The sequence below is a fragment of the Neoroseomonas oryzicola genome, from assembly GCF_012163135.1.
In the GTDB taxonomy this organism is placed as follows: Bacteria; Pseudomonadota; Alphaproteobacteria; order Acetobacterales; family Acetobacteraceae; genus Neoroseomonas; species Neoroseomonas oryzicola.
Map to the genome: position 1 here is coordinate 1 of NZ_JAAVUP010000010.1, position 54657 is coordinate 54657.

Below are 54657 nucleotides of genomic sequence, written 5' to 3' on the forward strand. Positions count from 1 at the left end.
AGGGGCGGGTCCGGGGACCTGGGGGGGGTCCGGGGCGCGGAGAAGAGGTGGGGGTGGGGGGGCCCCCCCCCCCCCAGCCCCCCCCGCGGAGGGCGGAAAGCCCCCGGGAACCCGGTTTCCAAAGGCCTTTCGGCCTTTGGCGGGGAGAGCCCGAGAGGGGCAGCGCCCCTCTCGGTGAAAGACTAAACGGTCAGCAGGCGCCGGACGGCTTCCTCGTCCAGTTCGCCAGGCGCGCCGGCGAGCGCCACTTCCCCGCGCACCATGATCGCGATGTGGTCCGCCAGGCTCCGGGCGAATTCGTAGTACTGCTCCACCAGCAGGATTCCCATGCCGCGATCCTTCGCGAGATGGGCGATGACCTTGCCGATATCCTTGATCACGTTGGGCTGGATGCCCTCGGTCGGCTCGTCGAGGATGAGCAGCCGCGGCCGCGCGCACAGCGCCCGCCCGATCGCCAGCTGCTGCTGCTGACCGCCCGAGAGGTCGCCGCCGCGCCGGCGCAGGAACTGCCGCAGGATCGGGAACAGGTCGAAGACCTCGGCATCCACGCTCGACCCGCGCGGGGCGGCGGCGAGCGCGGTCTCGAGGTTCTCCTGCACCGTCAGGAAGGGGAAGATCTCGCGACCCTGGGGCACGTAGCCGATGCCCCCGCGGGCGCGCTCGGCGGGGCCGAGGCGCGTGATGTCCCGCCCCTCCCAGGTGATGCTGCCCGCCCCGACCCGCTCCAGCCCCATGATGGAACGCAGCAGGGAGGATTTGCCGACGCCGTTGCGGCCCAGCACGCAGGTCACCTTGCCGGGTTCGACGGCCAGGGAGACGCCACGCAGGCAGAGGCTCGCGCCGTAGGAGAGGTCGATCGCGCGCACGTCGAGCATGTCTCAGCGCCCCAGATAGACCTCGATCACGCGCGGATCGTTCTGCACGTGGTCGATCGAGCCTTCGGACAAGACGCTGCCCTCATGCAGCACGGTGACGCGCCTTCCGAGGGCGCGGACGAATTCGAGGTCGTGTTCCACCACCACCACGCTGCGCTTGCCGGCGATGCCGACCAGCATGGCGGCGGTGTGCTCGGTCTCGGCATCCGTCATGCCGGCGACCGGTTCGTCCACCAGCAGCAGCTCCGGGTCCTGGGCGAGCAGCATGCCGATCTCGAGCCACTGCCGCTGGCCGTGGGAGAGGATGCCGGCGGGATCGTGCGCGCGCTCGACCAGGCCGACCTCGGTCATCACCTGGCCGATGCGGTCGGCGGCTTCCCCGGTCAGGTGCCACTTGATGCAGGCGATGGGGCCGCGTGGGGCCTTCAGGGCGAGCTCGATGTTCTCGAACACCGTGAGGTCGTCGAAGACCGTCGGCTTCTGGAACTTCCGCCCGATGCCGAGATTGGCGATGGTCGGCTCGTCCAGCCGCGTCAGGTCCATGTCCCCGAAGCGGACGGTGCCCGAGGTCGGCCGCGTCTTGCCGGTGATGACGTCCATCATCGTCGTCTTGCCGGCACCGTTGGGGCCGATGATGGCGCGCAGCTCGCCGGGTTCGACGACGAGGGAGAGGTTGTTCAGGGCGCGGAAGCCGTCGAACACGACGGTGACGCCGTCGAGGTAGAGCGAGCGCCCCTTCATGCCCCGCGCCCCTTCTTCACCCGGTCGAACAGGCCGATCAGCCCGCGCGGCAGGAACAGCGTCACCGCCACGAAAAGCCCGCCGAGCGCGAAGAGCCAGAGGTCCGGCGCCGCCGAGGTCAGCCAGGTCTTGAGCGCATTGACCGAGAAGGCGCCGAGCAGCGCGCCCACCAGCGTCCCGCGCCCGCCGACCGCGACCCAGATGACGGCCTCGATGGAGTTGCCGGGGCTGAACTCGCCGGGATTGATGATGCCGACCTGCGGCACGTAGAGCGCGCCCGCGAGCCCCGCCAGCATGGCGGACAGGACGAAGGCGAACAGCTTGTGCCGCGTGGTGTCGTAGCCGAGGAAGCGCGCGCGGCTTTCGGCGTCGCGGATCGCGGTCAGCACGCGGCCGTACTTGGTGCGCGTCAGCGCAGCGCAGAGCAGCATCGATCCGACCAGCAGCACCAGCGAGGCGTAGAACAGCACCGCGCGGGCCGAGGGCGTGCCGAGCGGCATGCCCAGCAGTTCCTTGAAGTCGGTGAAGCCGTTGTTGCCGCCGAAGCCCATGTCGTTGCGGAAGAAGGCGAGCATCAGCGCGTAGGTCATCGCCTGCGTCAGGATCGAGAGGTAGACGCCGGTGATGCGGCTGCGGAAGGCGAGGAAGCCGACGACGAGCGCGAGTGCGCCCGGCACCAGCATCACCATCAGCATGGCGTAAGGGAAGGACTGGAAGCCGTGCCAGAACCAGGGCAGCTCGGTGTAGCCCAGGAAGACCATGAAGTCGGGCAGCACGGGATGGCCATAGGCCCCGCGCGGCCCGATCAGCCGCATCAGGTGCATGCCCATCGCATAGCCGCCGAGCGCGAAGAACGCGCCATGGCCGAGCGAGAGGATGCCCGCATACCCCCAGGCCAGGTCGAGGGAGAGCGCGAGCACCGCGTAGCAGATCCACTTGCCCGTGACGGAGACGATGAAGTCCGAGACGTGGAAGGCGCTGTCGCGCGGCAGCATGTTGAGGATCGGCAGCGCCGCGAGCAGCAGCACCGCGATGATCAGCCCCGTGCGGATGCCGAGGCGCATCCGCGACGGCGGCGGGGCGGTCAGGGCGATGCTCACTGTTCCGCCGCCCGGCCCTTGAGGGCAAACAGGCCACGCGGGCGGCGCTGGATGAAGAACATGATCGCCACCAGCACGAAGACCTTGGCCAGCACCACGCCGGCGAAGGGCTCCAGCATCTTGTTGACGACGCCGAGCGTCATGGCGCCGACCAGCGTGCCGGCGAGCGACCCGACGCCGCCGAAGACCACCACCATGAAGCTGTCGATGATGTAGCCGGTGCCGAGGTTGGGCGAGACGTTGTCGATCTGGCTGAGTGCCACGCCCGCGATGCCCGCGATGCCCGACCCGAAGGCGAAGGTCAGCGCATCGACCCGCCCGGTGCGGATGCCCATGGCCGAGGCGATCCGCCGGTTCTGCGTCACCGCCCGCATCTCGAGCCCGAAGCGGGTGAAGCGGATCGCCGCCACCGTCAGCCCCAGCACGGCCAGCGAGAAGACCAGGATCCACAGCCGGTTCTGCGTCACCATGACGCCGAGCGGCAGTTCCAGCGTGCCCTGCATCCAGGGCGGGCTCGACACCTCGCGGTTCTGCGCCCCGAAGCCGAGCCGCACCGCCTGCTGGATCATCATGCCGACGCCGAAGGTCAGCAGCAGCGTCTCGAGCGGGCGGCCATAGAGGTGCCGGATCAGCCCGCGTTCCAGCGCCGCGCCGCAGGCCGCAGCCACCAGGAAGGCCGCCGGCACGGACAGCGGCAGCGACCAGGGCGCGAGGCCGGGAATGTCGCGCAGCGCTTCCTGCATCACGAAGGTCGTGTAGGCGCCGAGCATGACGAACTCGCCATGGGCCATGTTGATGACGCCCATGACGCCGAAGGTCACGGCCAACCCCAGGGCAGCGAGCAGCAGCACCGAGCCCAGCGACAGGCCCTGGAACAGCGTCTCGAAGGCGTGGCGGATGGTCAGGCGCCGGTCGATGGAGGCGATGGCGGCGTCGATCTCGCCGGCGAGCGCCGGGTTCGTCGCACGCGCCTCGAGCAGGATGCCGCGCGCCTCGGCCGAGGAGGTTTCGCCAAGGGCTGCGATGCCTGCGCGCTTCGCGGCTTCGTCCGGGGAAGCCATGCGCGAGGCGGCGAGCGCGAGTTCGAGCCGCTCGCGCACCCGGCTCAGGGTCTCGCGCGCCAGCGCGGCCTCGAGCAGGGGGATGTTCTCCACGCTGCGGCTGCGGAAGACCGCCTCGGCGGCGGCGAGCCGCTCGGCCGGGTCGGGGGAAACGAGCGACAGCCGCCCGAGCGCGCCGCGCAGCGCCTGGCGGACGCGGTTGTTGATGCGCAGGGGCTCGGCGCCGGCGGGATCGGCCGCGGCGCCGGTCGCGACCTCGGTGACGCGGTCGCCCTCGCGGATCAGCAGCGTGCCATCGGGGCGCTTGAGCAGCCGCCCGTCCGACAGCGCCCGCAGGATGGGCACGGCGCGCGGGTCACCCAGCGCGCCGAGCCGGTCGGTCGCCTCGGCCTGCTGGGCGAAACCTCCACCGAGGCCAGGCAGCGCGTCGGAGAAGGCGTCCTGCGCGCGCCCGGTCAGGGGCGCGAGCAGGAGCAGCAGGACGAGGAGGAAGCGCATCAGCCGCGGCGGCGGTTCGCGTTCTCGGGGATGAACTGCGACCAGTTCTCCGCCGGGACGACGGTCGGCGTCTTCCAGACGATGTTGAACTGGCCGTCAGCCTGGACCTCACCGATCATCACCGGCTTGGACAGGTGGTGGTTCGGCAGCATCTTTTCGGTGTAGCCGGCGGGTGCCGCGAATTCCTGGCCGATCACCGAGGTCCGGACCGCGTCGACCGCCGTGGTGCGGGCGGCGGCCACGGCCTGGGCCCACATGTTGAAGCCGGTGTAGGTGGCCTCCATCGGGTCGTTGGTCACGCGGCGCGGGTTCTTGATGTAGGCCTGCCAGAGGTTCTTGAACTCGGTGTTCGCCGGCGACTGCACCGACATGAAGTAGTTCCAGGCGGCCAGGTGGCCGACCAGCGGGCGGGTGTCGATGCCGGCCAGTTCTTCCTCGCCGACCGAGAAGGCAACGCAGGGGATGTCCTCGGCCTTGATGCCCTGGTTGCCGAGCTCGCGGTAGAAGGGAACGTTCGCGTCGCCGTTGATGGTCGACACGATGGCGGTCTTCTTGCCCTGGTTGGCGAAGGCCTTCACGCGCGTGACGATGCCCTGCCAGTCGCTGTGACCGAACGGGGTGTATTCCTCCATGATGTCGGCGTTGCCGATGCCCTTGGAGTTCAGGAAGCCGCGCAGGATGCGGTTGGTGGTGCGCGGATAGACGTAGTCGGTGCCGAGCAGGACGATGCGCTGCGCACCGCCGCCATCGGCCGACATCAGATATTCCACCGCGGGGATCGCCTGCTGGTTCGGCGCCGCGCCGGTGTAGAAGATGTTGCGGCTCTCTTCCTCGCCCTCGTACTGGACGGGGTAGAAGAGCATGCCGTTCAGCTCCTCGAAGACCGGCAGGACGGACTTGCGGGACACCGAGGTCCAGCAGCCGAAGGTCACGTCGACCTTGTGGACCTGCAGCAGCTCGCGCGCCTTTTCGGCGAACAGCGGCCAGTTGGAGGCGGGATCGACCACCACGGCCTCGAGCCGCCGGCCGAGCAGGCCGCCCTTGCTGTTCTGGTATTCCACCATCATCAGCACGGTGTCGCGCAGCGCGGTCTCGGAGATCGCCATGGTGCCGGACAGCGAGTGCAGCACGCCGATCTTGATCGGGGCCGACTGCGCCATCGAGGGGCGGATCGCGGGGGCGGTCAGGGCGGCGCCAAGACCCGCGAGGGCGGCGCGGCGGGTAAGGGTGGGTCGGGTCAAGGTCTGCCTCCGTGCGGATGTCGCGCCGACGCCATCGGCGGCGCGTTGGTCCGGCCAGGGGAAGCAGCAGATTCCGTGCCAGCGTTTCCGGCAGGCGGAACCGGATCTTGTATGCAAGAACCGCTCAATCGGCAGGCAGACCGCCCAGGCCGCGGGCAGAAAACGCCCGCGACCTGGACGCGGCTGCCTTATCGGGCGGCGGCGTCGGCCCGGATGAAGGCGGCCGCGCGTTCCGCGACCAGCATCACCGCCGGCTGGATGTTCGGCGAGGGGATGAGCGGGAAGGCCGAGGCATCCGCCACCCGCAGCCCCGCGACACCGCGTACCCGCAGTTCCGGGTCGAGCACCGCCATCGGGTCGGTCCCCATCTTCGCCGTGCCGCAGGGGTGGAACACCGTCCCCGCCGTGGCGCGGATGTTCTCGAGCAGCGCCTCGTCGGTCGTCGCGGCCGGACCGGGGCGCAGTTCCTCCTCGATGAGCGACGCGAGCGGCGCCTGCGCCGCGACCTTCCGCCCGAGATGCGCCGCACCCAGCATGACGCGGATGTCGTTCGGATGATCGAGGTAGTTCGGCCGGATACCCGGCTTGTCCCGCACGTCGGGCGACTTCAGGAAGATCTCGCCGCGGCTGTCGGGGCGGCAGACGCCGTAGTTGAACATGAAGCCCGGGAAGTCCTGCAGGCCCTTCATGTAGTCGAAGGTCGAGAAGTTCACGAAGAGGAACTGGATCTCCGCTTCCTCGGCGCCCGGCGTGACGCGGGCGAAGGCATTCGCCTCGCCGGCGCCGATCGACAGCGGCCCGGTGCGCGAGAGCAGGTAGTCGAGCCCCATCTTCGCCTTGCGGAAGGGCGATTGCAGGATCTCGTTCAGCGTGCCGCAGGGCTTGGACCGGTAGATGAACTTCGCGATCAGATGGTCCTGCAGGTTCTTGCCCACGCCCGGGCTGTGATGGACCACGGGGATGCCGAGGCCCTGCAGCGCCGCACCGTCGCCGATGCCCGAGAGCATCAGCAGCTTCGGCGTCTCGAGCGCGCCCGTGGAACAGACGATCTCGCGCGCCGCGCGGAAGGTGACGGGCTGGCCGTTCTGCAGCGCCTCGACCGCGACGGCGCGGCCGTCCTCGACCACGATGCGCGTCGCGAGCACGCCCGTCTCGACGAGCAGGTTGCCGCGCGCCATGGCGGGGTGGAGGTATTCCTTCGCGGTCGAGGAACGCTTTCCGCCATTCACGTTCAACTGCACGGGGCCCGCGCCGTCGATCGCCGAGCCGTCGTTCCAGTCGCGATTGCGTGGCAGGCCGGCGGCGATGCAGGCCTCGACGAAGGCGGCCGCCGCGGGTGCGAGGCGGCGCGGTTCGCGCACATGGATGGCGCCGGCGCTGCCGCGCGCGGGGTCGGGCGCGCCGTCCCAATGTTCGATGCGGCGGAAGACGGGCGCGACGTCCTCATAGGACCAGCCGCGCGCGCCGGACTGGGCCCAGCGGTTGTAGTCGTTGGGGCTGCCGCGCAGGAAGACCAGGCCGTTCACGCTGCCCGACCCGCCCAGCACCTTGCCGCGCGGCCAGTGGATGCTGCGGCCGTTCAGGTTGGGCTCGGGCTCGGTCAGGTAGTCCCAGTCGTAGCGCTTGCTGCCATAGAGCTTCGCATAGCCCGCCGGCAGGCTGATCCAGATGTCGCGGTCGGGCGGCCCGGCTTCGAGCAGCAGGACGCGGCAGCCGGGATCCTCCGACAGCCGCGCCGCCACGATGCAGCCGGCGGACCCGCCGCCGACGACGATGACGTCCGCAGTTCGCGTATCGCTCACAGTTCCATCCGTACGCCGGTGCGGTCCACCACGCCCTTGAACTTGTCGAGCTCGGCCTGGAAGAAGGCGCGGGCGTCGGCGGGCGTGTTCGGCCGCGTGTAGGCGGTGATGCCCGCCACGAGGAAGCGTTCCTGCAGCTGCGGGTCGCGCAGCGCGCTGTTGATGGCGCGGTTCAGCGTCTCGGTCACCGCGGGCGCCATGCGGGGCGGGCCGATGACGGCGAACCAGTTGCCGATGTCGAAGCCCGGCATCCCCGATTCCGCGAGCGTCGGGATATCGGGGAAGGTCGGGAAGCGATCGAGGCCGGTCAGCGCGATGCCGCGCACGCGGTTGTCGCGCACCTGCGCCGCCGCAGAGGCGAGCACGGCCACGCCCCAGGCCGTCTCCCCGCGCGCGATGCTTTCCACCATCAGCCCGCCGGAGCGGTAGGGGATGTGCTCGAACTTGCCGCCCAGGCCGAGTGCCACGGCGATGGATTCGGCCGCGAAATGCGGGATCGATCCGACGCCCGAGGAGGCATAGGGCAGCCGGTCCTGCGGCCCGGCGCGCAGCTTCGCCACGGCTTCAGCCGCATTGGCTGCCGGGAAGTTCGGCGCCGCGACCATGATGAGCGGCCCGTTCGCGGCGATGGCGACGTGGGTGAAGTCGTCCATCGGGTTGTATCGGGTGCCGCCGGCGACCGCGTGCGGAATGAGGGCGTGGGACGACGCCTCGTTCAGCATCAGGATGGTGCCGTCGGGCTGCTGGCGGCGCAGCCATTCGGCCGCGACCGTGCCGGAGGCGCCGGGCCGGTTCTCGACGACCACGCGGGAATTGGGCCCGAGGAAGCCCTGCATGCGGTCGGCCAGCAGCCGCGCCGTGATGTCGGTCGACCCGCCGGGCGAGAAGCCGCTGACCAGCGTGATCGGGCGGTCGGGCAGGACCTGCTGGGCCCGCGCGACGGCTGGCATGGCGAGGGCGGCTGCGGCAAGCAGGCTGCGGCGGTTCATCCTGGGCGTCTCCCGTCGTGGTTATGGTTCTGCGCGCAGGGAAGCGCCGAACGCGCCCCGGGGCAAGCCGCCCTCAGCCCGCCGCGCTGCCCGCCAGCAGGTTCACGGCGACCCCAAGGATCGCCGCGTTGAAGGCGAAGGAGGCGAGCGCATGGGCCAGCACCATCCGCCGCATCGCCGGGGAGGAGGTCGTCACGTCCGAGACCTGCGCCGTCATGCCGATGGTGAAGGCGAGGTAGAGGAATTCCATCCAGTCCGGCTCGAGCCCGCCGGGGAATTCCAGCCCGCCTTTCGACAGCGCATAGACATGGGCGTAGTGCGCGGCGAAGAGCACGTGCAGGTAGACCCAGGACAGCACGATGGCCGCGATGCCGAGCGCGAGCGAATAGCCGGCCCGCGGCGCGCCGCCGATCTCGCCCACCACGCCGACCAGGGCGGCGAGTGCGGCCGCCAGCGTCACCAGGGTGATGGTCCAGCGACTGTCCTCGAGCTGCTCGGCATGGTGGCGCATCGCCTCGGCCGGGGTGAGGGCGAGGTGGCGCAGCAGCTGCACGACATGCGTCGCCGCGCCCGCGCACCAGCCGAGCAGCAGCGCCGCGCGCAGCGTGAAGTCCGGGATTCGCGTGGCAAGCGCGCTCGCCACGACCAGCACGGCCAGCGCCACCACCAGGCCTGGCCGGTGGCGCAGCCGGAAGCGCATCAGGCCGCAAGGGCCCGCGCGAAGACGCCGGGATCGACATTGCCGCCGCTGACGACGACGCCGATCACGCCGCCCTTCGCCGCGACCTTCCCCGCGAGGACGGCGGCGAGCGCGACGGCCCCGCCCGGCTCGGCGACGACCTTCAGGTGCTCGAAGGCGAAGCGCATGGCGCGGAAGACCTCGGCCTCGGTCACCACCACGCCGCCCGCCAGGTGGCGGTGGTTGATCGGGAAGGTGATGGCACCCGGCTGCTTCGACAGCAGCGCGTCGCACAGCCCGCTGCCGGGAACCTCGTTCGGCACGCGCCGTCCGGCCTCGAGCGAGCGCTTCGTGTCGTCCCAGCCCTCCGGCTCGACGGCGAAGGCCTCGGTGCGCGGGGCCAGCGCCTCGAGCGCGAGGACGCAGCCCGCGGTCAGCCCGCCGCCGCCGGTGCAGACCGCGAAGGCGTCGAGGGCAAGGCCCTGCGCCTGCGCGTCCTCGAGAAGTTCGAGCGCGACGGTCCCCTGCCCCGCGATGACGTGCGGGTGGTCGAAGGGCGGGATGACGGTCGCGCCGCGTTCCGCCGCCAGCGTCGCAGCGAGGGCGTCGCGATCCACGCCGTGACGATCGAAGGGCACGATCTCTGCCCCCCAGCGCCGCGTCGCCTCCACCTTGATGGCCGGCGCGTCGGAGGGCATGGCGATGGTCGCCGCCATGCCCAGCATGTGCGCCGCCGCCGCGCAGGCCTGGCCGTGGTTGCCCGAGGAATGGGTGACGATGCCGCCGCGCCGGGCCTCGGGATCCATCAGCAGCGCCGCGTTGGTCGCGCCGCGCAGCTTGAAGGACCCGGTGCGCTGCAGCGGCTCGGGCTTCACCAGCACGGTGGCGCCGGTGATCTCGTCGAGCAGCCGGTGGCGCAGCAGCGGCGTGCGCACGATACGGCCCGCGAGGCGCGTGGCGGCCGCGCGGACATCGTCGAAGGTGGGTGCCGTCCCGCTCATGCCGCTTCCCTCCGGGCGAAGCGCAGCGGATCGCACAGCGGCACGGCGGCGGCGAGGTCGCCGGGATCCTCGCCCGCCACCAGCGCCGCGACCAGCCGCCCTGCGGCCGGCGCGGTCTGCATGCCGTAGCCGCCCTGCCCGACCATCCAGAAGAAGCCGCGCTCCGCGCCCTCCCCGATCGCGAGGCCGCGGTCGGGCGTGAAGGTCCGGAGGCCGGCCCAGCGATGCTCGATGCGCGAGACCGGGATGTCGAGCGCCTGCTGCATGCGGTCGACGGCGATCGCGACGTCGAGCTCGTCGGGCTGGGCGTCGCAGGGATCGCTGTCGATCTCGTCGGCGGGGCTGACCATCAGCTTCCGCCGCGCCTCGGCGCGCGCATACCAGGTGTGGCCGGCATCGCCGAGCAGCGGCCAGTCGGCGCAGTCGTACGGGCCGGGATCGACGATGCAGGCGGTGCGGCGCTTGGGCTGCAGCCCGATGGGGGCGAGGCCGGCGATGCGCGCCACCTCGTCGCCCCAGGCGCCGGCGGCGTTCACCACCACCGGGGCGGAGAAGACAGCGCCGGAGGATGTCTCGGCATGCCACCGTCCGTCCTTGCGCCAGATCCGCCCGGCCCGGCTGCGCAGCGCGAGAACGCCGCCCGCCATGCGCGCCTGGCGCAGGAAGCCCTGGTGCATGGCGGCGACGTCGATGTCGAAGCAATCGGCCTCGACGGCGGCCATGGCCGCGTAGCCGGCACGCAGCGCGGGCACCTTCGCGCGTACCTCGGCGACCGGGATTTCCCGCATGTCATCGCCGCCGGCGATCATCTCGCGCAGATGTTCCACCTGGTCGGGTGGCGCGAGATGGATCACCGGCCGCGCATGCATCAGCGGCGCCTCGGCGAAGCCCGGCGGCGGCGCCTCGAAGAAGGCGCGTGACGCCGCCGTCAGGATGCGGGCATCCGGACTGCCGTAGTTGCGGATCCAGATGGCCGCGGAACGGCCTGTTGCGTGGTATCCGGCGCTTTCCTCGGCTTCCAGCAATGCAACGCGGCGATTGCCTGAAAGATGTGCAGCGGCCGTCGCGCCGGCGATGCCTGCGCCGATCACGATGGCGTCGAAGTCATGTTGGTCCATGGCCGCGAAGCCTGCGCCCTGTGCTTAAGTCGGGCAAGTGGAGAGGAAGACACGTCCTTCCGGGTTGCCATGCCCATTTCTCCCTGACTAACTTGCCGGTTACCGACAAGCGGGCCCCTCAGCGAGGTCCGCCCGGGGAGAGAACGGAAGGGAAAGCATGTCCAAGCACGGGATCACCCGGCGCAAAGTGCTGCGCAACGGGGCTGGCGTTATGGCGGCGACCGCGGTCGGCGCGCCGATGGTGCATGCGCAGGGCACGAGCGGCAGCCTGCGCTTCGCCTTCTGGGATCACTGGGTCCCGGGCGGCAACGACGCGCTGAAGGAACTCGCGCAGCGGTTCGGCGAGCAGAACCGCATCAACATGACGGTCGACTTCATCAACACCACGGGCAACCAGCTGCAGCTGACGATCGCGGCGCAGGCGCAGTCGCGCAGCGGCCATGACGGCATCAGCCTGCTGCCGTGGGATCCGGGCACCTACGCCGACCAGCTCGAGCCCTGCGACGACGTCATGCAGCGGCTGTCCGCGAAGTACGGCCCGGTGAACCCGGTCGCCGAGTTCCTCGCCAAGCGCGGCGGCCATTGGCGTGGCGTGCCCGCGACCGCGGGCACCCAGGCGAAGCCCGCCTGCGTGCGCTTCGACCTGATGAAGCAGCATGCCGGCATCGACGTCCGCGAGATGTGGCCCGCCGCCAACCGCGCCGGCCCCGGCGCGGACCGCTGGACCTGGGACACGTTCCTCACCGCCGCGGAGGCCTGCCACAAGGCCGGCGTGCCCTTCGGCCTGCCGATGGGCCAGTTCACCGACGCGGTCGACTGGGTCGGCGCGGTGTTCCTTGGCTACGGCGCGCGCGTCACGGATGAGCGGGGCAACCCGACCATCCGCAACAACGCCGAACTGCGCCAGGCGATCGACTACCTGGTGCGCCTGTCGCGCTTCCTGCCCAACGACGTCTGGGCGTGGGACGACGCGTCGAACAACCGCGCGCTCATCTCCGGCCGCTCGGCGCTGATCTTCAACCCGCCCTCGGCCTGGGCGGTGGCGAAGCGCGACGCGCCGCAGGTGGCTGAGAACTGCTGGACCATCCCGATGCCGGCCGGCCCCAAGGGCCGCTTCCTGGCCTACCTGCCCTACGTCACGGGCATCTGGTCCTTCGGGCGCAACAAGACGGCGGCGAAGGCGTTCCTCGAGTTCATCACCCAGCGCGAGAACGCCGAGCTCTGCGTCAACAAGTCGCAGGGCTACGACATCCCGCCCTTCCTCAGCATGTCCGACTTCAAGGCGTGGGAGACGGAAGGCCCGCCGGTGGGGACCATCTTCAACTACCCGCTGAAGGCCCATCACCAGGCGACCTATTCGATCGCCTTCTCGCCGGCACCGCCGGAACTGGCGCAGCAGATGTACCTGCAGGCGCTGAACACGAAGGTCGTCGCGCGCATCGCGCAGGGCGGCGAATCGGTGGAGAGCGCGCTCGGCTGGCTCGAGCGTGAGATCAACAACATGCGTCGCGGCGGCTGACGCCACGACGGAAGGCGGCCCGGGGCTGATGGCCCCGGGCCCGCTCTAAGAAAAATTGAACAGGGAGATACCGGGGATGGCTGATGGCGGCGCCGCCACACTTCCGCGGATGGATGCGCCCGGCGGCGCTTCCTTGAAGCGTTTCGCCAGGCGACGGTCCACCATCGCCTTCCTCATGACGTTGCCGCTGATCGCGGTGATCGGCGGCCTCGTCGTCTGGCCGGCCGGCTACGCGATCCACCTCGCGACGCTGAACCGGCGCATGACGTCCTTCATCGGCCTCGGCAACTTCGAGATCCTTCTCGAATCCGAGACCTTCCGGATGGTCATCTTCCAGTCGGTCTTCTTCGCGATCACCGCGGTGATCCTGAAGGCGGCGATCGGCTTCTGGCTCGCGCACATGCTGCACCACATCCCGGCGAACGGGCAGCGCAAGTGGCGCGGTATGCTGCTGGTGCCCTGGGTCATCCCCCCGGCGCTGTCCACCCTCGGCTGGTGGTGGATGTTCGAGCCGACCTATTCCTCGATCAACTGGATCCTCAACATCTTCGCGATCCCGTCGGTGCCCTGGCTCGGCGAGCCGTGGTGGGCGCGGATCAGCGTCATCATCGTGAACGTGTGGTACGGCGCGCCCTTCTTCATGATCATGTACCTCGCGGCGCTGAAGTCGGTGCCCGAGCAGCTGTACGAGGCGGCGGCGATCGACGGTGCGACGTCGTGGCAGCGGCTGCGCTACGTGACCCTGCCGATGATGCGCAACATCATCTCGATCACGGTGCTGTTCAGCCTGATCGTGACCTTCGCGAACTACGACATCGTCCGCGTGCTGACGAATGGCGGGCCGCGCGACCTGACGCATGTCTTCGCGTCCTACGCCTTCCAGGTCGGCATCCTGGCCGGCAACATCCCGCGCGGCGCGGCGGTGTCGCTGTTCATGTTCCCGATCCTGGCGATCATCGCCTTCTTCGTGCTGCGCGGCGTCAATCGCCGGAACAAGGAGGAGGCGTGATGTCCGCCACCACCGCCCCCGCCCAGCAGGGCATCTACCACAAGGCCGGCAGCCTCCGGAGCGAGCGCCGCTGGGCGCTCTGGACCGCCTATCTCTCGCTGATCGTCTCGGCGATCATCATGCTGGCCCCGCCGGTCTACATGCTGCTCACGAGCCTCAAGACCAGCGCCGAGGTGGCCGACCAGTCGGGTTCGCCCTGGTGGGTGAGCAACCCGACGCTCGAGAACTACTGGGCGCTGCTCGGCAACCGGATGTTCATCGACTTCTTCCTCAACAGCGCGAAGGTCACGATCGCCGTGGTCGCGCTGACGATGGTGATCTCGGTGCTCGCCGCCTTCGCGCTCGGGCGGATGCGGTTCTGGGGCAGCCAGGCGCTGGCGACGGGCGTGTTCCTCACCTATCTGGTGCCGGACACGCTGCTGTTCATCCCGCTGTACCAGATCGTCGGCGGGCTCGGGCTGCTCGACAACGCCTGGGGGCTGGTGCTGGTCTACCCGACGCTGACGGTGCCTTTCTGCACCTGGATCATGATCGGCTACTTCGCCTCCATCCCGAAGGAACTGGATGAGGCGGCGCTGATCGACGGCGCCAACTGGATGCAGATGCTGTGGAAGATCTTCATCCCGGTGGCGCTGCCCGGCATCATCGCGGCGACGATCTTCGCCTTCACCGTGTCCTGGGCGGCCTTCGTCTACCCGACGGCCTTCATCACGACGCCGTCCGAGATGCCGATGACCATCGGCGTCGTCTCCCAGCTGATCCGCGGCGACACCTTCGCCTGGGGCCAGCTGATGGCGGGCGCGCTGCTGGCGGCGCTGCCGCCGGTCGTCATCTATGCCTTCCTCATGGATTACTACATCGCCGGCCTCACGGCGGGCGCAACGAAGGGCTGATTCCACCGATGGCGCAGGTTTCTCTCCGCAAGGTCATCAAGGCCTATGAAGGCGGCGTGCAGGCGGTCAAGGGCATCGACCTCGAGATCGCGGACCACGAATTCGTCGTGCTGGTCGGCCCATCGGGCTGCGGCAAGTCCACCACGCTGCGCATGATCGCGGGGCTCGAGGAGATCTCGGGCGGCGACATCGCGATCGGCGGGACCGTCGTCAACGACATCCCGCCGCGCGACCGCGACATCGCGATGGTGTTCCAGAACTACGCGCTCTATCCGCACATGTCGGTCTACGACAACATGGCCTTCGGCTTGACGCTGCGGAAGTTCCCCAAGGCCGAGATCGACAAGCGCGTGACGGAAGCCGCACGCATCCTCGACATCACGCCCTTGCTGGAACGCAAGCCGAAGGCGCTCTCGGGCGGCCAGCGGCAGCGCGTCGCGATGGGCCGCGCCATCGTGCGCGACCCCAAGGTGTTCCTGTTCGACGAACCGCTGTCGAACCTCGACGCCAAGCTGCGCGTGCAGATGCGCACCGAGATCAAGAAGGTCCACCAGACGGTGAAGACCACGACGATCTACGTGACGCACGACCAGGTGGAGGCGATGACGCTCGCCGACCGCGTGGTGGTGATGAACCATGGCGTGATCGAGCAGGTCGGCCCGCCGCAGGAGCTCTACCACCACCCGGCGACCCGCTTCGTCGCCGGCTTCATCGGCAGCCCGGCGATGAACTTCATCCCCGCGCGGATCGAGGAAGCCTCGGGCGCGCTGAACGTGGTGATGAACAACGGCACCACCCTCGCGGTGCCGGAGGAACGCGTCGCCCGCTACCGTCCCTACGCGGGCAAGCAGGTGCTGTTCGGCATCCGGCCGGAGCACCTCACCGACGACAAGACGATGGACAAGTCGAACCTCGCCCCGCTGTCGCTCACACCCGAGGTGATCGAGCCGATGGGCATGGAGACGCTCGCGCATTTCCGCCACGAGGGCACGGAGATCACCGCGCGGCTCGATCCGTCCACGCCGGCCGAGGTCGGCAAGCCGCTCGCGCTGATCGCCCACATGAACCAGATGCACATCATCGATCCGACCACGGACAAGGTGGTCTGACCATGGCGCGACTGGCTGGGAAGTCCGCCTGGGTGACCGGGGCGGGCAGCGGGATCGGGCGGGCCATCGCCATCGCCTTCGCGAAGGAAGGGGCGAAGGTCGCCCTCACCGGGCGGCGCACCGCGCCGCTCGAGGAGACGGCGAAGATGATCGGCGACGGAGCCGTCATCGTCCCCGCCGACCTCACGGACGACAAGCAGGTGGCGGCCGCGCTCGCGAAGGTTGAATCGACCATCGGGGGCCCGGACATCCTGGTGAACAACGCGGGTGTGAACCTGCCCAAGCGCTACCTGCACCAGCTGACGCCCGAGGCGATCCACACGTTGGTGGACGGCAACCTCACCGCGCCCTTCCTCACCTCGGTCGCGGTGCTGCCGGGGATGCGCCAGCGTGGTGGCGGGATGCTGATCCAGATCGCCTCCATGGCGGGGAAGGGCATCTCGTTCCTCTCGGGGCCGGGCTACATCGCGGCGAAGCACGGCTTCGTCGCGCTGTCGCAGGCGATCAACCAGGAGAACGGGATCCACAACATCCGGTCCTGCTGCATCTGCCCGGGCGAGGTCGCGACCGACATCCTCAAGAACCGGCCCGAGCCCGTGCCGGCCGAGGAGATCGAGCGCCTGCTGCAGCCCGAGGACCTCGCCGCCATGGCGCTCTTCGTCGCGACCATGCCGGCGCGGGTCAACATCACCGAGATGCTGGTGACGCCGACCTACATGCGCCTGATCGCCCCGCAGGCGAAGAAGGTCGCCGCGATGTAGCGCGGGTCAGGCGGGGAGCGCGACGCGCACCCCGCCGACCGCATGGCCGTTGCTGTCGCGGATCTCGCCTTCCACCTGCGCCGCGACGGCCTCCGCCGCCTCCAGCAGCCCGAGCCGCCCCAGGATGGTCGCGAAGACGCCCATCTTGGCGCGGGAGGCACCGTCGGCGAGCTTCACCGCGATGCCGAGGCCGCGGTCGGGCACGAAGCCCACCACATAGCCTTCCGCGCCGCCCTTCAGCAGCACGCGCCCCTGCGTCGCGCGCACCACCTGCCCGGTCGAGGATCCGTGCCCGGACAGATGGTCCGGATAGGCGCGGATCGCCGATTGCAGGCGCCGGATGGCGGTGCGGCGGGAATCCGTCGCGACCTTCGCCGCGGCCCAGCGCGCCGCCGCCTTGGCCATCGCTTCCATGGGCAGCGCGAGGGCCGGCAGGCCGCAGCCGTCGATGCCGCGCGGCAGCGCCGCCGCATCGAGCCCGAGCAGTTCCGAGAAGGCCTCGAGATACAGCCGCTGCGCCGGATGCGCCGGGTCGTCGTAGCCGGCGACCGGCGCGCCGATGTGCTTCGACAGCGTCAGGAAGCCGCAATGCTTGCCCGAGCAATTGTGGAAGACGCGGGACTTGTCCCCGCCCGCGCGCCACACCGCCGCCTGGTCGGCCTGGCTGCGCGGCATGTCGGGGCCACAGACCAGCGCGCTCTCGGTCAGCCCGAGACGCTCCAACCAGCCACGCACCAGCGCGACCTGGAAGTCCTCCGCGCTGTGGGAGGCGCAGGCGAGCGTGAGATGCTCCTCGGTCAGGCCCGCCGCATCCGCCGCCCCGCTCTCGACCAGCGGGATCGCCTGGAAGGGCTTGAGCGAGGAGCGTGGGAAGGTGACGAAGGACGGGTCGCCCCAGGCGAGCAGCACGCGCCCCTCGGCATCCGCCACCACGGCGCAGCCCTGGTGGACGCTTTCGAGGATGCCGCCGCGGCGGATCTCGGCCATGGGAACGAAGGGCGTGGTCATCGCGGGGTCTCCGGCATCGGGATGACGTCGGTGCCGGGCCTGCCGGCGAGCACCGCGTCGAAGAGTTTCACCTGCTGCGGCAGGCAGATGGCGTGCAGGTCGAACTTCTCGAGCATCGTGCGCCGCGCCGCCTGGCGCAGCGGCACGTAGCGGTCGGGATGGGCGAGCGCGTCGACCACCGCATCCGCCATCCGCTGGTGGTCGAAGAAGGGCAGCAGCAGCCCGTTCTCGCCGTGGCGGATCACCTCGGAGAGCGTCGGCGTGTCGGATCCGATGATCAGCGCCTCGCAGCCCATCGCCTCGACCAGCGACCAGGAGAGCACGAAGGGATAGGTGTAGTAGACATGCGCGGCCGAGGCGCGGAACAGCGACACCAGCCCCTCATGCGGGATGCGCCCGGTGAAGTGCACGCGCGCGGGATCGAGCCGCGCGCCGACCTCCTCCATCATCACTGCCTTCCAGCTGCGGCCGTCGGCGGGCGTGCGGCCATAGCCGCGTTCCTCGCCGCCGACGATCACGGCATGGGCGTTCGGGCGGCGCGCGAGGATCTCGGGCAGCGCGCGCATGAAGACGTCGAAGCCGCGATAGGGCTCGAGGTTGCGCGAGACGAAGGTCACGACCTCCTGCCCGCGTTCGACGAGGAAACCATCCGGCAGCGCGACCTTGCTGGTGCCGACGGGCGTGGCGAAGGTGGCGTCGACGCCCTCGTGCACGACCGAGGTCATGTCCTGCACGTGGCGCGGATAGCGGCTGCGCTGCCACAGCGTCGGCGACATGCACCAATCGGCGGTCTCGAGCGACTGCAGTTGCGTCATGTTCAGCGTGCGCACCCGCGCCATCTCGTCGATGTTCACCGGCTGCGACGGGTCGAAGCCGATGTCGCCGCCCCGGGCGTGATAGTAGTACTCGCAGTAGTGGACGATGCGCGCATCGGGGAAGACGTCGCGCAGGTAGAGCCCCTCGCCCCATCCCGGATGGCAGTAGACGATGTCGGGCACGAAGCCGCGTTTCTGCAGCGTGATCAGCGCGCGCACCACGTTCTGGCCGCGGCGCACCGCGCTCTCGACCGGGCGGAGGTAGCGATGCGTCTTGTCGCCGGCGGGGTCCGGCGGCGGGTAGCGCAGGTGGTTCACGCCGGGCGGGGTGACGTTCTGCCGTTCGCCGAGGCCGACGACGCGCGCGCCCGGACGCTTCGCGATCATCGGCGCGAGGTGCCGCCACTGGCCCGGGAAGTTCTGGTGGATGAACAAGGCCTGGACCACGCGCACCCTCTCCCTTCCCGATCGATCCCTGCCGCTTGATGCCGCCAATCCGGCGGCGCGGCAACCGGGGTGGCTGGCCGGCGCGGCGCGGCGGGGCCAGGATGGCGACCTCATCACTGAGGAACTGCGAAAATGGGCTTCGACTTCACGGGCAAGCGGGTGCTGGTGGCGGGCGGCAGCCGCGGGATCGGGCGCGCGATCGCGCTGGGCTTCGCCAAGGCAGGGGCGAAGGTGTCGGCCTGCGCGCGCGGGGCGGACGGCCTCGCCGCGCTCAAGGCCGAGGGCGTCGCGCATGTGAAGCCGACCGACCTCGCCGACGCCGGCCAGGTCGCCGCCTGGGTGGAGGAAGCCGCGGCCACGCTCGGCGGCGTGGACGTGCTGGTGAACAACGCTTCCGGCTTCGGCATGGGCGACAGCGAGGAGGGGTGGAAGAAGGGCCTGGACGTCGACGTGATGGCGACGGTGCGCGCAAGCCACGCCGCCCTGCCCCATCTGCGCGCGGCGAAGGGCTGCATCGTCAACACGACCTCGATCTCGGGCCTCGGACCCTCGGTGCGGACGCCGGCCTATGCGGCGGTGAAGGCGCTGATCATCAACTACACGGCGTCCCAGGCGGCCGCGCTGGCGAAGGACGGCATCCGCGTGAACGCGGTCGCGCCCGGGTCCATCGAATTCCCCGGCGGCACCTGGGAAAAGCGGCGGGCGGAAGACCCGGCGCTCTACAACCGCATCCTCGCCGGCATTCCGTTCGGCCGGCTCGGCGAGCCCGAGGAAGTGGCCGATGTGGCGCTGTTCCTCGCCTCCCCGCTCGCGCGCTGGGTGACGGGGCAGACCATCGTGGTCGATGGCGGGCAGATGCTGAGCTGATCAGCCCTCGAGCAGCCGCTTCAGCGTCGCGAGGTCGGCGGCCACCAGGCCGGCGTCGCGCGCGAAGTCGGCCTCGCTCATCCCCGGCTGGCGGAACAGGGTGAAGAGCACCTCCGCGCCGTCGCCATTCGGCACGACGCGCATCGGCACCTCGACCACGGACCCGTCCGGCAGCGTGACGGCGTGGTCGAGCACGCCGTAAGCGTTAGGCGCGGCGAAGCGGAGCCGCAACGCGCCCTGCGGCGTCTCGACCCGCCAATCCGCGCCGTCGCGCGCCACCGCGCCGCCGAGGCCGGCGGCCCAGCGCGGCAGGTTCTCGGGGCAGGAGGCGAAGGCGTAGACTTCCGCCGCCGGGCGTTCGATTCGCGTCGACAGCGTGCGGCTTTCGCGCGTCGGCATCACTCGTCGCGCCCAGGCGCACCGCGCATGCGCTTCGTCTCGCCGCGCCGCGTCTTCGATTCCAGACGCCGCTTCTTCGACCCCAGCGTCGGCTTCGTCGCCTTGCGCGGCGGCGGGGGCGGCGTCGCGGCCTCGCGGATCAGCACGAGAAGCCGCTCCAGCGCATCCTCCCGGTTGCGTTCGCGCGTGCGGTGGCGCTGGGCGGTGATGACCAGCACGCCGTCCTTCGTCATGCGCCGGCCGGCGAGCGTCGCGAGGCGCGCCTTCACCGCATCGGACAGGTTCACCGAGGCCATGGCGGCGAAACGCAGTTGCACCGCGGTCTCCAGCTTGTTGACGTTCTGCCCGCCGGGGCCGGAGGCACGGAGGAAATCCTCGGTGATCTCGGATTCATCCAGCGCGATGCGCGCCGTCACCCGGATCATGGCGCGGGCAATGCGCCGGCGGGCATCTCGTCCTTCAGCGCCACGCCGGTCGCGCCGAGCCCCTGCGCCGCGCGCAGCAGCCAGGCGGTCTTGGCGGCGGCCTCGTCATAGGACAGGCCGCCGGGACGGACATTGCTGATGCAGTTGCGTTCCGCATCCGTGCGCCCGCGCCGCGGTGCCCAGGTGATATAGACGCCGAGGCTGTCGGTCGCCGACAGCCCCGGCCGTTCACCGATCAGCATCACCACGGCGGCGGCGCCGGTCGCCTCGCCGATCTCGTCGCCGAGCGCCACGCGCGCCTGTTCCGCGATCACGATCGGGCCTGTCGGCAAGTCGAGCGCCGGGACGAGCCGTTCCAGCACCGCCGGCGCATGGCGCTGCACGCCGATGGCGCAGAGCCCGTCCGCCACGACGAAGACCACGCTGCCCGGCGCGCGCGGCAGCACCGTGCCCTCCGCCAGCCGACGCCCGAGATCCGGCCGCAGCAGATAGGCGCGACGGTCCGGCACCGCGCTGCGCACCCGCACCACCGGCAGACCGAGCGGCGCGACCGCCGCCTCCGTGGCCGCGACGTCCAGGGACGACCACACCGCATCCCGCGCCCGCGCATGCGATTCCTGGAAGTCGAGATGCGCCAAGGTGGGCTGCGCCGTCCCCGCGCGCCCGAGCCCCACCCGCGCATCGGTGAATCGGCGCAGATCGCGCCAGAGCGAGGGCGTACTCATGCAAGACCGATCAGCGCCGGGGAGAGCCGCGCCGGGATGCGTTCGGCATCGAGCCCGATCCCCATGCGGTCGAGCCAGGCCTCGAATTCCGGCGCCGCGCGCTTGCCCAGCATCGCGCGTACCGTCAGCCCGTCATGGAAGGAGGTCGACTGGTAGGCGAGCATCACGTCATCCGCGCCCGGCACGCCCATCACATAGGTGACGCCAGCGACGCCGAGGCATGTCAGCAGCGTGTCCATGTCGTCCTGGTCGGCCTCGGCGTGGTTCGTGTAGCAGACGTCCACGCCCATCGGCAGGCCGAGCATCTTGCCGCAGAAATGATCCTCGAGCCCGGCGCGCAGGATCTGCTTGCCGTCGAACAGGTATTCCGGGCCGATGAAGCCGACGACCGTGTTCACCAGCAGGGGCGAGAATTCGCGCGCCACGGCATAGGCGCGGGCCTCGATGGTCTGCTGGTCGACGCCGTGATGGGCATCGGCGGACAGGGCGCTGCCCTGGCCGGTCTCGAAATACATCACGTCCTCGCCGACCGTGCCGCGCTTGAGCGCCAGCGCCATCTCCCGCGCCTCCTTCAGCACGGAGAGCGACACGCCGAAGGAGGTGTTCACGCCCTCGGTCCCGCCGATCGACTGGAACACCAGGTCGACCGGCGCGCCGCGCTCCATCGCCAGCATCGTCGTCGTGACATGCGACAGCACGCAGGACTGGGTCGGGATGTCGAAGCGCTCCCGCACGGTGTCGAGCATCTCGAGCACGCGCATCACCGCCTCGACATTGTCGGTGGCGGGGTTCACGCCGATCACGGCATCCCCGGCGCCGAGCAGCAGCCCGTCGAGCACCGAGGCCGCGATGCCGCGCGGATCGTCCGTCGGATGGTTCGGCTGCAGGCGGATCGACAGCGTCCCCGGCAGGCCGATGGTGTTGCGGAAGCGGGTGACGACGCGGCACTTGGCCGCGACCTGGATCAGGTCCGCGACGCGCATGATCTTGGACACCGCGGCGGCCATCTCCGGCGTCAGGCCGGGCGCCAGCGCCGTGACGGCGGCGGGGTCGGCCGCCAGCAGCCAGTCGCGGAAGCCGCCCACGGTCAGGCTACGGACCGGCGCGAAGGACGCGGCGTCGTGGCGGTCGATGATCAACCGCGTGACCTCGTCGGCCTCGTAGGGGATCACCGCCTCGTTGAGGAAGTGTCCGAGCGGCATATCCGCCAGCGCCCGTTGGGCGGCGATGCGTTCGGCGGCGCTCTCGGCCGCCACCCCGGCCAGCGCATCGCCCGAGCGCAGCGGCGTGGCGCGCGCGAGCAGCGTCCTGAGGTCCGGGAACACGTAGCGCGTCCCGGCGATGTCCTGCGTGAAGCCCATGGCAGCCATGATGGACCGCCCGGCGCCCACCTTGCCAGCCCGTCGCCGCGCCCTAGGATGCCGGCCGGAAACTGCCGAGGAAACGATGGACGCCGACGCGATCGACAAGGCCCCGGATGCCGCCGCGGCCTGGCCCGACCAGATCTACGGGCTGCTCAAGAAACATGACATCCGCCAGGTCGCGCTGGTGCCGGACGCCGGGCATTCCCGCCTGATCAAGCGCTGCCTGGCCGACAACGAGATCCAGGTCACCACCCTGACGACCGAGGAAGAAGGCATCGCCCTGATGCAGGGCGCCTGGCTCGGCGGGCAGAAGGCGGTGCTGCTGATGCAGTCCTCGGGCGTGGGCAACTGCATCAACATGCTCTCGCTGTCGCACATCCATCGCTGCCCGATGCCGATGCTGGTGACGATGCGCGGCGACTTCGGCGAGTTCAACCCGGCCCAGATCCCCATGGGCAACGCCACCCAGGCGGTGCTCGAGGCCATGGGTACGCTGGTCAAGCGCGCCGACACGCCCGAGGACATCGCGCCCACCGTGGATGCGACCATCCGCCTCGCCTTCAACACCTTCCGCCCGACCGCGACGCTGATCGGCCAGCGCGTCATCGGCGCCAAGACCTTCGGCAAGGACTGAGACGATGCTCGCGGAATCCGGAAAGCTCGACCGTCGCGAGCTCACCCGCGCCCTGCTCGAGGATCGCGGCGAGATGGTCGTCATCGCCGGCCTCGGTGCGCCGGCATGGGACATCACCGCGGTGGGCGACCACCCGCTGAACCTGCCGCTGTGGGGCGGCATGGGGGCGGCGGCGATGATCGGCCTCGGCCTCGCGCTCGCGCAGCCCAACCGCCGCGTGCTGGTGCTGACCGGCGACGGGGAGATGCTGATGGGCATCGGCGCGCTCGCCACCATCGCGGTGAAGAAGCCGCGCAACCTCTCGATCGTGGTGCAGGACAACGAGCATTACGGCGAGACCGGCATGCAGGAGACCGCCACCAAGCACGGCGTCGACCTGGTGGCCATGGCGAAGGGCGCGGGCTTCCCGCAGACCATGTTCGTCACCAAGCCCGGGGAAGTGCCCGCCCTGAAGGCGGCGATCCATGCCGGGAACGGTCCCTTCTTCGCGGTGGCGAAGATCGACGCCACCAGCAAGAAGCTGGTGCTGCCGCCGCGCGACGGGGCCATCATCCAGGCCCGGATGCGCGAAGCCATCCTGGGGCCGGAGGCGCACCACCAGCTCTGATCCCGGAGGGGCCCCGCCCCCCCGGACCACCCTGCCCAAGGCCGCAGCCGGCGCAGAGCGGCGCGGCGCCTCCCAGACCACAGGAAACCTCCATGCCGCATATCGTCTGTCTCCGCCCGCTGCACCCCGATGCGATGGAACGCCTGCGTTCCGAGCCGGGCTACACCGTCACCCTGCTCGACCCCGTGACGCCGGAGACGCTGCGCGAGCCGATGAAGACGGCCGAGGCCATCATCGTCCGCGCGACGAAGATCGACCGTGCCTTCCTGGCCAACGCCCCGATGCTGCGTATCTGCGCCCGCCACGGCGTCGGCTACGACGCGGTGGACGTGGAGGCGCTGACCGAACGCGGCATTCCGCTGACCGTCACCCCCGATGCCAACGCCGTCTCGGTCGCCGAGCACGCAATGATGCTGATGCTGACCACGGCGCGGCGCACCATCGACTACGACCGCAACACCAAGGCCCTGGACTGGGGGCCGAAGCCCGCGCTGAAGACGCTCGACCTCGCGGGCCTGACGGTGCTGGTGGTGGGCTTCGGGCGCATCGGCGGGCGCGTCGCGCGGCTCTGCCAGGCCTTCGGGATGGATGTGCTGGTCCATGATCCCTACATCCCGCAGAACACCATCAAGGGCGCCGGCTTCAAGCCGGTGAAGGTGCTGCATGAGGGCCTGGCCGCGGCCGACATCGTCACCACCCACTGCCCGTCCAACACCGAGACGCGCGCCATGGTGAACGCGTCCTTCTTCGCGGCCATGAAGCCGGGCGCGGCCTACATCAACACCGCCCGCGGCACGCTGGTGGACGAGACGGCGCTGACCAACGCGCTGAAGTCCGGCCACCTCGGCGCCGCCGGCCTCGATGTGTTCTGGGAGGAACCGGTGACGACGAAGCTGCCCTTCCTCGACTTCCCCAATGTCGTCGTCTCGCCGCACTCGGCCGCGGCGACCGAGCAGTCCACCCGGCGCATGGGCCTGTCCTGCGCCGAGAGCATCTTCAGCCTGTTCAAGGGAAACCTCGACCCCGACGTCGTCATCAACAAGGAGGTGCTCCGCGGCAACGCGTGAGCAGCACGCCATGACGAACCCGCTTCTCGTCCTCGCCGACCATGCCGCCTCCTGGCGGTCCCGCGACCTGCCGGAGGACGTCGCGCATCACGCGCGGCGCGCCCTGGTGGACTGGTTCGCCGCGCTCCTCGCCGGCGCCTGGCGCGAGCCCGCGACGCTGATGTCGGCCGCGCTCGAGGACGAGACGCGGGGCGGCGGCGGGGCGGTCTGCTACGTCTCGGGCCGCCGCGTGCCGGTGCGCCACGCCGCGCTGCTGAACGGCACGGCGTCGCACACGGTCGAGTTCGACGACATCTACCGCTACGCCGTCTACCACCCGGGCTGCCCGACGATTGCGGCCGCGCTCGCGGCCGCGCAGGCGCGCGGAACCGACATGAACGGCCTGCTGCGCGCGCTCGCCGCGGGCTACGAGGTCTCCTGCCGCATCGGGCTCGCCGTGCAGCCCTCGCACTACGATTTCTGGCATACGACCGGGACCGTCGGGACCTTCGGCGCGGCGGCCTCGGTCGCGGTGCTGCTCGACTGCGACGCGAATCGCACGGCGCATGCGATCGCCACCGCCGCCACCATGGCGGGCGGCCTGCAGCAGGCCTTCCGCGGCGAGGGCATGTCGAAGCCGCTGCATCCCGGCCATGCGGCCGAGGCCGGGGCGCTGGCCGCCATGGCGGCGGCCAAGGGCATGACCGGCGCGCTCGATGTCCTGCACGGCCCGGCGGGCTTCGCCGCGGCGACCAGCGAGGACACCGGCAAGTGGGAGAAGCCGCTCGCCAATATCGGCAAGCCCTTCGCCATCACCGACATGACCTTCAAGAACCATGGCTGCTGCGGGCACATCTTCGCGGCCCTCGACGCCGTGCGGGACCTGCATCTCGAGCACGGCTTCAGGCCCGAGGACGTCGTCTCGGTCGCCGTCGGCGGCTACAAGGCGACCAAGGAGGTCTGCGACCGCCCGACCGCGCAGACCGAGCAGGACTGCCGCTTCTCCACCCAGTTCACCATCGCGACGATGCTGCTGCATGGCGGCGTGCGGCTGGTGGCCTTCACGCCGGAGCGCCTGGCGGATCCCGCGATCCGCGCGCTGATGGGCAAGGTGACGGTGGCGCTGGATCCGGAATGCGCCGCGGCCTTCCCGTCCAAGCGGTCGGCCAAGGTGACGATCACGCTGAAGGACGGCCGCGTGCTGTCCCGCCACCAGCACACCCGCAAGGGCGACCCGGATGCGCCGCTGTCCGACCAGGACCTGTCGGACAAGTTCCTGGAACTGACCTCGGACGCCGTCGGCGCCGCGGCGGCGAAGGCGCTGCTGGCGCAGTTGTGGGAGGGTTCGGCCCTGCCGGGGATCGTGCCCCTGGTCGCGAAGCAGGCGCGCGCGGCGGAATAGCCGCGGCGGATCGTGCGGGGGAAGGCCTGCTTCCCCCCCGCGACGTTACTTGCGCTTGCCGCCGACGCGCAGGATCTGCGCGATCGACAGCGCCGGCTTGCCGGACGCCTTGGCGATCTCGTTGTCCTGTTCCTGGATCACCTTGCGCGCGGGCTCGTCGCCATCGAGGCCGCCGAGGATCTCGGCCGGGACCTTGCGATTGGAACGGCGGCTGCCGTCCTCGTAGATCACGTCGAACAGGACGAAATTGGCTTTGCTGGCGGGCTTGGCCATCGGGTCTCTCCTCCGCGGCGCGTCAGTCGCGCGCGGGCTTGTCGATCAGGTCTTCGGTCTCGGGCTCGTCGGCCTGGCCGGATGCCTTGCGCCGGGCGACCGCTTCCTCGCGTTCGCGCAGCTTGGCGTCCTTCTTGGCCTGCTTGGCCCGGTTCACGTCAGCACGCTGCTGACCGTAGTTCGGCTTGCGGCCCAAGGGTCTGCTCCGGCTCTGGAAGGTGAAAGGGCGGCCCGGAGGCCGCCCTCGCAGTGGCTCAGGCGAGGCGGAGGTTGCCCGCCGAGATCTTGCCCTGCTGGCCGCGCTGCAGCTCGAACTCGACCTTGTCGCCTTCGTTCAGGCCGTTCAGGCCCGAGCGCTGCACGTCGCTGATGTGGACGAACACGTCCTTGCTGCCGTCCTCAGGCTGGATGAAGCCATAGCCCTTGGTCGCGTTGAACCACTTCACGGTACCGATGCTCATGCCGATATCTCCGGGTTGAGCGTTGCCGTCGCGCGACATGCGCGACTGCTGCCGACTGCACTGGCGCAGGGCGGCGTTGCCGACGCGCCAGGCGCGACGGGCCAGCCATCGCTGAGGCTCAACCATAGGAAAGGCACGGAGAGCAGGTCCGCCGAGGCGGACCGGACGAGGTGACGCGACAGCCTATGCGCCTTCCGGCACCCGAAAGCAAATCCAATCGGCGTCAGCCCGCCCGCGCACCGGTCGCGCGCAGGATCGGAAGCCAGCGCTCCATCTCGGCTTTCAGGAAGTTGCGCAGCGCCGCGGCATCGCCCGCGCGCGGTTCCACGCCGCGTTCGGCATAGCGCTGCTGGATGGCGGGATCGGCCAGCACCGCGAGCGTCGCCGCCGAGAGTTGCTGCAGGATGGCCGGCGGCGTGCCCATCGGCGCGTAGATCGCCTGCCAGGACGATGCCTCGTAGCCCGCGACGCCGGCTTCCTGCAGCGTCGGCAGGTCGGGCAGCATCCGCGACCGCCGCGCCGTCGTCACCGCGAGGCCCCGCGCCCGCCCGTCCTGCATCATCGGCGCGAGCAGCGTCTGGCTGTCGATCATGAAGTCGACGCGTCCGGCGACGAAATCCGTCACCGCCGCGGGCGTGCCGCGATACTGCACGATGGTGAAGTCGACGCCGGCGAGCTTCTTCAGCAATTCGCCCGCGAGATGCGACGCGGCGCCGATGCCGGTCGTCGCGAAATTCGCATCGCCGCGCTTCGATCGCAGCCAGGCGAGCAGCGCGGGCACGTCGTTCGCCGGCACCGCCGGGTGCACCGCGACGACGAAGGGCTGCTCGCCGACCAGCGCGACGGGAGCGAAATCCGTCACCGGATCGATGCCGGACTCCGCGAACAGCGCCGGGATCACCGCATGCGCCGCGCCGTTGAACAGCAGCGTGTGGCCATCCGCCGGCGCGCGGGCCACCGCACGCGCCCCGATCGTGCTGCCGGCGCCGGGCGTGTTCTCGATGACGATCGGCTGGCCGAGGCGCTGCGACAGCGGCTCGGCCAGGATGCGCGCCACCACGTCGATGATCCCCCCGGCGGCGAAGGGCACCACCATGCGGATCGGCCGGTTCGGGAAGCCGCCCTGCGCGCGTGCGGCGGCCGGCGCGGCCAGGATGGCGGTGGCGATCAGGGCTCGGCGGCTCGGCGTCATGTTCGCTGTCTCCCGGTGTCGCGGCGATGCTAGGCCATTCGCGCCGGGCCGTCGCGCCGCTAGCCTGCGCCGGATGCGCATCCTCCTCCTCGCCGCGGTGCTCGTCGCCGCCCTGCCGGCCGTGGCGGCCGAACCGCCCGCGCGCGCCACCCGTCAGATGGTCGTCGCCGCCCATCCGCTCGCCGCCGAGGCCGGCCTCACCATGCTGCGCCACGGCGGCACGGCGGCGGATGCGGCGGTCGCGGCGCAGATGGTCCTCTCGGTGGTCGAACCGCATGCGAGCGGCCTCGGCGGCGGCGCGGTGGCGCTGCATTGGGACGCGGCGGGCCGGCGGCTGACGCATCTCGACGGCATCGCCGCCGCACCCGCCCGCGTGACCGACACGCTGGTGCGCGACCTGGACGGCGGCACGCTCGGCGTGGCGACGGTCGCGCGCAGCGGCCGCGCCGTGGCGGTGCCGGGCGCCGTCGCGCTGGCGGGCGAACTGCACGCGCGGCACGGCCGCCTGCCCTGGGCCGAGTTGATGGAACCGGCCATCGCCGCGGCGACGCAGGGCTTCCCCGTCCCGCCCTATCTGCGCGAGGTGGTGCGCCAGCGCGCCGCCGCGCTGCGCCAGCGCCCCGCCTTGCGCGCGCTGGTGCTGGACGATGCCGGGGAACCGCCGCCCGCCGGCGCAGTGCTGCGCAACCCGGCGCAGGCGGAGGCGCTGCGCCTCCTCGCGCGGCTCGGCCCGGCGGCGATCCATGGCGGGCCGCTCGGCGCCGCGCTGCTCGAATCCGCCGTCGTCCCGCCCGTGCCCAGCCTGATGACGGCCGAGGACCTCCTCGCCTATCGCGTGCGGGAACGCGATCCGGTCTGCGCGACGGCCTTCGCGCGGCGGATCTGCAGTTCCTCCCCGCCGGCCTCGGGCGGCGTCGGCGTGCTGCAGACCGTGATCGTGGCCGAACGCCTGGGCATCGCGCGGGAGGCGCCGGAGAGTGCTGCCGCCGCGCATCTCTTCCTCGAGGCGAGCCGGCTGGCGACCGCGGACCGCCGCCGCTGGCTCGGCGATCCAGATTTCGTGGCGGTGCCGGCCGAAGGCCTGGTGGATGCGGGCTACCTCGCCGACCGCGCCGCGCTGGTCGCGCCGGATCGCAGCCTGGCCCGCGCCGCGCCAGGCGACCCGCCGCGCCGCCGCGGCGCCCTGCCGCCCGAGGCCGCGCCGCTGCAGGAGGCGGCGACCACGCACCTGTCCGTCATCGACTCGGCGGGGAATGCCGTCGCGATGACCACCACCAACAACCTGAACTTCGGCGCCGACCTGGTCGCCGCGGGGTTCGTGCTGAACAACGGCATGACGAACTTCGCCACCGCCCCCGGCACGCCAGAGGCGCCGGCGCAGAACCGCATGCAGGGCGGCAAGCGGCCGGCGACCACCATGGCGCCGGCCATCGTCTTCGGCCCCGACGGGGCGCCGGAGATCGTGCTGGGGGCCGGCGGCGGCGCACGCATCATCGACGCGGTGGCGATGGCGGTGATCGAGATGCTGGCCTGGAACCGCTCGCCGGGCGAGGCGGTCGCGCGTCCGCGCATCGGGGCGCAGACCGGCACGCAGGAGGTCGAGGAGGGCACCCCGGCGGTCGCGCTGGTCCCCGCGCTGCAGGCGCTCGGGCACGAGGTGCGGCCAGCGACAATGAATACCGGCCTGCAGGTGCTGCGCCGGGATGCGCGCGGCCTGGAAGGGGCCGCGGACCCGCGCCGCGACGGGGCGGCGCGGGGCGACTGAGGCGTCAGTCCAGCCGGATGTTCGCGTTGCGCACCAGCGCCGAATAGCGTTCGGCATCGGTGCGGAGCATCGCCGCCGCCTGCTGCTGCGTGCCGCCGCCGACCAGGAAGCCGGCATCGACGATGCGCCGGCGCAATTCCTGGTTCTGGTAGGCCTTGTTCACGGCCGCGACCCAGCGGTCGGCGATCGGCTGCGGGATGCCGGGCGGGGCCATCAGCATGTACCACACCACCGCGTCGAAACCGGGGAAGCCGAGTTCCGCCACCGTCGGCGTCTCCGGCAGCCATTCCACGCGCTCGGGCATCGTCACCGCCAGCGCGCGGACCGCGCCCGACCGGATATGCGGCAGGTAGGTCGGGAAGGTGTCGATCGCGAGGTCGATGCGCCCGGCGAGGATCTCGTTCACCGCCTGCCCCGTGCCGCGGAAGGGCACGTGCGTCATGCGCACGCCCGCCTGCGAGGCGAGCAGTTCCGCCGCCAGGTGCTGCTGCGTCGCGACGCCCGAGGAGGAGTAGTTCAGGTCCCCCGGCTTCTGCCGCGCACGTTCCAGCAGTTCCGGCAGGGTGCGGGACGGCGAATTCGCCGGCACGACGCAGACCAGCGGCACCGTCGCGGCGTGGACCACGGCGGTCTGGTCGCGATGGATGTCGAAGGGCGGCGGCGTCATGAGCGGCGGCACCACGGCCGAGGCGCTGATCGTCGTCATCAGCATGGTGTAGCCGTCCGGCCGCGCGCGGGACATCGCCAGCACCGCGAGCGTGCCCGAGGCGCCGGGACGGTTCTCCACCGCGATCGCCTGGCCGAATTCCTCCTGCAGCACGGGTGCGAGGAAGCGGGCGATGATGTCCGTCCCTCCGCCCGGCGCGAAGCCGACCAGCAGGGTGATGGGACGGTTCGGGTAGGCCTGGGCGAGCGCCGGCGCGGGCAGCAGCGGCGCGAGCGCCGCCGCGCCGAGCGCGCGGCGGCCGATGGTGATGGTCATGGCGTTTCCTTCCTCGGCTGGCGCGGCGGCCCTCTGCGGGGCCGTCCGCGGCGGGCTTACTTGCCCTGGAACTTCGGCGCGCGCTTGTTGAGGAAGGCGTCCACGCCTTCCTGGAAGTCGGCGGAGGTGAAGCACATGGTCACCAGGTCGTCGCCCTCGACGTCGCTGGTCGCCTTGCGCAGGCGGCGCAGGGCTTCCTTGGTCGCCTTCAGCGTCAGCGGCGCCAGGTCCTTCATGCTGGTGGCGAGTTCCATCGCCCGCGCGGCGACGGCGTCAGGCGTCTCCAGCACCTCGGACACCAGGCCGATATGCTTCGCCTCCGCCGCGCTGAACAGGCGCGAGGTCATGATCATCTCCGCGATCGCCGCCGGCCCGACCAGGGCGTAGAAGCGCGCGAAGTTGTGCATGTTGAGGATATTGCCCAGCGTCTTCGCGATCGGCAGGCCGAAGCGCGCGGACTGGTCGCAGATGCGGATGTCGCAGCAGCCCGCGATCCCCAGGCCCCCGCCGGTGCAGGCGCCGGCGATGGCCGCGATGACCGGCTTGGTGCAGTTCTCGAGCGCGCCGAGCACCTTGTCGATCCGTGCTTCGTAGTTGAGCGCGTCCTCGGCGGTCTTGAACTCGCGGAACTGGCTGATGTCGGTGCCCGAGGCGAAAGCCTTCCCGCCGGCGCCGGTCAGCACCCAGACGCGGATGGACGGGTCGGCGCTGATCTCGCCGGCCAGGTTCTGCAGCCGCTCATACATGCCGAACAGCATGGCGTTGCGCGCCTGCGGGCGGTTGAAGGTGGTCCAGGCGATGCCGCCCTCGCGGACCTCGTGAAGGATCTCGTCGCTCATGGCGCTCCGTCCCGGTGTGTTTGATCCGCAAGGCGTAGCGGGATGGGCCGGGGCGTCAAGCCGGTGTCTTGCCGATCCGCCCGCGCGATGCGAACAGAAGCGCTACCGGAGGACCACCGACCATGATGCCCTTGTCCCGCTTCACCGTGCTCGACCTGACCCGCGTTCGCTCGGGGCCGACCTGCGTGCGCCAGCTCGCCGACTGGGGCGCCAACGTGATCAAGATCGAGGCGACGGACGAGGTCGACACCGGCAAGGGCCTGGGGGGCGAGCGCGACGGGCCGGACTTCCAGCACGTCCACCGCAACAAGCGCGGCATGACGCTGAACCTGAAGTCGCCCGAGGGCGTGGCCGCCTTCCGCCGCATGGTCGCCAAGGCCGATGTGGTGGTGGAGAACTACCGCCCCGACGTGAAGACCCGCCTCGGCGTCGACTATGACAGCCTCACCGCGATCAATCCGCGCATCGTGCTGGGGTCGATCTCGGGCTTCGGGCAGGACGGCCCCTATGCCAAGCGGCCTGGCTTCGACCAGATCGCGCAGGGCATGGGCGGGCTGATGTCGGTGACCGGCCTGCCGGGCCAGGGGCCGGTGCGCGCGGGCATCCCCGTCGCCGACCTGACGGCCGGCCTGTACTGCGCCCTCGGCATCATGGTGGCCCTGCTGGAGCGCGAGGTGACGGGCAAGGGTCGCTGGGTGCATGTCTCCCTGCTCGAGGCCATGGTCGCGATGATGGACTTCCAGGCCACGCGCTGGACCATGAAGCGCGAGGTGCCGAAGCAGGCCGGCAACGACCATCCGACCACCATCCCGACCGGTCTGTTCAAGACCTCGGACGGCGTGATGAACATCGCCGGCGGCGGCCAGGTGATGTGGGACCGCATCGTGAAGGTCCTCGGCATCGAGGAGGAGGCGAAGGACCCCGACATCGCCACCGACAAGCTGCGCAGCCAGAACCGGGTGAAGGTCAACGCGATCATCGAGCGCGTGACGCAGACCGATACCTCCGCGAACTGGGTGGCGAAGTTCAACAGGGAAGGCGTGCCCTGCGGCCCGGTCTATTCCATGGACCAGGTCTTCGCCGACGAGCAGGTGAAGCATCTCGGGCTCGAGATGACGGTGCAGCACCCGCGCCTCGGCGCGCTCAACGTGGTGCGCGCGCCGATGCAGATCGCCGGCGTGGACTGCGCGAAGAACCCGACGCCGGAACGCGGGCAGCACACGGACGAAGTGCTGGCCGAGTTCGGCTTCAGCGCCGAGGAGATCGCAGCGCTGAAGGCGGCCAAGGCCGTCTGACCGCGTCAGTCGCGCGCGAGGCGGATCTCGACCTCGCGCTCGACGTAACGCCATTCCTCGGTCGCGCGCAGCCGGGCGAGCAGCGTATCGAATGCGCTTTCATGCTCGGGGGCGAATTCGAACCAGGTGAGGAAGTCGAAGGGCTCGCCGAGGTCGCGGCTGTGGATCAGCCGCCGCGCCACCGCCGGCAGGTAGTCGAGCCCGATCGCGATGTGGCGCGAATTCTCCTCGAGGATGGCGCGCCGCGCATCCTGCGCGAGCGCCCACCACGCCTCGGATTTGCGGATCGGGATCAGCGCCGCGCGGAGCGCTGCCGGGCGGCCGAGGCCTTCCTGCACCGAGGCGAGGCGATCGCGCTCCGCCTCGGCGGTGTAGCGGAGATGGCTCGTCACGCCGCGCAGCCGCCAGGCGCCCGGGGCGGCGGCCGCCTGGCCTTCCTCCACGACGAGCCGCCGGGCCGGGGCGAGGCCCTCGCCTGCCACGGCGCGGATCGCCGTGATCTGCCAGGGGCCGGTCTCCCCGGCGGTGACGACGATGGGCAGCGGCGGCGGCATGCGGGGACGGTAGATGCTGCGCTGCAGCATCCGCAAGCCTTTCCTTTGCCTGGGTTTGCGCCGATCCGTCCGCGCCTGTAGGAAGCCGCGCCGCCATCATCCGGGGAAGCCGCCCATGCGCATCGCCTCCATCCGCCAGGGCGTGGTGCCCATCAGCAGCGCCATCGCCAACGCCTATATCGATTTCTCGAAGATGACGGCCTCCGTCGTCGCCATCACGGTCGAGGACGGCGCGGGCAGGAGTGCGACCGGCTACGGCTTCAACTCGAACGGCCGCTACGCCCAGCCCGGCCTGCTCGCCGAACGCTTCGTCCCCCGCCTCGAGGCCTGCACCGAGGCCGAGCTGACCGCCGCCGACGGCAGCCTGAACGTCGCCGGCGCCTGGGCCGCGATGATGAAGAACGAGAAGCCGGGCGGGCACGGCGACCGGTCGGTCGCGGTCGGCGTGCTCGACATGGCGCTGTGGGACGCCGCGGCGAAGATCGAGGTCAAGCCGCTGTGGCGCCTGCTGGCCGACCGCTTCCGCGGCGGCGAGGCCGATGACAGCGCCTGGGTCTACGCCGCCGGCGGCTACTACTACCCCGGCAAGGGCGTCGATGCGCTGGTCGAGGAGATGAAGCGCTATCTCGGCCTCGGCTACACCACGGTGAAGATGAAGATCGGCGGCGCGCCCGGCACGCCGATCAAGGATGCGCTGCGCGAGGATGTCGCGCGCATCGAGGCGGTGGTGAAGCTGCTCGGCGGCGACGGCTCGCGCCTTGCCGTCGACGTGAACGGGCGCTTCGGCCTGCACGCGGCGCTGGCCTACGGCGCGGCGCTCGAACCGTTCAAGCTGCGCTGGTACGAGGAACCGCTCGACCCGCTCGACTACGCGACGCATGCGACGCTCGCCGAGCACTACGGCCCGCCGCTCGCGACCGGCGAGAACCTGTTCTCCATGCTCGATGCGCGCAACCTGATCCGCCATGGCGGGCTGCGGCCGGACCGCGACATCCTGCAGTTCGACCCGGCGCTGTCCTACGGCCTGGTGGAATACCTCCGCACGCTCGAGATGCTGCAGCTCCATGGCTGGTCGCCGCGCCGCTGCGTGCCGCATGGCGGGCACCAGTTCGCGCTGAACATCGCGGTGGGCCTGGGTCTCGGCGGCAACGAATCCTACCCCGAGGTCTTCGCCCCCTTCGGCGGCTTCGCGAGCGACACGCCGGTCGTCGACGGCCGCATCCGGATGCCGGACGCGCCTGGCATCGGCTTCGAGAAGAAGAACGACCTCTGGGCGGTGCTGAAGGATCTCTGAGGCGGGATGACGGACCTCGCGGCGGTCGTCGCCGACCGCTATCGCGACGCCTCGCGCACCGCGCGCGGCTTCATCCGAGGCAAGCTGCGCGGGGACCCGGTGGTGCCCGCGCTGCTCGCGCTGGGCGGGGCACAGAGCCTCGGCCACGTCCTCGACCTCGGCTGCGGCCGCGGGCAGCTGGCGCTCGCGCTGCTGCTGTCGGGCAGGGCGGACCGCGTCACCGGCCTCGACCTCGACGCCGGCAAGATCGCTGCCGCACAGGCCGCGGCCGGCGATCTGCCCGCGCGCTTCGACGTCGCCGACGTCGCCACCGTGCCGATCGCGCCCTGCGACACGCTGATGCTGATCGACGTCCTGCTGCAACTGCCCCCGCCCGCGCAGGACACGCTGCTCGCGCGCATCGCCGCCGCCGGCCCGGCCCGCGTCCTGATCCGCGCCTTCGACCCGGAACGGGGCTGGCGCAGCAGCCTCGGCTTCGCAATGGAACGCGCCCGCCGAGTCCTCGGCGGCGACCTCGGCCTGCGCGGCGCCGTCGCGCCTCGGCCCCTGCGGGAGATCGCCGCGCCGCTCGAATCCGCGGGCTATGCGGTCGCCGTCGCGCCCTGCTGGGCTGGCACGCCCCTGCCGAATGTGCTTCTAGTCGCGCAACGATGATCCTCCGCCGGCTCCTCCCCCTCCTCGCGCCGCTCCTCGCCGCGTTTCCCGCCACCGCGCAGCAATTGCCGGTCTTCGAGGTCGGCATCGCCGGCGGCGGCGGCTGGACGCCGGCCTATCCGGCCTCCAACCAGAACCACTGGCGCGGCCTCGCCATCCCCTACCTGATCTATCGCGGCGATCTGTTCCGCGCCGATGAGGGCGGGCTGCGCGCCCGCACGCGCCTCGCGGACGACATCGAGATCTCGGTCAGCGCCTCGGGCGGCTTCAATGCGAGCTCGAACGACATCACGGCGCGCCAGGGCATGCCCGACCTCGACTGGCTGGGGGAGATCGGGCCGAACCTGCGCTACACGCTGTGGCGCGGCGACGATCCCGCGGAGCCCCGGCGCATCCTGATCGACACGCCGGTCCGGGCGGTGTTCTCGACCGACTGGTCCTCGGTCTCCTTCCGCGGCTTCACCTTCGCGCCCGACATCGCCTACGAGCACGTCCACTTCCTCTCGCCCTTCGCGCGGCTGAGGCTCTCGGCCGGCGTGCTGTTCGGCACCGACCGCTACACCGAGTATTTCTACCAGGTGGACCCGCAATACGCGCAGCCCGGCCGCGCGGCCTATAATGCGCGGGCCGGCTATGTCGGGTCGCGCGTCTCGGTCTCCTATCGCCTGCCGCTCAGCGAGCGCATCTCGATCGTCGCCGGCGGCCGGATCGAGAACTTCTCCGGCGCGGCGAACGCCGACAGCCCGCTGTTCAAGAGCGAGTGGAACTTCTCCGTCGCCGCGGGCTTCGCGATCTCACTGTGGCGGTCGGAAGCGCGCGTGGACGTCTCGGCCCAGCCCTTCGACTGATCCGTCCTAGCGGTCCGCCAGCGCGCGGCTGGGCGAGATCGCGACATGCCCGTCCGGCGCGACATGGACATGCGCCGCGACGCGATAGACCTCGGCGATGGTGGCTTCGGTCAGCACCGCATCCGGCGGCCCCGCGGCCATCAGCCGCCCGTCCCGCAGCAGCGCCATCCGGTCGGCGAAGCGCGCAGCGGCGTTGAGGTCGTGGATCGCCACCACCGTCACCAGGCCCCGCGCGCGCGTCAGGTCGCGCACCAGCGCCAGCAATTGCAGCGCATGACGGATGTCGAGCGCGCTGGTCGGCTCGTCCAGCAGCAGCACCGCGGGTTCCGCCGCCAGCACCTGCGCGAGGAAGACCATCTGCCGCTGCCCGCCGCTCAACTCCCCGATGGGCCGCGCGGCGAGATGCGCGATGCCGAGGCTGCGCAGCACATCCCCCGCGCGCGCCACCTCCGCCGCCGGCACCCGCCAGCCGAGCGCGCGATGCCGGCCGAGCAGCACGGTCTCGAGCACGGTGAGGCCCGTCCGCGCGCCGCTGTCCTGCGGCATGAAGCCAATGCCGCCGCGCGGCACGCCCTCGAAGACGACGCTGCCGCCGTGGCGCTGCAGCCCCGCCACCGCGCGCAGCAGGGAGGACTTGCCCGACCCGTTCGGCCCGACCAGCGCCAGCACCTCGCCCCCGCGCGCCGCGAGACCCACGCCGGTCACCGCGGTGCGCGCGCCGTAGCGCACCTCGAGCCCGTCCAGCACGACCTGCATGGCGGGCCTCACCACCGCGCCCGCCGCGAGGCGACGACCAGCCAGGCGAAGAAGGGCACGCCGACCAGCGCGGTGACGATGCCGATCGGGATCACCGCGCCCGGCGCGACCGTCTTGCTCGCGACCGAGGCGGCCGAGAGCAGCAGCGCGCCCGCCAGTGCGGCGCCCGGCAGCAGCCAGCGCTGGTCCTCCCCCATCAGCATCCGCGCGAGATGCGGCGCCACCAGGCCGATGAAGCCGATGGTGCCGACGAAGGCGACCGCCGCCCCGGTCGCGATCGCCACCACGGCCAGCGCCCGCAGCCGCAGCCCCCGCAGCCCGATGCCGAGCGCCGCCGCGCGATCCTCACCCAGCCGCAGCGCCGTCAGCGCCCAGGCGTCGCGCGCCAGCAGCGGCGCCACCGCGGCGAGGATCGCGACGACGACGCCGAGCTTCGCCCAGGTCGCGCGCTGCAGGCTGCCGAACAGCCAGAAGACGATCTGCTGCAGCGCCTCGGGCGAGGCCATGAACTGCAGCAGCGCGAGCAGCGCCTGGAACAGGAACATCAGCGCGATGCCCGCGAGCACCAGCGTTTCCGCCGTCGCCCCGCGCAGCCCGCCGAGCAGCCAGACGCAGGCGCAGGCAAGGGCGGCGAAGACGAAGGCCGAGACCGGCACCGCATAGGCCTCGGCGACCGGCAGCCCGGCGCCGAGCACGATCACCAGCGCCGCCCCGAACCCCGCCCCGGCCGAGATGCCGACCGTGTAGGACGACGCCAGCGGGTTGTTCAGCACCGTCTGCATCACCGCCCCGGTGACGCCGAGCGCCGCGCCGACAGCCACCGCCATCAGCGCGACCGGCAAGCGGATCGCCCAGACGATCGCATCCACCATCGGATCGGCCGCGAGCCCGAGCAGCGAGTGCGCGACGGTCGCCGGCGCCAGCATCGCCGGCCCCGTCGCCACGTCGAGCGTCACGCACAGCGCCAGCACCGCGACCCCGGCGACCAGCCCCGCCGCGCGCCGCGCGGACAGCCGGCGCCAGGCCGCCTCCGGCGCTAGGCTCTCCATGGCAGCATCCAGGTGCCCGAGAAGGCCACCGGCAGGAAGCGGGCGTGGTAGTCGGCCAGCGCCGCGACCGGGTCGTCGCCCTCGAAGGCACCCGGCCAGAAGCGCTTCGCCATGTAGAGCATGGCCGTGTCGTCAAACAGCGTGCGGCACAGCCCGTGCTCGATCGCGTGCAGCTCGCCCGCCCGGATCGCGCTGAGTCCCGCCCAGCCTGGCCGCTGCGCGTAGGGCGCGAGGCTCGCCCGCGTCGCCTCTGGCGGCACGTCGTAGCCGGTGCGCACCGCGCGCGGCCGGTTCGCCCAGGAGGACGCGCCGATGAAGACGAATTGCGGGTCGGAGGCGAGCACCGCCTCCGCCGCGATCGGCCCGAAATTGCCGGGGATGCGCCCGGCGGCGATGTTGACGGCGCCGAGCAGTTCGAAGATGCGCCCCCACATGGTGACCGGCGCGTAGCTGTTGCCGACCACCTCGGCCCCGCCCTGGCCCAGTTCGATATAGGCCCGCGGCTTCACCCCGCCCGAGGCGCGCGCGGCGCGGCCGAGGATGTCCTCCACGTTGCGCCGGTAGCGGTCGGCGAGCGCCTCCGCGCGCTCCGGCGTGCCCATCGCGGCGCCGATGGCGCGCGTGGAGGCGACATGCCGCTCGAGCGTCTGCGCGTTGTAGTCGAAGACCAGGATCGGGATGCCGGCGGCGGCGATCTGGTTGCGCGCCGTCTCCGCCGCCGCCCAGGTCCAGGCGGGCATCATGATGAGGTCGGGGCGCAGCCCGATCACCTTCTCGGCGGCGAAGGTGCCCTCATCGGTGTTGCCGACGTCGGGCAGCGTCGCGAGCGCCGGGATCACCGCCCGGTAGCGGGAGAAGATGGCCGGGCGCCAGCCCTCCCACACGATGCGGTTCATGCCGACCACGCGGGACCATCCGTCGGGCCCGGCGATGGCGGTGAACTCCTCGTAGTTGAAGCAGGTCACCACCCGCTCGGGGCGGGTCTTCACCACCACCTCCCGCCCCAGGGCGTCGGTGAGGGTGCGGGTCGTGGCCAGCGCTGGTGCGGCAGGCAGCAGCGCAGCCCCGGCGAGCAGGGCCCGCCGGCCGAAGGGTCCGGTCATGGCGGCGCGCCGCGCTCAGTGGTGGTGCGCGGCGCCGCGGGCGCCCGCGGCCTCGACGGCGAGCTCGACCCGCACCTCGCCGGCGCGTTCGAAGCGCAGCGTCAGCGGCACGCGCGTGCCCTGCACCAGCGGCTCCTTCAGCCCGATCAGCATGATGTGGAAGCCGCCGGGGCGGAGTTCGACCGTCTGGCCGGGCGCGACGGGGATGGCGTCGACCGGGCGCATGCGCATGACGTCGCCGTCGCGGACATGGGTATGCAGTTCGACCGCGCGCGCGACGGACGCGGAGGCCGAGACCAGCCGGTCCGGCTGGGTGCCGGTGTTGCGCAGGGTCAGGAAGCCGGCGCCCGTGGCATTGGCGCCGGCGGCGCGGGACCAGGGATGGCCGATGGCGATGTCGCCGGCGGTGTAGTCGTGGGCGGCGGCGGGCAGGGCGGCGACAGCGGCCACGGCCGCGAGCAGGGAACGACGAAGCATGGAAGTCTGTCCTTCGGAATGACGTGCGGGAACGCGCCGGGCGGCGCGGAGGCGTCAACCGAAGGCGGGCGGTGCTCGCGGTGCGAAGGGCGGTGCGCGGGCGGCGGGCGGCAGGGCTTCGGCCGCCAGGGCGTGCCAGGCGATGGGCGCGCTGACCCAGGCGGGCGTGGGCACGGCGGGCGGCACCAGGGCCGCGGCCTGCGGCAGCGCCGGACAGGCGAGGCAGGCGCCGCTGCCGCTGTCATGCGCCGGCATCTCCTGCCCGTCGGGTCCGACATGGATGGTGCGCGTGCCGTCCGCCGAGCAGATCACCGCCGCGAGGCCCGAGGGCGTGGCCGCCATCGCGAGGCAATGCGCCGGCGCCAGCACGGCCTGCACGAGCAGGGCCATGGCCACCAGGCGCGACAGGAAGCGGGGCAGGCGGATCACCGGTCCCACCTATCCCCCGGCCGGGATGGTGGCAAGCACGCAGGCGTCACGATCGGGGGCCGTCGCCCCCGCGGTCAGGCCGCGGCCCGCGCCTGCAGGTCGTACTCGACCTCCGGCGTGTAGACGGACGCCTCCTTGCCGAGCCGCGAGGAGAACAGCGTGAAGCACTCCACCCGCACGGGCGCGACGCGGAACAAGTTATGCGCCTGGACATAGGCGATCACCTTTTCCGGTGGCGCCCGGTCGGTGCGCGCGATGGTGACATGCGGGGAAAAGCGCTTGCGCTCGGGCGGCAGGCCGACGCGCTGCAACGCCGTCTCCACCTTGCCCTGCAGGTGGGTCAGCGCCGGGTTGCGTTCCGCGCCCACCCAGAGCGAATGGATCCGCCCCGCCTTCTCGAAGGTGCCGAGGCCATGGAGCGACAGGTCGAAGGCCGCACCCCGGATGCCCGCCAGCGCGTCGTCGACCTCCTGCGCGCGCCAGTTCTCGATCTCGCCGATGAAGCGCAGCGTCAGGTGGTAGTTCGCGGACGGCACCCATTTCGCGCCCGGGATGCCGCCGGCCAGCCCCGCCAGGCTGGAGCAGACCTCGTCGGGAAGGGCCAGGGCGACGAACAGGCGCAGCATGCGGGGCCCCCTTCCGTGACACGGCGCGCGGGCGCGCCGGGCGCGTCACCCCGCCGGAATCCGGGCGAGGAGCGACTCGACCGCCGGCAGCATGCGACGGACGAGTTCCGCAACGCCAGCCTCATTCGGGTGAATCCTGTCGGGCTGGTTGAGCGCCGGTTCCCCCGCCACCCCGTCGAGCAGGAAGGGGTAGAAGACCACCTCCGGCCGCGCGGCGGCGAGCCGCGCGAAGGTTCCGGCGAAGTCCCGCCCGTAATCGGCGCCGAGGTTCGGCGGCGCCAGCATCCCCGCGAGCATCGCCGGCAGCCCCCGCGCCTTCAGCGCATCGAGGATGGCCGCGAGGTTCGCCTCGCTCGCCCGCGGCTCGATGCCGCGCAGCCCGTCATTGCCGCCCAGCGCGACGATCACCGCCTGCGGCCGGTCGGCCAATGCCCAGTCGAGCCGCGCCCGCCCGCCCGCCGTGGTGTCGCCCGACACGCCGGCATCGATGATGCGGACATCGAGGCCCTTCGCGCGCAGCGCGGCCTCGAGCCGCACCGGCAGCGCCTCGCCGCGCGGCAGCCCGTAGCCCGCGGTGATCGAATCGCCGAGCATCATGATGCGGATCTCGCGCGCCTCGGCGGGCAGCGCGGCGAGGGCCGGCAACACAACGATACAGGCGGCAAGTTGGCGGATCGCGCGCCGGCGCCCATATCGGGCCAATCGCCGGAGTAACCGAAACGACATGGACACCCTTCCGAACCTCGCCCGGAAGCCCGCCGGGGATCGTGCCGCCGTGCCGCTCATCGCGGCCCACGGCCTCGGCTTCCAGGTGAGGTCCCAGGCCGGCGAGATCAATATCCTGCGCGGCGTCGACCTGACCGTCGGCGCCGGCGAGGCGGTCGGCATCATCGGTCCCTCGGGCTCGGGCAAGACCTCGCTGCTCATGCTGCTCGCCGGGCTCGACCGGCCGACCACGGGCACGCTCAGCGTCGCGGGGCACGACCTCGCGCGCATGGGCGAGGATGCGCTGGCGCGCTTCCGGCGCGAACACGTCGGCATCGTCTTCCAGGCCTTCCACCTGGTCCCGACGATGACGGCGATCGAGAACGTCGCCGTGCCGCTCGAATTCTCCGGCCGCGCCGACGCCTTCGACCGCGCGGAGGAGGTGCTCAAGAGCGTCGGCCTCGGCCATCGCCTGACGCATTATCCCGGCCAGCTCTCGGGCGGTGAGCAGCAGCGCGTGGCCCTCGCCCGTGCCTTCGTCGCCGAGCCGCAGCTGCTGCTGGCGGACGAGCCGACCGGCAACCTCGACCGCGGCACCGGCGGGCATGTCATGGATCTGCTGTTCGGCCTGCGCGAGCGCTTCGGCACCACGCTGCTGCTGATCACCCACGATCCGCTGCTCGCCGAGCGCTGCGAACGCCAGGTGCGGATCGAGGATGGGCGCATCGTCGCCGACGGCCCGCGCTGAGATGACGACGCTTTCGCTCGCGCTGCGCTTCGCGCGGCGGGACCTGCGCGGCGGCGTGAAGGGGCTGCGCATCGTCCTCGCCTGCCTTGCCCTCGGCGTCGCGGCCATCACCGCGGTGGGCACGCTGCGCGCGGGCATCGCGGAAGGATTGCGCGCCGACGGCGCGCGCATCCTGGGCGGGGAGGTCGAGGTCGCCTCCCAGCAGGGCCCGCTGCCCGAAGCGGCGGTGGAGTGGCTGACCGCCCACAGCGCGCGGCTGTCCCTGCTCACCCAGATGCGCGCCATGGCGGTCGCGCCCGACGGCGAGCGCACCCTGGTCGAGATGAAGGCCGTGGACAGCGCCTATCCGCTGTTCGGCGAGCTGGTCCTCGACCCGCCCGGCCCGCTCACACCCGGCGAGGTCGCCGTCGAGCGCGTGGTGATGGACCGGCTCGGCGTTTCGCCGGGCGCGACGATCCGGCTGGGCGATGCGCGCTTCACGCTGCGCGGGGCGATCCGCACCGAACCCGACAAGGTCGCGAGCCCGGCCATCCTCGGCCCGCGCGCGATGATCCCGATGGCGAACCTCGAGGCCACGGCCCTGGTGCAGCCGGGCAGCCTGGTGACCTGGGAATACCGCGTGGCGCTGCCCCCCGGCACCACCGCCCAGTCCTTCGTCGCCGCCTTCCGCGAGGCCTTCCCGCAGAATGGCTGGCGCATCCGGACCGCCGACGCGGCGGCGCCGGGCGTCAACCGCTTCGTCGACCGCGCCGCCTTCTTCCTCACCCTCGCGAGCCTCACCGCGCTGCTGGTGGGCGGGATCGGCGTCGCGACCGGCGTGCGCGCCTGGCTCGACCAGCGGGCGCGGACAATCGCGACGCTGCGCTGCCTCGGCGCCTCGCCGGGCGTCATCTTCACGACCTACCTGGTGCAGGTGCTGGCCCTCGCGGCCGCGGGCATCGTCATCGGCCTCGCCGCGGGCTTCGGCCTGACGGCGATCGGCGCGGCGGCGCTGGCCGATGCGCTGCCGGTGCCGCCGCGGATCGGGCTCTATCCGGAACCGCTGCTGCTCGCGGCGCTGTACGGGTTGCTGACGGCGCTCGCCTTCGCGCTCTGGCCGCTCGGCCGGGCGATGGAAATCCCCGGCGCAGCGCTGTTCCGCGATGCGATCCAGCCCTCCGGCGCGCGGCCGCGCGCGGCGCTGATCGCGGCGACGGCGGCGGCGGCGGCGGCCCTCGCGGCGCTGATCGTCGGCACGGCGGAAAACCGCTTCTTCGCGATCTTCTTCGTCGCCGGCGCCATCGCGACGCTGATCGTCTTCCGCATCGGGGCGCAGGCGCTGATCGCGCTGGCCGGGCGCTTCCGCGGCGTGCGGCAGCCGGCGCTGCGGCTCGGCCTCGCCAACCTCAACCGCCCGGGCGCGCCGACCTCGCTGATCCTGGTCTCGCTCGGCATCGGGCTGACGACGCTCGCCGCCGTGGCGCTGATCGAGGGCAATCTGCGCCGCCAGATCGCGGAGCAACTGCCCGAGGCGGCGCCGAACTTCTACTTCATCGACATCCAGTCGACCCAGGCGGCGGAGTTCGACCGCCTCGCCGCCGCCCAGCCCAGCGTCACCGAGGTCCGCCGCGTCCCCTCGCTGCGCGCCCGCGTTGTCGCGGTGAACGGCGTGCCCGCGGAACAGGTCACGCCGACGCCCGAGACCGCCTGGGCCCTGCGCGGCGACCGGGGCCTGACCTATGCCGCCACCCCGCCGGAGGGCACGCGCATTGTCGCCGGCCAGTGGTGGCCCGCCGACTACAGCGGGGAGACGCTGATCTCCTTCGACGCGGCGCTCGCCCGCGGCTGGGGCATCGGCATCGGGGACACGGTGACGCTCAACGTCCTCGGCCGCGACATCGTCATGCGAATCTCGAACCTGCGCGACATCGAATGGCGCGGGCTCGGCATCAACTTCGTCTTCGTCGCCTCGCCGGGGCTGCTCGAGGCCGCGCCGCATACGCACATCGCCACCGTGCGCGCCGATCCGGCGCGCGAGGGCGCGGTGCTGCGCACGATCAGCGAGGCCTTCCCGAACGTCTCGGGCATCCGCGTGCGCGATGCGCTGGAAGCGGTGGCCGGGCTGCTGGAACGCATCGGGACGGCGCTGTCGGCGACGGCGGGCCTCACGCTCGCCGCCGGCGCGCTGGTGCTCGCGGGCGCGGTGGCAGCCGGGCAGCGGCGCCGGGTGCGCGATGCCGTGGTGCTCAAGACCGTGGGCGCGACGCGGGCGCAGATCCGCCGCGCCTTCCTGGTCGAGTTCGGCCTGCTCGGCGCCACGGCGGGGGTGATCGCGGCAGCGATCGGCACCCTCGCCTCCTGGGGCGTCGTGACCTACGTCATGCGGGCGGACTGGGCCTTCCTGCCGGGCACGCTCGCCTTGGTGGTGCTGGCCTGCACGGCGCTCACGCTGGCCTTCGGCTATGCCGGCACGGCGCTGGCGCTGCGGGCCCGCCCGGCCCCCTTCCTGCGCAACGAATAGGCGAAATCAGGCCCTTACGGCGCGCCCGCCGCATCCTGTAAGGTCCGCGCCGTCCTGGCTAAGAGGCCGAGGACTTCCATCGAGGATCTGCCATGTCGCACACCCCCCGTTCGCGCCGCTCGCTGGCCGCGATCGTCGCCCTTCCGCTGCTGGGCCTCGTCGCCTGCGCCGAGACGCCGCCCCCGCAGCCGGTGACGCCGCCGGCGCCGACCGTCGTCTCCACCGCGAAGGAGGCCGTCGGCGTGGTTCGCGCCGTGAACGCCCGCACGCGGCAGGTGACCATCCTGACCCCGGAAAACCGCACGATCACCCTCGTGGCCGGTCCCGAGGTCCAGAACTTCGCCCAGATCCGCCGCGGCAACCGCGTGCGCATCCGGTTCGAGGAAGCCGTGGCCGTCCAGCTGACCCCGCGCGGCACCGAGCTGCCGGCCGAGGCCGACGTGGCCGCCGCCCGCGCGCCGCAGGGCCAGCGCCCCGCCGGCGCCGTGGTGACGACCGTCCGCGACACCGTCACGGTGAACGCGGTCGACACCACCGCCAACACGGTGACCTTCACCTCCTCGCGCGGCGTGCGCCGGACCGTCGCCGTCCGCTCCCCGCAGATGCAGGAGTTCATCCGGACGGTGCGTCCCGGCCAGCGCGTGAACGTCGCGATCGTCGAGGCGACCGCCCTCTCGGTCGAGCCGGCCGAGCGCTGAGGCGTCCGGCGCGCCGGTCCCGCCCGGGGCCGGCGCGCCGCCTTTCACCGATTCGCGGGCGATGCGTTCCCCCGTTGATCGGCATGAAAAAATCTCCATATTTGGTGCCTGCGGGGAATCATCCCCTTCGGAGGAGCTTTCCACACCATGGCCTTTGGTCCCGACACTCGATTTACGACGGGTGCGCCTGGCTGGGGTCGCGCGGCGACCGCCGACGCGGCCGCCGTCGATGCCGGGCTGCGGTCCTACATGCTCCGGGTCTACAACTGGATGGCCTCGGGGCTGCTGCTGACGGGCATCGTCGCCTACGTCATCGCCAATTCGCCCGAGCTGATGAGCCTGTTCTGGTCGGTCGGCCGCGCGCCGAACGGCATGCGCGTCGTCTCGCCGACGATCCTCGGCTGGGCCGCCATGCTCTCGCCGCTCGCCTTCGTGCTGGTCTTCTCGTTCGGCATCAACCGGATGAGCAAGGGCACGGCGCAGTTGCTGTTCTGGCTGTTCGCGGCCGCGATGGGCGCGAGCATGTCGAACATCTTCCTGCGCTACACGGGCCAGTCCATTGCGACGACCTTCTTCGTGACCTCCGCGATGTTCGCGGGCATCAGCCTCTACGGCTACACGACGAAGGCCGACCTGACGCGCATGGGCTCGTTCATGATGATGGGCCTGATCGGCATCGTCATCGCCTCGCTGGTCAACATTTTCCTGGCCTCGAGCGCGCTGGCCTTCGCCATCAGCATCATCGGCGTGGTGGTCTTCGTCGGCCTGACCGCCTGGGACACCCAGCGGATCAAGAACGACTACCTGTCCTACGCCTATGCCGAGGGCACGGACGAGGCGGGCAAGCGGAGCGTGATGGACGCGCTCGCGCTCTACCTGAACTTCGTGAACCTCTTCCAGCTGCTGCTGTCCTTCATGGGCCAGCGCCAGTCGGACTGACGGACCGGGCTTCGGCCTGAATGAAAAGGGCCCCGGGGAGCGATCCCCGGGGCCTTCTTCTTGTGCGCGGCGTGGACATGAAAACGCCCGCGCGACCCTTCGGGCTGCGCGGGCGCCTGGTGGGTCGGGACGTCGCGCGGCGGATCAATCCGCCGGCTCGTCCTCCAGCTTCTCGGCCTTGTCGGCCTTGTCGCCCTTCTCCCCCTTCTCGGCCTTGCCGAGGTAGGTGAGCAGCTTCTCGATCGCCTTCGGCTTGTCGGTCTTGTCGATCGCCGCGACCTCGGCCGCGAGGCGGTCGAGCGCCTGCTCGTAGATCTGGCGCTCGGAGAAGGACTGGTCGGGCTGGCCGGCGTTGCGGTGCAGGTCGCGCACCACCTCGGCGATCTGGATCGGGTCGCCGGAGTTGATCTTCGCCTCGTATTCCTGGGCGCGGCGGGACCACATGGTGCGCTTGATGCGCGCACGGCCCTTCAGCGTGTCCAGCGCCGTCTGCATGTTGGCCCCGGCGGCCAGCTTGCGCAGGCCCGAGGAGGCGGCCTTGTTCACCGGGACGCGCAGCGTCATCCGGTTTTCCTCGAAGGTCACGACGATGACCTGCAGCGCGTAGCCCGCGGCCTCGATCGTCTCGATCCCCTGGACCTGGCCGACGCCATGGGTCGGGTAGACGACGTGGTCGCCGGCCTTGAAGTCCTCCTTCGGGCGGGGGGCGGCGCGGCTGGCCGCCGCCGCGGTCAGCGGCGACGCCGCCGGCCGGTGCGTCGGGGGTGGCGGGGAGACGGGAGCGCCGCGCGGGGCGGGCGGTGGTGCGACAGGCTTGGGCATGGGTGGGCGCACCGCCGCGGCGAGAGGAGCCGGGGCGGGGGCGGGCACCGGAGCCGGCGCCGGGGCGGCGGGCTTCGACGGTGCTGCGGGCTTGGCGGCGACGACTGCCTCGGGGGCAGGCGCGGAAACGGGGGCGGGCTTCGCCACAACGGGCTTGGCCGGTGCGGCGGGCTTCGGCGCGGCGGCGGCCTTGGGAGCCGGCTTCGCCGCCGCCTTGGGGGCGGCGGGCGCGGGCTTGGCGGCGGGCTTCGCGGCCACCTTCGGCGCCGCCTTGGCCGCCGGCTTCGCGGCGGGCTTGGCGGGAGCGGCGGCCTTCTTGGTCGGCACCTTGGCGGCCTTCGCGGCGGCCTTCGGCTTGGGCTTCGGCGCGGTCTTGGTCGGGGCCTTCACCGCCTTGGCGGCGGCCTTCGGCTTGGCCGGGGCCTTCGGCTTGGCGGCCGTCTTCGGCTTGGCGGCGCTCTTCTTCGTCTGCGCCTTGCTGCGGGCCGTTGCCTTCATGCCTGGTGCGCTCCTGTCCTCGCGACGGGGAAGCGCCCGCGGCGAGCATGGGCCCGAAGCGGACCCGTATGACGGATCGATGGCCTGCGGGACATGCGAATGTCCACAGGCCATCGTATTGAAACACCTAGCAGAAAAATCGCCCCCCGTCATCCCCGGGGGGAAGGGCCGGGTTCAGCCGGGGTTCGGGCTGAACAGGTCCTTCTTGCCCGGCTTGTCCTTCCACTCATCCGCATCGGCCGGCGCCTCGCCCTTGCGGGTGATGTTCGGCCACTGGGTCGCGTAGGTCCGGTTCAGCTCGAGCCAGGCGGTCGCCTTGTCGTCGCTGTCGGGGAAGATCGCCTCGGCGGGGCATTCGGGCTCGCACACGCCGCAGTCGATGCATTCGTCCGGGTGGATGACCAGCATGTTCTCGCCCACGTAGAAGCAGTCCACCGGACAGACTTCCACGCAGTCCATGTACTTGCACTTGATGCAGTTCTCGGTGACGACGTAGGTCACGGGCAGAGCGCCCCCGGGCTCGATGTTGCAGCGCCCGCAACATGGCCAAGCACCGGGGCCGCCGCAAGTCGCCCCGCGCACATGGCTCAGTCCCGCGCCATGTCCCCGGACAGGTCCTCGAACAGCAGCCGCGCCTCGGCCGGTGGGCCGCGCCGCTCGGCCAGGGCCAGGACGCGCCAGACGGCGATGCGGCCGCGCTCCCCATGGCCCTGGGCGATCGTCAGCACATCGCCGATCCGGACCCTGGCGTGGGGCTTGTCGGTCGGCTGGCGGTTGATGCGGACGGCACCGGATTCGACCAGGGCGGCGCAGTCGCTGCGGGTCTTGCGCAAGCGCGCGCACCACAGCCAGGCGTCGAGGCGCTGGAAGTCCTCAGGAGGCATGACAGGAGAATGAAGGGGCGCTGCCGCTCCAAGCTACCCCGCCAGGGGCCTGCGGGCCCCTGGACCGCGATTCCCGGGCACCGGGCGCCGCTGGCCGGCGCCATGTGATGGTTTCCAAAGGCCTTTCGGCCTTTGGCGGGGAGGTCCGGAGGGGCGGCGCCCCTCCGGCGCCCCGCGCCCCCATCAGTCCTTCTTCAGCAGGTTCGCCAGCACCGCGAAGGGGCTGTCCGCCCGCGGCATCGGCGGCAGCGAGGCGCGCTCCTCCCGCGGCCGGCGCGGCCCGCGGTCGCGGTCGCGATCCCGGTCGCCCCCCTGCGGCCCCTTGCCCTGGCCATGGCGCGGCGGCCCCTGGCGCTGGTCGCGCGGCGGGCGCTGGTCCTGGCGCGGCGGCCGCGGCGCCTCGGCGGCCTGCGCGCCTTCGGCCGGAGCACCGCCCTCGGCGGCGGGCTGGTCCTGCCGCGGCGGACGGCGATCCTCGCGCCGCGGGCCGCGCTGCTGCTGGTCCTGGCGCGGCCCGTCGCGGCGCGGGCCGCGGTGGTGTTCGTGCCGCGGCGGGCGGGCATGGGCGATGCGCGCAGGCGCGGGCGGGCCGAAGGCGCCGTCCTCCAGCGTCTCGGCCGGCATCAGCCGGAAGCCCATGGCGTCGAGCACGGGGCCGAGGTTCTCGCCCTTGATGCCGAGCCGGCTCGCGAGGTCCCCCGGCAACAGCGCCGGCGCCCGGCGCGTCAGGTGACCGATCTCGCCCGCGATGCGTTCCGCGACGTCGAGGCGCAGCAGCACCGGTCCCGCCGGCAGCCAGCCCATGGTCTCGGCAAAGCCGCGCGGCCAGTCGGCGGGCGGCGGGACGGCGATCAGCCCGCCGCCGGGCAGCTTCGGCGTCTCGATGCCACGCAGCAGCGACCAGAGCTGCGCGCGCAGCGCCATCGCCTTGGGCTTCATCGCCTCCGGCACGTAGAGCGCGTAGCGCCCCGCGCGGATGCCGATGCCCTTCAGCTTCTGGCGCAGGTCGGGGCGGATCTCCGGATCCGTCCGGCCCATGGCGAGGCCCAGTTCTTCGCGCAGCCGGAAGGCCGGGCCGCGCAGCGTGTTGTCCTCGGACGCCTTGGCCTCGGCCGCGAAGACCGCGCCGAGCTCGCGCTTGATGTGCGCGTCGAGCCAGGTCGCAAGGCGCTCGCGGATGCGCTCGCGCTGCGCGCCGTCCAGGAACTCGCTCGCGAGCACCTCGACCTGCGGCTTGGACGGCTCCGGCCCGGGCTTGAGCTTCGCGACCTCGGCGATGTCACCGAGGCCGACCGGCATGTTCGGCGCGTGGGAGTAGGCCCAGGTGATCTTGTGGGTGGGCGTGATGGCGAAGGCATCGTCCTTCGCGGTCTCGAGCATCGCGACGCGGCGCGGGATCTCGGCGCCGAGCGCGCGGCGGGCGGCGCGCAGGACGACGCGGCGCTCCTCCTCCTCGACCGCGCCCGGATCGGGCTCGAAGCTGAAGCCCTTCACGTTGCCGACCGGGTGGCCTTCGACCACCACCTCGCCGCGGCGGGTGACGGCGGAAAGCAGTTCCTCCTCGCCCTCGTCCATCTTGCGGATGAGGTGCGCGGCGCGGCGGTCGACGAAGCGCGCGGTCAGCGTCTCGTGCAGCGCGTCGGAGATCAGGTCCTCGACGCGGCGCGTTTCCGCCTGCAGGGAGGCCGCGTCGTCCAGCCAGTCGGCCCGCGCGGCGATGTAGGCCCAGACGCGGATGGCGGTGATGCGCGCCATCAGCGTGTCGAGGTCGCCGTCGGTGCGTTCCAGCACGGTGATGGCGTTCGCCACCCAGTCCCGCGGCAGTCGGCCATCCTTCGCGAGGTGCGTGAACAGCTTGGCGCAGAGCTTGGTGTGGCTGTCATCCGCGAGCTTGCGGAAGTCCGGCACCTGGCAGGTTTCCCACAGCAGCCGCACGCGCGACATGGTGTCCGCGAGGCCGCGCACCTCGACGTCGCGCGACAGCGCCTCGAGCGTGATGTGGTCGACCGCGTCATGCCCCTTGGCGAGCCCGGCCTGCGGCGGCGAGGCCGCGAGGCTGCCGAGCAGCGCGTCGATCGAGGTGAAGTCGAGGTCGGAGTTCCGCCAGGCGAGCGTGCCGAGCGGCTCGAAGGCGTGGGTCTCGACCGCCTCGACGATCTCCTCGGCCATGGGCGGGCATTCGGCGGTGGTGCCGAAGGACCCGTCCTTCATGCCGCGGCCGGCGCGGCCGGCGATCTGCGCGACCTCCTGCGCCGTCAGCGGCCGCGCATTCTGCCCGTCGAACTTCGACAGCGCGGCGAAGGCGACATGGTCGACGTCCATGTTCAGGCCCATGCCGATCGCGTCGGTGGCGACCAGGAAATCGACCTCGCGGTTCTGGTACAGCGCAACCTGCGCGTTGCGGGTCCGCGGGGACAGCCGGCCCATCACCACCGCGCAGCCGCCGCGGCGGCGCCGGACGGCCTCGGCGATGGCGTAGACCTCCTGCGCGCTGAAGGCGACGATGGCCGAGCGCGGCGGCAGGCGCGTCAGCTTCGCCGGGCCGGCATAGGTCAGCTGGGACAGGCGCGGGCGGGTCTCGATCTCGGCGCGCGGCACCAGGCGGCGCATCAGGGGCGCGATGGTCTCGGCGCCGAGGAACATCGTCTCGACCATGCCGCGCGCATGCAGCAGCCGGTCGGTGAAGACATGCCCGCGGTCCGGATCGGCGCAGAGCTGGATCTCGTCCACCGCGAGGAACTCGACCGGGCGGTCGAGCGGCATCGCCTCGACCGTGCAGGCGAACCACTTCGCCTCGGGCGGGATGATCTTCTCCTCGCCGGTGATCAGCGCGACGTGCCGCTCGCCCTTGATGGCGACCATGCGGTCGTAGTTCTCGCGCGCCAGCAGGCGCAGCGGGAAGCCGATGATGCCCGAGGCATGGGCAAGAAGCCGCTCGATCGCGAGATGCGTCTTGCCGGTATTGGTGGGGCCGAGGACGGCACGGACCCGAGGTTCGAACATAGCGCGCCGACATTCCGAATTGGGGGCCGGCTTCCGTGGCACGCGGCGCGGCACTTGTCCATGGCGGGGGCGTCCGGCAGGGTGCGGGCGCCTGCCGCCGTGACATCCTCAGCACCTCGTTTCGCACTTGTCTTCGCCGCGCAATTCGCCGCGGTAGGCGTGACGCTGCCCTTCATCCCGCCGCTGCTCGCCTCGCGCGGGCTGACGGCGGCCGAGGTCGGCACCATCCTTGCCGCGGGCGCCTCGGTGCGCCTCCTCTCCGGACCGCTCGGCGGTCGGATCGCGGATGCGCTCGGGCGGCCACGGGCGGTCATGGCCGCCGGCGCGGCGCTCGCCGCCGCCGCCGCGTGCCTCTATGGCGTCGCGACGGGCTTCGTCGGGCTTCTGGTCGCGAACCTGCTCTTCGCGCTCGGCTTCGCGAGCGTCGTGCCGCTCGGCGACGCGATGGCGCTGCGCGCGGCGCGGGAGGAACGCTGGGACTACGGCCGCGTGCGCGCCGCGGGCTCGGCCGCCTTCATCGCCGCGGCGGGGCTGTCGGGCTGGCTGGCCGAACGCGGGGGTGCGGGCAGCGTCGCCTGGCTGCTCGCCGGCACGCTCGGCGCCGCGGCGGTCGCCACACTCGCGCTGCCGCCTGCGCCGTCGGTGGCGCGGCGCGGCGGCGGGGCCTTCCGCGCGGTGCTCGCCCTGCCCGCCTTCCGGCGGCTGCTGCTGTGTTCCGCGCTGATCCAGGGCAGCCACGCGGCCTACTACGCCTTCGGTTCGATCCACTGGGAGGCCGCCGGCCTGTCCGGCACGGTGATCGGGTTGCTCTGGGCCTGGTCGGTGGTGGCGGAGGTCGCGCTGTTTGCCTGGGGGCGGCCGCTGGCCGAGCGGTTCGGCGCGCCGGGCCTCGCTGCCATTGCAGCCGCGGCTGGCTGCCTGCGCTGGGGCATGACGGCCGGGACGGTGTGGCTGCCGGCGCTGGCGGTCGCGCAGGCGCTGCATGCGCTGACCTTCGGGGCGATGCACCTGGCCGCGATGCGGGTGCTGCAGGCCTCGGTGCCGCCGGCGGTCGCGGGCACTGCGCAGACGCTGCACGGGGCCGCGGTGGGCGCGGTGATGATGGTCGCGACGCTCGCCGCCGGCCCCGCCTATGCCGCGGTGGGCGGCGCCGTCTTCTGGGGCATGGCCGCGATGGCCGGGATCGCCCTGGTGCTGCGGCCGCTGGAGCGCGCGGACACCTAGGGCCTGTCCCCGACCGGCCGGATGCGCACCGGTTCCGCCGGGCGGCGCAACGCCCCGGCCGCGGGCCTTCGCGCAAGGCGCGAACATTCCTGATCTTCGGCGCGCCTCTTGCGTGATTTGCGCGTGTGGCGCGAAGATCAGGCATCGATTCTCGGCACATTCGAACATCGTCGAGCCTGCAGACAACCATTCGGCGAGCCAAATATTCGCGCCTGACGCGAAGACGTCGCACCTGATCCAGGACGGATAGGAGATCCCCATGGCGGAAATGACCTTCACCATCGCAGGCGGGCCCGGGGTCGAGGTGCATGTCGTGGAGGAGAACGGGTCGCTCCGCTTCACGCTCTCCCTGCTCGGCGAGGGCGGGCTGACCGGGGATCTGCGCGGCTTCTTCTTCCAGCTGTCCGACGAAAGCCTTCTGAAGGGCCTGACGCTGACCGACGACAGCGGCGCGGTCACCGAATTCCGCGCCCGCGCCAACAGCGTCATCGACCTCGGCCAGGGTGCGAACATGCAGGGGGCGGCCGGGGCCTTCGATGTCGGCGTCGAGATCGGCACCGCCGGGGCCGGGCGCGACGACTACCATTCCGCCAGCTTCGTCCTGTCGAACGCGAACCATGCGCTCTCGCTCGACCTGATCGCCGAACAGCAATTCGGCGTGCGGATGACGAGCGTCGGCGTCGAGGGCGGGCCGCGTACGGACGGTCTGAAGCTGGTCGGGACGGCGGGCGAGGTTCCGACCGACACCAACCAGCCTCCGGTCGCGAAGGACGACGTCGCGTCGACCGACGAGGACGCGGCGATCACCATCGATGTGCTGGGCAATGACAGCGACCCGGACAACGACCCGCTCGCCGTGTCGCTGGGTGCCACGAAGACCGCGCTCGGCGCGACGGTCACCGTGAACGCCGACGGGACGATCCACTACGACCCGACGGGGTCCGCGACGCTGGCAGCGCTGAACACGGGCGACCACCTGACCGACAGCTTCTCCTACACCATCACCGACGCGCAGGGCGCGCAGAGCACGGCGACGGTGGAGGTGAACGTCGCCGGCGTGACGGATGTGGTGACGCCGGTGGACGGGTTCCTCGGCAAGACGGTCGACTACACCTTCGATTACCCGGGCAGTGGCTTCAGCTTCAACACCGACATCACGGTGACGAATGCGGTCGAGCTTCCGGATTTCCAGGCAGCCGGTTCGGCCTCGGGATACACCACGGCAAGCCTGAACATCACCGACACGCAGCTGATCTTCGATTTCGCCGCCGGCAGCAGCTTCTTCTTCTCCGACACCTTCAACGGCATCAGGATCGAGGACCAGTTCGACGTATTGGCCGCCATCAAGTCGGTCACGATCAACACCGCCGAGTCGACCGGCACCCTCGCGGGCTTCGACGCCGGCGACATCAGCTGGACGGAAAACAGCATCGCCGTGGACTTCGGTGGCGTCAGCTACGAGTCCGCGACCGGCCCGCACCTGGTGCTCGACGTCATCTTCGCCTGATGCGCCGCGCGGCGGCGCGGCCTTGATTGTGCCGCCCGCCGCGCCGATCTTCCCTCCATGCTCCTGACAGCCACGCTTCGTCGCCGGCTTTTCCACGCGGGGTGCCTGATCGCAGGCCACTGACCCCGGGGGATGCGCGCCTGGCGCGCCGCCGCCCGGGGGCACGCTCACGTCCCGCGATCTTCCTCAAGGACCTTCATCATGGCCAACGCCACGACGGTGCGCCCGACGACGCGCCGCCCGCCCATCCTGCTGTCCGACAGCGACCACGACATCCTTATCGGCCTCGCCGCCAGCGCGGCCCGCCGCACCCCCGACGCGGCCCGACTGCTGCTCGAGGAAGCCGACCGCGCCGACCTCGTTCCCGCCGGCCGCCTGCCGCGGGATGTCGTGGCCC

The 54657-nt window shown here is 71.6% G+C and carries 56 protein-coding genes (1 of these 56 only partly in view); 22 read left to right on the plus strand and 34 right to left on the minus strand.

Annotated elements, in window-relative coordinates:
• Positions 1 to 182 precede the first annotated feature (182 nt).
• The 10 genes from urtE to GWK15_RS20900 all read right to left on the minus strand — a co-directional run bounded on the left by urtE (position 183) and on the right by GWK15_RS20900 (position 11105).
• Entirely contained in the window at positions 183 to 875 is a 693-nt protein-coding gene (gene urtE, locus GWK15_RS20855) for an urea ABC transporter ATP-binding subunit UrtE (protein WP_168043327.1), read from the minus strand.
• Positions 876 to 878: 3 nt separating this feature from the next.
• Positions 879 to 1616 carry an urea ABC transporter ATP-binding protein UrtD gene (gene urtD, locus GWK15_RS20860; protein ID WP_168043328.1) on the minus strand — a complete coding sequence of 246 codons (738 nt, stop codon included), beginning with the start codon at positions 1614 to 1616 and terminating at the stop codon, positions 879 to 881.
• Positions 1613 to 2680 carry an urea ABC transporter permease subunit UrtC gene (gene urtC / locus GWK15_RS20865; RefSeq protein ID WP_168043442.1) on the minus strand — a complete coding sequence of 356 codons (1068 nt, stop codon included), beginning with the start codon at positions 2678 to 2680 and terminating at the stop codon, positions 1613 to 1615. The genes urtD and urtC overlap by 4 nt, the downstream gene beginning before the upstream one ends.
• A gap of 32 nt (positions 2681 to 2712) precedes the next feature.
• On the minus strand, positions 2713 to 4275 hold the full coding sequence (gene urtB / locus GWK15_RS20870) for an urea ABC transporter permease subunit UrtB (protein ID WP_209442334.1): 1563 nt from the start codon (positions 4273 to 4275) through the stop codon (positions 2713 to 2715).
• Complete coding sequence (urtA, locus tag GWK15_RS20875; RefSeq protein ID WP_209442335.1) at positions 4275 to 5516, minus strand: urea ABC transporter substrate-binding protein; 1242 nt, start codon at positions 5514 to 5516, stop codon at positions 4275 to 4277. The genes urtB and urtA overlap by 1 nt, the downstream gene beginning before the upstream one ends.
• A 188-nt stretch (positions 5517 to 5704) precedes the next feature.
• Positions 5705 to 7318: a GMC family oxidoreductase N-terminal domain-containing protein gene (locus GWK15_RS26615; RefSeq protein ID WP_168043329.1), complete on the minus strand. Its 1614-nt coding sequence runs from the start codon at positions 7316 to 7318 to the stop codon at positions 5705 to 5707.
• Positions 7315 to 8307, minus strand: coding sequence for a Bug family tripartite tricarboxylate transporter substrate binding protein (locus tag GWK15_RS20885; RefSeq protein ID WP_168043330.1), 993 nt, complete (start codon positions 8305 to 8307; stop codon positions 7315 to 7317). Before GWK15_RS20885 ends, GWK15_RS26615 begins: the two co-directional genes overlap by 4 nt.
• 73 nt (positions 8308 to 8380) lie before the next feature.
• Positions 8381 to 9007, minus strand: a complete 627-nt coding sequence (locus GWK15_RS20890) for a DUF1345 domain-containing protein (protein WP_168043331.1) — start codon at positions 9005 to 9007, stop codon at positions 8381 to 8383.
• The gene (locus GWK15_RS20895; protein WP_168043332.1) at positions 9007 to 9987 is read right to left on the minus strand and encodes a threonine ammonia-lyase; all 981 of its coding nucleotides are present in this window, start codon (positions 9985 to 9987) and stop codon (positions 9007 to 9009) included. Before GWK15_RS20895 ends, GWK15_RS20890 begins: the two co-directional genes overlap by 1 nt.
• On the minus strand, positions 9984 to 11105 hold the full coding sequence (locus GWK15_RS20900; protein WP_168043333.1) for an NAD(P)/FAD-dependent oxidoreductase: 1122 nt from the start codon (positions 11103 to 11105) through the stop codon (positions 9984 to 9986). The genes GWK15_RS20895 and GWK15_RS20900 overlap by 4 nt, the downstream gene beginning before the upstream one ends.
• A gap of 157 nt (positions 11106 to 11262) precedes the next feature.
• Here GWK15_RS20900 and GWK15_RS20905 point away from each other — a divergent pair, with 157 nt between their 5' ends.
• The 5 genes from GWK15_RS20905 to GWK15_RS20925 all read left to right on the plus strand — a co-directional run bounded on the left by GWK15_RS20905 (position 11263) and on the right by GWK15_RS20925 (position 16396).
• Entirely contained in the window at positions 11263 to 12624 is a 1362-nt protein-coding gene (locus tag GWK15_RS20905; protein WP_168043334.1) for an ABC transporter substrate-binding protein, read from the plus strand.
• A gap of 133 nt (positions 12625 to 12757) precedes the next feature.
• On the plus strand, positions 12758 to 13633 hold the full coding sequence (locus tag GWK15_RS20910; RefSeq protein WP_245211799.1) for a carbohydrate ABC transporter permease: 876 nt from the start codon (positions 12758 to 12760) through the stop codon (positions 13631 to 13633).
• Positions 13633 to 14526, plus strand: coding sequence for a carbohydrate ABC transporter permease (locus GWK15_RS20915; protein ID WP_168043336.1), 894 nt, complete (start codon positions 13633 to 13635; stop codon positions 14524 to 14526). Before GWK15_RS20910 ends, GWK15_RS20915 begins: the two co-directional genes overlap by 1 nt.
• 8 nt (positions 14527 to 14534) lie before the next feature.
• Positions 14535 to 15635 (plus strand): ABC transporter ATP-binding protein, encoded by a 1101-nt coding sequence (locus GWK15_RS20920; protein WP_168043337.1) that lies wholly within the window; start codon positions 14535 to 14537, stop codon positions 15633 to 15635.
• Positions 15636 to 15637: 2 nt separating this feature from the next.
• Positions 15638 to 16396, plus strand: coding sequence for an SDR family oxidoreductase (locus tag GWK15_RS20925; RefSeq protein WP_168043338.1), 759 nt, complete (start codon positions 15638 to 15640; stop codon positions 16394 to 16396).
• Between the two features lie 6 nt (positions 16397 to 16402).
• On the opposite strand, the gene GWK15_RS20930 is transcribed toward GWK15_RS20925, so the two are convergent.
• Positions 16403 to 17404, minus strand: a complete 1002-nt coding sequence (locus tag GWK15_RS20930; protein WP_168043339.1) for an asparaginase — start codon at positions 17402 to 17404, stop codon at positions 16403 to 16405.
• Positions 17401 to 18666 carry a glycosyltransferase gene (locus GWK15_RS20935; RefSeq protein ID WP_168043340.1) on the minus strand — a complete coding sequence of 422 codons (1266 nt, stop codon included), beginning with the start codon at positions 18664 to 18666 and terminating at the stop codon, positions 17401 to 17403. The genes GWK15_RS20930 and GWK15_RS20935 overlap by 4 nt, the downstream gene beginning before the upstream one ends.
• A gap of 132 nt (positions 18667 to 18798) precedes the next feature.
• Here GWK15_RS20935 and GWK15_RS20940 point away from each other — a divergent pair, with 132 nt between their 5' ends.
• Positions 18799 to 19533 (plus strand): SDR family NAD(P)-dependent oxidoreductase, encoded by a 735-nt coding sequence (locus GWK15_RS20940; protein ID WP_168043341.1) that lies wholly within the window; start codon positions 18799 to 18801, stop codon positions 19531 to 19533.
• On the opposite strand, the gene GWK15_RS20945 is transcribed toward GWK15_RS20940, so the two are convergent.
• Genes GWK15_RS20945 through GWK15_RS20960 form a run of 4 tightly spaced genes read right to left on the minus strand, consistent with a single transcriptional unit; the run spans position 19534 to position 22443 of the window.
• Positions 19534 to 19932 (minus strand): SRPBCC family protein, encoded by a 399-nt coding sequence (locus tag GWK15_RS20945; RefSeq protein ID WP_168043342.1) that lies wholly within the window; start codon positions 19930 to 19932, stop codon positions 19534 to 19536.
• The gene (arfB, locus tag GWK15_RS20950) at positions 19932 to 20357 is read right to left on the minus strand and encodes an alternative ribosome rescue aminoacyl-tRNA hydrolase ArfB (protein WP_168043343.1); all 426 of its coding nucleotides are present in this window, start codon (positions 20355 to 20357) and stop codon (positions 19932 to 19934) included. Before arfB ends, GWK15_RS20945 begins: the two co-directional genes overlap by 1 nt.
• Positions 20354 to 21082, minus strand: a complete 729-nt coding sequence (eutC, locus tag GWK15_RS20955; RefSeq protein ID WP_168043344.1) for an ethanolamine ammonia-lyase subunit EutC — start codon at positions 21080 to 21082, stop codon at positions 20354 to 20356. The genes arfB and eutC overlap by 4 nt, the downstream gene beginning before the upstream one ends.
• Positions 21079 to 22443, minus strand: coding sequence for an ethanolamine ammonia-lyase subunit EutB (locus GWK15_RS20960; protein ID WP_168043345.1), 1365 nt, complete (start codon positions 22441 to 22443; stop codon positions 21079 to 21081). The genes eutC and GWK15_RS20960 overlap by 4 nt, the downstream gene beginning before the upstream one ends.
• Before the next feature lie 85 nt (positions 22444 to 22528).
• Here GWK15_RS20960 and GWK15_RS20965 point away from each other — a divergent pair, with 85 nt between their 5' ends.
• From GWK15_RS20965 to GWK15_RS20980, 4 genes are all read left to right on the plus strand, one after another.
• Positions 22529 to 23080 carry a thiamine pyrophosphate-binding protein gene (locus GWK15_RS20965; protein WP_168043346.1) on the plus strand — a complete coding sequence of 184 codons (552 nt, stop codon included), beginning with the start codon at positions 22529 to 22531 and terminating at the stop codon, positions 23078 to 23080.
• Positions 23081 to 23084: 4 nt separating this feature from the next.
• Complete coding sequence (locus GWK15_RS20970) at positions 23085 to 23687, plus strand: thiamine pyrophosphate-dependent enzyme (protein WP_168043347.1); 603 nt, start codon at positions 23085 to 23087, stop codon at positions 23685 to 23687.
• A 92-nt stretch (positions 23688 to 23779) separates the two neighbouring features.
• Entirely contained in the window at positions 23780 to 24754 is a 975-nt protein-coding gene (locus GWK15_RS20975) for a hydroxyacid dehydrogenase (protein WP_168043348.1), read from the plus strand.
• Between the two features lie 10 nt (positions 24755 to 24764).
• Positions 24765 to 26135, plus strand: a complete 1371-nt coding sequence (locus GWK15_RS20980; protein ID WP_168043349.1) for an MmgE/PrpD family protein — start codon at positions 24765 to 24767, stop codon at positions 26133 to 26135.
• 45 nt (positions 26136 to 26180) lie between these two features.
• Here GWK15_RS20980 and GWK15_RS20985 read toward each other — a convergent pair whose 3' ends face one another.
• The 4 genes from GWK15_RS20985 to GWK15_RS21000 all read right to left on the minus strand — a co-directional run bounded on the left by GWK15_RS20985 (position 26181) and on the right by GWK15_RS21000 (position 28061).
• Positions 26181 to 26408, minus strand: coding sequence for a hypothetical protein (locus tag GWK15_RS20985; RefSeq protein WP_168043350.1), 228 nt, complete (start codon positions 26406 to 26408; stop codon positions 26181 to 26183).
• Positions 26409 to 26430: 22 nt separating this feature from the next.
• Positions 26431 to 26604, minus strand: coding sequence for a hypothetical protein (locus tag GWK15_RS20990; RefSeq protein WP_168043351.1), 174 nt, complete (start codon positions 26602 to 26604; stop codon positions 26431 to 26433).
• A gap of 58 nt (positions 26605 to 26662) precedes the next feature.
• A complete protein-coding gene (locus tag GWK15_RS20995) occupies positions 26663 to 26869 on the minus strand; it encodes a cold-shock protein (RefSeq protein WP_168043352.1) in 207 nt (68 codons plus the stop codon).
• A 223-nt stretch (positions 26870 to 27092) separates the two neighbouring features.
• Entirely contained in the window at positions 27093 to 28061 is a 969-nt protein-coding gene (locus tag GWK15_RS21000) for a Bug family tripartite tricarboxylate transporter substrate binding protein (protein ID WP_168043353.1), read from the minus strand.
• A gap of 73 nt (positions 28062 to 28134) precedes the next feature.
• Here GWK15_RS21000 and GWK15_RS21005 point away from each other — a divergent pair, with 73 nt between their 5' ends.
• Positions 28135 to 29826, plus strand: a complete 1692-nt coding sequence (locus tag GWK15_RS21005; RefSeq protein ID WP_168043354.1) for a gamma-glutamyltransferase family protein — start codon at positions 28135 to 28137, stop codon at positions 29824 to 29826.
• A 4-nt stretch (positions 29827 to 29830) separates the two neighbouring features.
• On the opposite strand, the gene GWK15_RS21010 is transcribed toward GWK15_RS21005, so the two are convergent.
• Positions 29831 to 30808 carry a Bug family tripartite tricarboxylate transporter substrate binding protein gene (locus GWK15_RS21010; protein ID WP_168043355.1) on the minus strand — a complete coding sequence of 326 codons (978 nt, stop codon included), beginning with the start codon at positions 30806 to 30808 and terminating at the stop codon, positions 29831 to 29833.
• 56 nt (positions 30809 to 30864) lie between these two features.
• Positions 30865 to 31647: an enoyl-CoA hydratase/isomerase family protein gene (locus GWK15_RS21015; RefSeq protein ID WP_168043356.1), complete on the minus strand. Its 783-nt coding sequence runs from the start codon at positions 31645 to 31647 to the stop codon at positions 30865 to 30867.
• A 122-nt stretch (positions 31648 to 31769) separates the two neighbouring features.
• On the opposite strand from GWK15_RS21015, the gene GWK15_RS21020 reads away from it, so the two are divergent.
• Positions 31770 to 32942 (plus strand): CaiB/BaiF CoA transferase family protein, encoded by a 1173-nt coding sequence (locus GWK15_RS21020; protein WP_168043357.1) that lies wholly within the window; start codon positions 31770 to 31772, stop codon positions 32940 to 32942.
• Between the two features lie 5 nt (positions 32943 to 32947).
• On the opposite strand, the gene GWK15_RS21025 is transcribed toward GWK15_RS21020, so the two are convergent.
• Positions 32948 to 33526 carry a chlorite dismutase family protein gene (locus GWK15_RS21025; RefSeq protein WP_245211800.1) on the minus strand — a complete coding sequence of 193 codons (579 nt, stop codon included), beginning with the start codon at positions 33524 to 33526 and terminating at the stop codon, positions 32948 to 32950.
• Positions 33527 to 33611: 85 nt separating this feature from the next.
• On the opposite strand from GWK15_RS21025, the gene GWK15_RS21030 reads away from it, so the two are divergent.
• From GWK15_RS21030 to GWK15_RS21040, 3 genes are read left to right on the plus strand one after another with little or no spacing between them, the layout of a single operon-like run.
• Positions 33612 to 34790 carry an enolase C-terminal domain-like protein gene (locus GWK15_RS21030; protein WP_168043358.1) on the plus strand — a complete coding sequence of 393 codons (1179 nt, stop codon included), beginning with the start codon at positions 33612 to 33614 and terminating at the stop codon, positions 34788 to 34790.
• Positions 34791 to 34796: 6 nt separating this feature from the next.
• The gene (locus tag GWK15_RS21035) at positions 34797 to 35444 is read left to right on the plus strand and encodes a class I SAM-dependent methyltransferase (protein WP_168043359.1); all 648 of its coding nucleotides are present in this window, start codon (positions 34797 to 34799) and stop codon (positions 35442 to 35444) included.
• A complete protein-coding gene (locus GWK15_RS21040; protein ID WP_168043360.1) occupies positions 35441 to 36292 on the plus strand; it encodes a MipA/OmpV family protein in 852 nt (283 codons plus the stop codon). The genes GWK15_RS21035 and GWK15_RS21040 overlap by 4 nt, the downstream gene beginning before the upstream one ends.
• A 6-nt stretch (positions 36293 to 36298) precedes the next feature.
• Here the strand turns inward: GWK15_RS21040 and GWK15_RS21045 are convergent, their stop codons facing one another.
• The 7 genes from GWK15_RS21045 to GWK15_RS21075 form a co-directional block, all read right to left on the minus strand.
• A complete protein-coding gene (locus GWK15_RS21045; protein ID WP_168043361.1) occupies positions 36299 to 37048 on the minus strand; it encodes an ABC transporter ATP-binding protein in 750 nt (249 codons plus the stop codon).
• 8 nt (positions 37049 to 37056) lie between these two features.
• Positions 37057 to 38097: a FecCD family ABC transporter permease gene (locus GWK15_RS21050; RefSeq protein WP_168043362.1), complete on the minus strand. Its 1041-nt coding sequence runs from the start codon at positions 38095 to 38097 to the stop codon at positions 37057 to 37059.
• The gene (locus tag GWK15_RS21055; protein WP_168043363.1) at positions 38085 to 39200 is read right to left on the minus strand and encodes an ABC transporter substrate-binding protein; all 1116 of its coding nucleotides are present in this window, start codon (positions 39198 to 39200) and stop codon (positions 38085 to 38087) included. The genes GWK15_RS21050 and GWK15_RS21055 overlap by 13 nt, the downstream gene beginning before the upstream one ends.
• A 15-nt stretch (positions 39201 to 39215) precedes the next feature.
• On the minus strand, positions 39216 to 39677 hold the full coding sequence (locus GWK15_RS21060; protein ID WP_168043364.1) for a copper chaperone PCu(A)C: 462 nt from the start codon (positions 39675 to 39677) through the stop codon (positions 39216 to 39218).
• A 54-nt stretch (positions 39678 to 39731) separates the two neighbouring features.
• Positions 39732 to 40106: a DUF2946 family protein gene (locus GWK15_RS21065; RefSeq protein ID WP_168043365.1), complete on the minus strand. Its 375-nt coding sequence runs from the start codon at positions 40104 to 40106 to the stop codon at positions 39732 to 39734.
• A gap of 74 nt (positions 40107 to 40180) precedes the next feature.
• On the minus strand, positions 40181 to 40732 hold the full coding sequence (gene thpR, locus GWK15_RS21070) for an RNA 2',3'-cyclic phosphodiesterase (protein ID WP_209442336.1): 552 nt from the start codon (positions 40730 to 40732) through the stop codon (positions 40181 to 40183).
• Positions 40733 to 40777: 45 nt separating this feature from the next.
• Positions 40778 to 41380, minus strand: a complete 603-nt coding sequence (locus GWK15_RS21075) for an arylesterase (RefSeq protein ID WP_456306869.1) — start codon at positions 41378 to 41380, stop codon at positions 40778 to 40780.
• Between the two features lie 76 nt (positions 41381 to 41456).
• Here GWK15_RS21075 and GWK15_RS21080 point away from each other — a divergent pair, with 76 nt between their 5' ends.
• The 4 genes from GWK15_RS21080 (at position 41457) to GWK15_RS21095 (ending at position 46322) form a co-directional block, all read left to right on the plus strand.
• Positions 41457 to 42185: an ABC transporter ATP-binding protein gene (locus GWK15_RS21080; protein ID WP_168043367.1), complete on the plus strand. Its 729-nt coding sequence runs from the start codon at positions 41457 to 41459 to the stop codon at positions 42183 to 42185.
• Between the two features lies 1 nt (position 42186).
• A complete protein-coding gene (locus tag GWK15_RS21085) occupies positions 42187 to 44685 on the plus strand; it encodes an ABC transporter permease (protein ID WP_168043368.1) in 2499 nt (832 codons plus the stop codon).
• Positions 44686 to 44777: 92 nt separating this feature from the next.
• Complete coding sequence (locus GWK15_RS21090; protein WP_168043369.1) at positions 44778 to 45383, plus strand: hypothetical protein; 606 nt, start codon at positions 44778 to 44780, stop codon at positions 45381 to 45383.
• A gap of 147 nt (positions 45384 to 45530) precedes the next feature.
• Positions 45531 to 46322 carry a Bax inhibitor-1/YccA family protein gene (locus GWK15_RS21095; RefSeq protein WP_168043370.1) on the plus strand — a complete coding sequence of 264 codons (792 nt, stop codon included), beginning with the start codon at positions 45531 to 45533 and terminating at the stop codon, positions 46320 to 46322.
• A 144-nt stretch (positions 46323 to 46466) separates the two neighbouring features.
• Here the strand turns inward: GWK15_RS21095 and GWK15_RS21100 are convergent, their stop codons facing one another.
• The 4 genes from GWK15_RS21100 to GWK15_RS21115 form a co-directional block, all read right to left on the minus strand.
• Positions 46467 to 47642 (minus strand): CarD family transcriptional regulator, encoded by a 1176-nt coding sequence (locus GWK15_RS21100; RefSeq protein WP_168043371.1) that lies wholly within the window; start codon positions 47640 to 47642, stop codon positions 46467 to 46469.
• Positions 47643 to 47816: 174 nt separating this feature from the next.
• Entirely contained in the window at positions 47817 to 48143 is a 327-nt protein-coding gene (gene fdxA, locus GWK15_RS21105) for a ferredoxin FdxA (protein WP_168043372.1), read from the minus strand.
• 86 nt (positions 48144 to 48229) lie between these two features.
• A complete protein-coding gene (locus tag GWK15_RS21110) occupies positions 48230 to 48526 on the minus strand; it encodes an RNA-binding S4 domain-containing protein (RefSeq protein ID WP_168043373.1) in 297 nt (98 codons plus the stop codon).
• Between the two features lie 183 nt (positions 48527 to 48709).
• Positions 48710 to 51529, minus strand: a complete 2820-nt coding sequence (locus tag GWK15_RS21115; protein ID WP_168043374.1) for a helicase-related protein — start codon at positions 51527 to 51529, stop codon at positions 48710 to 48712.
• Positions 51530 to 51589: 60 nt separating this feature from the next.
• On the opposite strand from GWK15_RS21115, the gene GWK15_RS21120 reads away from it, so the two are divergent.
• The 3 genes from GWK15_RS21120 to rnk all read left to right on the plus strand — a co-directional run.
• Positions 51590 to 52753 (plus strand): MFS transporter, encoded by a 1164-nt coding sequence (locus GWK15_RS21120; RefSeq protein WP_246525873.1) that lies wholly within the window; start codon positions 51590 to 51592, stop codon positions 52751 to 52753.
• A 259-nt stretch (positions 52754 to 53012) separates the two neighbouring features.
• Complete coding sequence (locus GWK15_RS21125; RefSeq protein WP_168043376.1) at positions 53013 to 54260, plus strand: cadherin-like domain-containing protein; 1248 nt, start codon at positions 53013 to 53015, stop codon at positions 54258 to 54260.
• A gap of 201 nt (positions 54261 to 54461) precedes the next feature.
• Positions 54462 to 54657 carry the start of a nucleoside diphosphate kinase regulator gene (rnk, locus tag GWK15_RS21130; RefSeq protein ID WP_168043377.1) on the plus strand. 218 nt of this gene lie beyond the right edge of the window, so the window shows 196 of its 414 coding nt (coding positions 1-196); the start codon lies at positions 54462 to 54464; its stop codon lies off the right edge, out of view.

Coding starts and splice junctions, on each gene's coding strand:
- urtE (WP_168043327.1), bottom strand. CDS start 875: ATGCTCGACGTGCGCGCGATCGACCTCTCCTACGGCGCGAGCCTCTGC.
- urtD (WP_168043328.1), bottom strand. CDS start 1,616: ATGAAGGGGCGCTCGCTCTACCTCGACGGCGTCACCGTCGTGTTCGAC.
- urtC (WP_168043442.1), bottom strand. CDS start 2,680: ATGCGCCTCGGCATCCGCACGGGGCTGATCATCGCGGTGCTGCTGCTC.
- urtB (WP_209442334.1), bottom strand. CDS start 4,275: ATGCGCTTCCTCCTCGTCCTGCTGCTCCTGCTCGCGCCCCTGACCGGG.
- GWK15_RS20885 (WP_168043330.1), bottom strand. CDS start 8,307: ATGAACCGCCGCAGCCTGCTTGCCGCAGCCGCCCTCGCCATGCCAGCC.
- GWK15_RS20890 (WP_168043331.1), bottom strand. CDS start 9,007: ATGCGCTTCCGGCTGCGCCACCGGCCAGGCCTGGTGGTGGCGCTGGCC.
- GWK15_RS20895 (WP_168043332.1), bottom strand. CDS start 9,987: ATGAGCGGGACGGCACCCACCTTCGACGATGTCCGCGCGGCCGCCACG.
- GWK15_RS20900 (WP_168043333.1), bottom strand. CDS start 11,105: ATGGACCAACATGACTTCGACGCCATCGTGATCGGCGCAGGCATCGCC.
- GWK15_RS20905 (WP_168043334.1), top strand. CDS start 11,263: ATGTCCAAGCACGGGATCACCCGGCGCAAAGTGCTGCGCAACGGGGCT.
- GWK15_RS20915 (WP_168043336.1), top strand. CDS start 13,633: ATGTCCGCCACCACCGCCCCCGCCCAGCAGGGCATCTACCACAAGGCC.
- GWK15_RS20920 (WP_168043337.1), top strand. CDS start 14,535: ATGGCGCAGGTTTCTCTCCGCAAGGTCATCAAGGCCTATGAAGGCGGC.
- GWK15_RS20925 (WP_168043338.1), top strand. CDS start 15,638: ATGGCGCGACTGGCTGGGAAGTCCGCCTGGGTGACCGGGGCGGGCAGC.
- GWK15_RS20930 (WP_168043339.1), bottom strand. CDS start 17,404: ATGACCACGCCCTTCGTTCCCATGGCCGAGATCCGCCGCGGCGGCATC.
- GWK15_RS20940 (WP_168043341.1), top strand. CDS start 18,799: ATGGGCTTCGACTTCACGGGCAAGCGGGTGCTGGTGGCGGGCGGCAGC.
- GWK15_RS20945 (WP_168043342.1), bottom strand. CDS start 19,932: ATGCCGACGCGCGAAAGCCGCACGCTGTCGACGCGAATCGAACGCCCG.
- arfB (WP_168043343.1), bottom strand. CDS start 20,357: ATGATCCGGGTGACGGCGCGCATCGCGCTGGATGAATCCGAGATCACC.
- eutC (WP_168043344.1), bottom strand. CDS start 21,082: ATGAGTACGCCCTCGCTCTGGCGCGATCTGCGCCGATTCACCGATGCG.
- GWK15_RS20960 (WP_168043345.1), bottom strand. CDS start 22,443: ATGGGCTTCACGCAGGACATCGCCGGGACGCGCTACGTGTTCCCGGAC.
- GWK15_RS20965 (WP_168043346.1), top strand. CDS start 22,529: ATGGACGCCGACGCGATCGACAAGGCCCCGGATGCCGCCGCGGCCTGG.
- GWK15_RS20970 (WP_168043347.1), top strand. CDS start 23,085: ATGCTCGCGGAATCCGGAAAGCTCGACCGTCGCGAGCTCACCCGCGCC.
- GWK15_RS20975 (WP_168043348.1), top strand. CDS start 23,780: ATGCCGCATATCGTCTGTCTCCGCCCGCTGCACCCCGATGCGATGGAA.
- GWK15_RS20980 (WP_168043349.1), top strand. CDS start 24,765: ATGACGAACCCGCTTCTCGTCCTCGCCGACCATGCCGCCTCCTGGCGG.
- GWK15_RS20985 (WP_168043350.1), bottom strand. CDS start 26,408: ATGGCCAAGCCCGCCAGCAAAGCCAATTTCGTCCTGTTCGACGTGATC.
- GWK15_RS20995 (WP_168043352.1), bottom strand. CDS start 26,869: ATGAGCATCGGTACCGTGAAGTGGTTCAACGCGACCAAGGGCTATGGC.
- GWK15_RS21000 (WP_168043353.1), bottom strand. CDS start 28,061: ATGACGCCGAGCCGCCGAGCCCTGATCGCCACCGCCATCCTGGCCGCG.
- GWK15_RS21005 (WP_168043354.1), top strand. CDS start 28,135: ATGCGCATCCTCCTCCTCGCCGCGGTGCTCGTCGCCGCCCTGCCGGCC.
- GWK15_RS21010 (WP_168043355.1), bottom strand. CDS start 30,808: ATGACCATCACCATCGGCCGCCGCGCGCTCGGCGCGGCGGCGCTCGCG.
- GWK15_RS21015 (WP_168043356.1), bottom strand. CDS start 31,647: ATGAGCGACGAGATCCTTCACGAGGTCCGCGAGGGCGGCATCGCCTGG.
- GWK15_RS21020 (WP_168043357.1), top strand. CDS start 31,770: ATGATGCCCTTGTCCCGCTTCACCGTGCTCGACCTGACCCGCGTTCGC.
- GWK15_RS21025 (WP_245211800.1), bottom strand. CDS start 33,526: ATGCTGCAGCGCAGCATCTACCGTCCCCGCATGCCGCCGCCGCTGCCC.
- GWK15_RS21030 (WP_168043358.1), top strand. CDS start 33,612: ATGCGCATCGCCTCCATCCGCCAGGGCGTGGTGCCCATCAGCAGCGCC.
- GWK15_RS21035 (WP_168043359.1), top strand. CDS start 34,797: ATGACGGACCTCGCGGCGGTCGTCGCCGACCGCTATCGCGACGCCTCG.
- GWK15_RS21040 (WP_168043360.1), top strand. CDS start 35,441: ATGATCCTCCGCCGGCTCCTCCCCCTCCTCGCGCCGCTCCTCGCCGCG.
- GWK15_RS21045 (WP_168043361.1), bottom strand. CDS start 37,048: ATGCAGGTCGTGCTGGACGGGCTCGAGGTGCGCTACGGCGCGCGCACC.
- GWK15_RS21050 (WP_168043362.1), bottom strand. CDS start 38,097: ATGGAGAGCCTAGCGCCGGAGGCGGCCTGGCGCCGGCTGTCCGCGCGG.
- GWK15_RS21055 (WP_168043363.1), bottom strand. CDS start 39,200: ATGACCGGACCCTTCGGCCGGCGGGCCCTGCTCGCCGGGGCTGCGCTG.
- GWK15_RS21060 (WP_168043364.1), bottom strand. CDS start 39,677: ATGCTTCGTCGTTCCCTGCTCGCGGCCGTGGCCGCTGTCGCCGCCCTG.
- thpR (WP_209442336.1), bottom strand. CDS start 40,732: ATGCTGCGCCTGTTCGTCGCCCTGGCCCTTCCCGACGAGGTCTGCTCC.
- GWK15_RS21080 (WP_168043367.1), top strand. CDS start 41,457: ATGGACACCCTTCCGAACCTCGCCCGGAAGCCCGCCGGGGATCGTGCC.
- GWK15_RS21085 (WP_168043368.1), top strand. CDS start 42,187: ATGACGACGCTTTCGCTCGCGCTGCGCTTCGCGCGGCGGGACCTGCGC.
- GWK15_RS21090 (WP_168043369.1), top strand. CDS start 44,778: ATGTCGCACACCCCCCGTTCGCGCCGCTCGCTGGCCGCGATCGTCGCC.
- GWK15_RS21095 (WP_168043370.1), top strand. CDS start 45,531: ATGGCCTTTGGTCCCGACACTCGATTTACGACGGGTGCGCCTGGCTGG.
- GWK15_RS21100 (WP_168043371.1), bottom strand. CDS start 47,642: ATGAAGGCAACGGCCCGCAGCAAGGCGCAGACGAAGAAGAGCGCCGCC.
- GWK15_RS21110 (WP_168043373.1), bottom strand. CDS start 48,526: ATGCCTCCTGAGGACTTCCAGCGCCTCGACGCCTGGCTGTGGTGCGCG.
- GWK15_RS21115 (WP_168043374.1), bottom strand. CDS start 51,529: ATGTTCGAACCTCGGGTCCGTGCCGTCCTCGGCCCCACCAATACCGGC.
- GWK15_RS21120 (WP_246525873.1), top strand. CDS start 51,590: ATGGCGGGGGCGTCCGGCAGGGTGCGGGCGCCTGCCGCCGTGACATCC.
- GWK15_RS21125 (WP_168043376.1), top strand. CDS start 53,013: ATGGCGGAAATGACCTTCACCATCGCAGGCGGGCCCGGGGTCGAGGTG.